The organism is Albibacterium bauzanense (assembly GCF_004339765.1).
GTDB classification, from domain to species: Bacteria; Bacteroidota; Bacteroidia; order Sphingobacteriales; family Sphingobacteriaceae; genus Albibacterium; species Albibacterium bauzanense.
The window spans coordinates 1,126,028-1,182,411 of record NZ_SMGO01000002.1; the positions used below are offsets into that span (position 1 = coordinate 1,126,028).

The 56,384-nt window shown below is 41.1% G+C and carries 66 protein-coding genes, 1 pseudogene and 1 riboswitch (2 of these 68 running past the window's edge); of the genes and pseudogenes, 10 read left to right on the forward strand and 57 right to left on the reverse strand.

Features of this window, described 5'->3' with window-relative positions; genetic code table 11:
- Both C8N28_RS10920 and C8N28_RS10925 read left to right on the forward strand, forming a co-directional pair.
- A protein-coding gene (locus tag C8N28_RS10920; protein ID WP_132224730.1) for an aldo/keto reductase crosses the window boundary here: on the forward strand, window positions 1-412 show its 3' end. The gene continues 467 nt to the left of window position 1, outside the view; only the last 412 of its 879 coding nucleotides appear in the window; the start codon falls outside the window, past its left edge; the stop codon is at window positions 410-412.
- A gap of 11 nt (window positions 413-423) precedes the next feature.
- Window positions 424-1,344 (forward strand): helix-turn-helix domain-containing protein, encoded by a 921-nt coding sequence (locus C8N28_RS10925; protein WP_132224732.1) that lies wholly within the window; start codon window positions 424-426, stop codon window positions 1,342-1,344.
- A gap of 157 nt (window positions 1,345-1,501) precedes the next feature.
- Here the strand turns inward: C8N28_RS10925 and C8N28_RS10930 are convergent, their stop codons facing one another.
- From C8N28_RS10930 to C8N28_RS10940, 3 genes are read right to left on the reverse strand one after another with little or no spacing between them, the layout of a single operon-like run.
- On the reverse strand, window positions 1,502-2,230 hold the full coding sequence (locus C8N28_RS10930) for an MIP/aquaporin family protein (RefSeq protein ID WP_132224734.1): 729 nt from the start codon (window positions 2,228-2,230) through the stop codon (window positions 1,502-1,504).
- 29 nt (window positions 2,231-2,259) lie between these two features.
- Complete coding sequence (gene glpK, locus C8N28_RS10935; protein WP_132224736.1) at window positions 2,260-3,768, reverse strand: glycerol kinase GlpK; 1,509 nt, start codon at window positions 3,766-3,768, stop codon at window positions 2,260-2,262.
- A gap of 4 nt (window positions 3,769-3,772) precedes the next feature.
- Complete coding sequence (locus tag C8N28_RS10940; RefSeq protein WP_132224738.1) at window positions 3,773-5,350, reverse strand: glycerol-3-phosphate dehydrogenase/oxidase; 1,578 nt, start codon at window positions 5,348-5,350, stop codon at window positions 3,773-3,775.
- Window positions 5,351-5,441: 91 nt separating this feature from the next.
- Here C8N28_RS10940 and C8N28_RS13830 point away from each other — a divergent pair, with 91 nt between their 5' ends.
- Window positions 5,442-5,648: a hypothetical protein gene (locus C8N28_RS13830; protein ID WP_185140140.1), complete on the forward strand. Its 207-nt coding sequence runs from the start codon at window positions 5,442-5,444 to the stop codon at window positions 5,646-5,648.
- A gap of 497 nt (window positions 5,649-6,145) precedes the next feature.
- On the forward strand, window positions 6,146-6,478 hold the full coding sequence (locus C8N28_RS10960; protein ID WP_132224740.1) for a YnfA family protein: 333 nt from the start codon (window positions 6,146-6,148) through the stop codon (window positions 6,476-6,478).
- A 21-nt stretch (window positions 6,479-6,499) separates the two neighbouring features.
- Here the strand turns inward: C8N28_RS10960 and C8N28_RS10965 are convergent, their stop codons facing one another.
- Genes C8N28_RS10965 through C8N28_RS10990 form a run of 6 tightly spaced genes read right to left on the reverse strand, consistent with a single transcriptional unit; the run spans window position 6,500 to window position 10,414 of the window.
- Window positions 6,500-7,237 (reverse strand): metallophosphoesterase family protein, encoded by a 738-nt coding sequence (locus tag C8N28_RS10965; RefSeq protein ID WP_132224742.1) that lies wholly within the window; start codon window positions 7,235-7,237, stop codon window positions 6,500-6,502.
- Between the two features lie 3 nt (window positions 7,238-7,240).
- A complete protein-coding gene (locus tag C8N28_RS10970; RefSeq protein ID WP_132224744.1) occupies window positions 7,241-8,011 on the reverse strand; it encodes a metallophosphoesterase family protein in 771 nt (256 codons plus the stop codon).
- A 31-nt stretch (window positions 8,012-8,042) separates the two neighbouring features.
- Complete coding sequence (gene arsB, locus C8N28_RS10975) at window positions 8,043-9,122, reverse strand: ACR3 family arsenite efflux transporter (protein WP_132224746.1); 1,080 nt, start codon at window positions 9,120-9,122, stop codon at window positions 8,043-8,045.
- A 3-nt stretch (window positions 9,123-9,125) separates the two neighbouring features.
- Window positions 9,126-9,599: an arsenate reductase ArsC gene (locus C8N28_RS10980; protein WP_246012802.1), complete on the reverse strand. Its 474-nt coding sequence runs from the start codon at window positions 9,597-9,599 to the stop codon at window positions 9,126-9,128.
- A complete protein-coding gene (locus C8N28_RS10985) occupies window positions 9,562-10,029 on the reverse strand; it encodes a DUF6428 family protein (protein ID WP_132224753.1) in 468 nt (155 codons plus the stop codon). Before C8N28_RS10985 ends, C8N28_RS10980 begins: the two co-directional genes overlap by 38 nt.
- Window positions 10,030-10,084: 55 nt before the next feature.
- The gene (locus tag C8N28_RS10990) at window positions 10,085-10,414 is read right to left on the reverse strand and encodes an ArsR/SmtB family transcription factor (RefSeq protein WP_132224755.1); all 330 of its coding nucleotides are present in this window, start codon (window positions 10,412-10,414) and stop codon (window positions 10,085-10,087) included.
- A gap of 263 nt (window positions 10,415-10,677) precedes the next feature.
- Between C8N28_RS10990 and C8N28_RS10995 the strand changes: the two genes are divergently transcribed.
- On the forward strand, window positions 10,678-12,213 hold the full coding sequence (locus C8N28_RS10995) for a SulP family inorganic anion transporter (protein ID WP_132225002.1): 1,536 nt from the start codon (window positions 10,678-10,680) through the stop codon (window positions 12,211-12,213).
- A 316-nt stretch (window positions 12,214-12,529) separates the two neighbouring features.
- Window positions 12,530-13,014: pseudogene (locus C8N28_RS13975) on the forward strand (Na+/H+ antiporter NhaA).
- Window positions 13,015-13,103: 89 nt separating this feature from the next.
- On the opposite strand, the gene C8N28_RS11015 reads toward C8N28_RS13975, so the two are convergent.
- From C8N28_RS11015 to C8N28_RS11090, 16 genes are all read right to left on the reverse strand, one after another.
- Window positions 13,104-13,487 (reverse strand): YidH family protein, encoded by a 384-nt coding sequence (locus C8N28_RS11015; protein WP_132224761.1) that lies wholly within the window; start codon window positions 13,485-13,487, stop codon window positions 13,104-13,106.
- Between the two features lie 74 nt (window positions 13,488-13,561).
- A complete protein-coding gene (locus C8N28_RS11020; protein ID WP_132224763.1) occupies window positions 13,562-14,200 on the reverse strand; it encodes a TlpA family protein disulfide reductase in 639 nt (212 codons plus the stop codon).
- Between the two features lie 5 nt (window positions 14,201-14,205).
- Entirely contained in the window at window positions 14,206-15,306 is a 1,101-nt protein-coding gene (locus C8N28_RS11025; protein ID WP_132224765.1) for an efflux RND transporter periplasmic adaptor subunit, read from the reverse strand.
- A gap of 6 nt (window positions 15,307-15,312) precedes the next feature.
- A complete protein-coding gene (locus C8N28_RS11030; protein WP_132224767.1) occupies window positions 15,313-18,498 on the reverse strand; it encodes an efflux RND transporter permease subunit in 3,186 nt (1,061 codons plus the stop codon).
- A gap of 5 nt (window positions 18,499-18,503) precedes the next feature.
- A complete protein-coding gene (locus tag C8N28_RS11035) occupies window positions 18,504-19,880 on the reverse strand; it encodes a TolC family protein (RefSeq protein WP_132224769.1) in 1,377 nt (458 codons plus the stop codon).
- Window positions 19,881-19,964: 84 nt separating this feature from the next.
- Window positions 19,965-20,405 carry a hypothetical protein gene (locus tag C8N28_RS11040; RefSeq protein WP_132224771.1) on the reverse strand — a complete coding sequence of 147 codons (441 nt, stop codon included), beginning with the start codon at window positions 20,403-20,405 and terminating at the stop codon, window positions 19,965-19,967.
- A gap of 24 nt (window positions 20,406-20,429) precedes the next feature.
- Window positions 20,430-21,857 (reverse strand): bifunctional metallophosphatase/5'-nucleotidase, encoded by a 1,428-nt coding sequence (locus tag C8N28_RS11045; protein WP_132224773.1) that lies wholly within the window; start codon window positions 21,855-21,857, stop codon window positions 20,430-20,432.
- Between the two features lie 10 nt (window positions 21,858-21,867).
- Complete coding sequence (locus tag C8N28_RS11050; RefSeq protein ID WP_132224775.1) at window positions 21,868-22,329, reverse strand: DsrE family protein; 462 nt, start codon at window positions 22,327-22,329, stop codon at window positions 21,868-21,870.
- 87 nt (window positions 22,330-22,416) lie between these two features.
- A complete protein-coding gene (locus C8N28_RS11055; protein ID WP_132224777.1) occupies window positions 22,417-23,754 on the reverse strand; it encodes an MBL fold metallo-hydrolase in 1,338 nt (445 codons plus the stop codon).
- Window positions 23,755-23,769: 15 nt separating this feature from the next.
- A complete protein-coding gene (locus C8N28_RS11060; RefSeq protein WP_132224779.1) occupies window positions 23,770-23,982 on the reverse strand; it encodes a YgaP family membrane protein in 213 nt (70 codons plus the stop codon).
- A gap of 462 nt (window positions 23,983-24,444) precedes the next feature.
- On the reverse strand, window positions 24,445-24,912 hold the full coding sequence (locus tag C8N28_RS11065) for a rhodanese-like domain-containing protein (protein WP_221410220.1): 468 nt from the start codon (window positions 24,910-24,912) through the stop codon (window positions 24,445-24,447).
- 9 nt (window positions 24,913-24,921) lie between these two features.
- Window positions 24,922-25,335 carry a DUF6691 family protein gene (locus tag C8N28_RS11070; RefSeq protein ID WP_132224781.1) on the reverse strand — a complete coding sequence of 138 codons (414 nt, stop codon included), beginning with the start codon at window positions 25,333-25,335 and terminating at the stop codon, window positions 24,922-24,924.
- 2 nt (window positions 25,336-25,337) lie between these two features.
- Entirely contained in the window at window positions 25,338-25,898 is a 561-nt protein-coding gene (locus C8N28_RS11075) for a YeeE/YedE family protein (RefSeq protein WP_246012803.1), read from the reverse strand.
- A 56-nt stretch (window positions 25,899-25,954) separates the two neighbouring features.
- Entirely contained in the window at window positions 25,955-26,413 is a 459-nt protein-coding gene (locus C8N28_RS11080) for a methyltransferase family protein (protein ID WP_132224783.1), read from the reverse strand.
- A gap of 11 nt (window positions 26,414-26,424) precedes the next feature.
- Window positions 26,425-27,222 (reverse strand): sulfite exporter TauE/SafE family protein, encoded by a 798-nt coding sequence (locus C8N28_RS11085; RefSeq protein ID WP_132224785.1) that lies wholly within the window; start codon window positions 27,220-27,222, stop codon window positions 26,425-26,427.
- 66 nt (window positions 27,223-27,288) lie between these two features.
- A complete protein-coding gene (locus C8N28_RS11090) occupies window positions 27,289-27,921 on the reverse strand; it encodes a Crp/Fnr family transcriptional regulator (RefSeq protein WP_132224787.1) in 633 nt (210 codons plus the stop codon).
- A 470-nt stretch (window positions 27,922-28,391) separates the two neighbouring features.
- Between C8N28_RS11090 and C8N28_RS11095 the strand changes: the two genes are divergently transcribed.
- Window positions 28,392-29,417 (forward strand): IS110 family RNA-guided transposase, encoded by a 1,026-nt coding sequence (locus C8N28_RS11095; RefSeq protein WP_132224789.1) that lies wholly within the window; start codon window positions 28,392-28,394, stop codon window positions 29,415-29,417.
- Here C8N28_RS11095 and C8N28_RS11100 read toward each other — a convergent pair.
- From C8N28_RS11100 to C8N28_RS11170, 16 genes are all read right to left on the reverse strand, one after another.
- The gene (locus C8N28_RS11100) at window positions 29,414-30,541 is read right to left on the reverse strand and encodes a sensor histidine kinase (protein WP_132224791.1); all 1,128 of its coding nucleotides are present in this window, start codon (window positions 30,539-30,541) and stop codon (window positions 29,414-29,416) included. The two genes, C8N28_RS11095 and C8N28_RS11100, sit on opposite strands and share 4 nt — an antisense overlap.
- Complete coding sequence (locus tag C8N28_RS11105) at window positions 30,538-31,212, reverse strand: response regulator transcription factor (RefSeq protein WP_132224793.1); 675 nt, start codon at window positions 31,210-31,212, stop codon at window positions 30,538-30,540. Before C8N28_RS11105 ends, C8N28_RS11100 begins: the two co-directional genes overlap by 4 nt.
- Window positions 31,213-31,349: 137 nt before the next feature.
- Window positions 31,350-31,793 (reverse strand): universal stress protein, encoded by a 444-nt coding sequence (locus C8N28_RS11110; RefSeq protein WP_132224795.1) that lies wholly within the window; start codon window positions 31,791-31,793, stop codon window positions 31,350-31,352.
- 12 nt (window positions 31,794-31,805) lie between these two features.
- Window positions 31,806-32,180: a fluoride efflux transporter CrcB gene (gene crcB / locus C8N28_RS11115; protein WP_132224797.1), complete on the reverse strand. Its 375-nt coding sequence runs from the start codon at window positions 32,178-32,180 to the stop codon at window positions 31,806-31,808.
- 3 nt (window positions 32,181-32,183) lie between these two features.
- The gene (locus C8N28_RS11120; RefSeq protein WP_165870322.1) at window positions 32,184-32,552 is read right to left on the reverse strand and encodes a DUF190 domain-containing protein; all 369 of its coding nucleotides are present in this window, start codon (window positions 32,550-32,552) and stop codon (window positions 32,184-32,186) included.
- Window positions 32,545-33,963 carry a voltage-gated chloride channel family protein gene (locus C8N28_RS11125; protein ID WP_132224800.1) on the reverse strand — a complete coding sequence of 473 codons (1,419 nt, stop codon included), beginning with the start codon at window positions 33,961-33,963 and terminating at the stop codon, window positions 32,545-32,547. Before C8N28_RS11125 ends, C8N28_RS11120 begins: the two co-directional genes overlap by 8 nt.
- A 112-nt stretch (window positions 33,964-34,075) precedes the next feature.
- Window positions 34,076-35,353, reverse strand: coding sequence for a phosphopyruvate hydratase (gene eno / locus C8N28_RS11130; RefSeq protein WP_132224802.1), 1,278 nt, complete (start codon window positions 35,351-35,353; stop codon window positions 34,076-34,078).
- 12 nt (window positions 35,354-35,365) lie between these two features.
- Window positions 35,366-35,809, reverse strand: a complete 444-nt coding sequence (locus C8N28_RS11135) for a hypothetical protein (RefSeq protein WP_132224804.1) — start codon at window positions 35,807-35,809, stop codon at window positions 35,366-35,368.
- Window positions 35,810-35,814: 5 nt separating this feature from the next.
- Window positions 35,815-35,997, reverse strand: coding sequence for a metallophosphoesterase family protein (locus C8N28_RS13925; RefSeq protein WP_262708404.1), 183 nt, complete (start codon window positions 35,995-35,997; stop codon window positions 35,815-35,817).
- Window positions 35,994-36,728 (reverse strand): phosphatase PAP2 family protein, encoded by a 735-nt coding sequence (locus C8N28_RS11145; protein ID WP_132224806.1) that lies wholly within the window; start codon window positions 36,726-36,728, stop codon window positions 35,994-35,996. Before C8N28_RS11145 ends, C8N28_RS13925 begins: the two co-directional genes overlap by 4 nt.
- Before the next feature lie 45 nt (window positions 36,729-36,773).
- Window positions 36,774-36,836, reverse strand: a riboswitch (Fluoride riboswitch).
- Between the two features lie 265 nt (window positions 36,837-37,101).
- Window positions 37,102-37,647, reverse strand: a complete 546-nt coding sequence (locus tag C8N28_RS11150) for an efflux RND transporter periplasmic adaptor subunit (RefSeq protein WP_165870323.1) — start codon at window positions 37,645-37,647, stop codon at window positions 37,102-37,104.
- 20 nt (window positions 37,648-37,667) lie between these two features.
- Complete coding sequence (locus C8N28_RS13805) at window positions 37,668-37,817, reverse strand: hypothetical protein (protein WP_165870324.1); 150 nt, start codon at window positions 37,815-37,817, stop codon at window positions 37,668-37,670.
- A gap of 187 nt (window positions 37,818-38,004) precedes the next feature.
- Entirely contained in the window at window positions 38,005-38,217 is a 213-nt protein-coding gene (locus C8N28_RS11155; RefSeq protein WP_132224810.1) for a hypothetical protein, read from the reverse strand.
- An 11-nt stretch (window positions 38,218-38,228) separates the two neighbouring features.
- Window positions 38,229-38,480: a TolC family protein gene (locus C8N28_RS11160; protein ID WP_165870325.1), complete on the reverse strand. Its 252-nt coding sequence runs from the start codon at window positions 38,478-38,480 to the stop codon at window positions 38,229-38,231.
- Window positions 38,481-38,539: 59 nt separating this feature from the next.
- Window positions 38,540-41,005, reverse strand: coding sequence for a TonB-dependent receptor domain-containing protein (locus C8N28_RS11165; RefSeq protein ID WP_132224814.1), 2,466 nt, complete (start codon window positions 41,003-41,005; stop codon window positions 38,540-38,542).
- A gap of 106 nt (window positions 41,006-41,111) precedes the next feature.
- Entirely contained in the window at window positions 41,112-41,864 is a 753-nt protein-coding gene (locus C8N28_RS11170) for an AraC family transcriptional regulator (protein WP_246012804.1), read from the reverse strand.
- Window positions 41,865-42,097: 233 nt separating this feature from the next.
- On the opposite strand from C8N28_RS11170, the gene C8N28_RS11175 reads away from it, so the two are divergent.
- The 3 genes from C8N28_RS11175 to C8N28_RS11185 are packed head-to-tail and all read left to right on the forward strand — an operon-like array spanning window position 42,098 to window position 43,527.
- On the forward strand, window positions 42,098-42,529 hold the full coding sequence (locus tag C8N28_RS11175; RefSeq protein WP_132224818.1) for a DoxX family protein: 432 nt from the start codon (window positions 42,098-42,100) through the stop codon (window positions 42,527-42,529).
- On the forward strand, window positions 42,526-43,263 hold the full coding sequence (locus C8N28_RS11180) for a hemerythrin domain-containing protein (RefSeq protein ID WP_132224820.1): 738 nt from the start codon (window positions 42,526-42,528) through the stop codon (window positions 43,261-43,263). Before C8N28_RS11175 ends, C8N28_RS11180 begins: the two co-directional genes overlap by 4 nt.
- A gap of 54 nt (window positions 43,264-43,317) precedes the next feature.
- Complete coding sequence (locus tag C8N28_RS11185) at window positions 43,318-43,527, forward strand: hypothetical protein (RefSeq protein WP_221410221.1); 210 nt, start codon at window positions 43,318-43,320, stop codon at window positions 43,525-43,527.
- A 39-nt stretch (window positions 43,528-43,566) separates the two neighbouring features.
- Here the strand turns inward: C8N28_RS11185 and C8N28_RS11190 are convergent, their stop codons facing one another.
- From C8N28_RS11190 to C8N28_RS11260, 16 genes are all read right to left on the reverse strand, one after another.
- Window positions 43,567-43,785 (reverse strand): hypothetical protein, encoded by a 219-nt coding sequence (locus C8N28_RS11190; protein WP_132224824.1) that lies wholly within the window; start codon window positions 43,783-43,785, stop codon window positions 43,567-43,569.
- Window positions 43,786-43,841: 56 nt separating this feature from the next.
- On the reverse strand, window positions 43,842-44,333 hold the full coding sequence (locus C8N28_RS11195; RefSeq protein WP_132224826.1) for a DUF305 domain-containing protein: 492 nt from the start codon (window positions 44,331-44,333) through the stop codon (window positions 43,842-43,844).
- Window positions 44,334-44,380: 47 nt separating this feature from the next.
- Entirely contained in the window at window positions 44,381-44,617 is a 237-nt protein-coding gene (locus C8N28_RS11200; RefSeq protein WP_132224828.1) for a hypothetical protein, read from the reverse strand.
- 22 nt (window positions 44,618-44,639) lie between these two features.
- The gene (locus tag C8N28_RS11205; RefSeq protein WP_132224830.1) at window positions 44,640-47,186 is read right to left on the reverse strand and encodes a heavy metal translocating P-type ATPase; all 2,547 of its coding nucleotides are present in this window, start codon (window positions 47,184-47,186) and stop codon (window positions 44,640-44,642) included.
- Between the two features lie 11 nt (window positions 47,187-47,197).
- Window positions 47,198-49,960 (reverse strand): multicopper oxidase domain-containing protein, encoded by a 2,763-nt coding sequence (locus tag C8N28_RS11210; protein WP_185140141.1) that lies wholly within the window; start codon window positions 49,958-49,960, stop codon window positions 47,198-47,200.
- Between the two features lie 3 nt (window positions 49,961-49,963).
- On the reverse strand, window positions 49,964-50,428 hold the full coding sequence (locus C8N28_RS11215; RefSeq protein ID WP_132224832.1) for a heme-binding domain-containing protein: 465 nt from the start codon (window positions 50,426-50,428) through the stop codon (window positions 49,964-49,966).
- A 2-nt stretch (window positions 50,429-50,430) separates the two neighbouring features.
- Window positions 50,431-51,003, reverse strand: a complete 573-nt coding sequence (locus tag C8N28_RS11220) for a DUF3347 domain-containing protein (RefSeq protein ID WP_132224834.1) — start codon at window positions 51,001-51,003, stop codon at window positions 50,431-50,433.
- A 163-nt stretch (window positions 51,004-51,166) separates the two neighbouring features.
- Window positions 51,167-51,646 carry a DUF3347 domain-containing protein gene (locus C8N28_RS11225; protein ID WP_246012805.1) on the reverse strand — a complete coding sequence of 160 codons (480 nt, stop codon included), beginning with the start codon at window positions 51,644-51,646 and terminating at the stop codon, window positions 51,167-51,169.
- A gap of 71 nt (window positions 51,647-51,717) precedes the next feature.
- Window positions 51,718-52,191 carry a hypothetical protein gene (locus tag C8N28_RS11230; protein ID WP_132224836.1) on the reverse strand — a complete coding sequence of 158 codons (474 nt, stop codon included), beginning with the start codon at window positions 52,189-52,191 and terminating at the stop codon, window positions 51,718-51,720.
- 144 nt (window positions 52,192-52,335) lie between these two features.
- The gene (locus tag C8N28_RS11235; protein ID WP_246012806.1) at window positions 52,336-52,578 is read right to left on the reverse strand and encodes a four-helix bundle copper-binding protein; all 243 of its coding nucleotides are present in this window, start codon (window positions 52,576-52,578) and stop codon (window positions 52,336-52,338) included.
- Between the two features lie 124 nt (window positions 52,579-52,702).
- Complete coding sequence (locus C8N28_RS11240) at window positions 52,703-53,323, reverse strand: DUF305 domain-containing protein (RefSeq protein ID WP_132224840.1); 621 nt, start codon at window positions 53,321-53,323, stop codon at window positions 52,703-52,705.
- Window positions 53,324-53,366: 43 nt separating this feature from the next.
- A complete protein-coding gene (locus C8N28_RS11245) occupies window positions 53,367-53,885 on the reverse strand; it encodes a helix-turn-helix domain-containing protein (protein WP_246012807.1) in 519 nt (172 codons plus the stop codon).
- 114 nt (window positions 53,886-53,999) lie between these two features.
- Window positions 54,000-54,425: a hypothetical protein gene (locus tag C8N28_RS11250; protein WP_132224844.1), complete on the reverse strand. Its 426-nt coding sequence runs from the start codon at window positions 54,423-54,425 to the stop codon at window positions 54,000-54,002.
- A gap of 126 nt (window positions 54,426-54,551) precedes the next feature.
- Window positions 54,552-54,764 carry a heavy-metal-associated domain-containing protein gene (locus tag C8N28_RS11255; RefSeq protein WP_132224846.1) on the reverse strand — a complete coding sequence of 71 codons (213 nt, stop codon included), beginning with the start codon at window positions 54,762-54,764 and terminating at the stop codon, window positions 54,552-54,554.
- Between the two features lie 327 nt (window positions 54,765-55,091).
- Window positions 55,092-55,238: a hypothetical protein gene (locus C8N28_RS13810; RefSeq protein WP_165870326.1), complete on the reverse strand. Its 147-nt coding sequence runs from the start codon at window positions 55,236-55,238 to the stop codon at window positions 55,092-55,094.
- Between the two features lie 75 nt (window positions 55,239-55,313).
- On the reverse strand, window positions 55,314-56,384 hold the 3' portion of the coding sequence (locus tag C8N28_RS11260) for a tyrosine-type recombinase/integrase (protein WP_132224848.1). The gene runs 231 nt beyond the window's last position; only the last 1,071 of its 1,302 coding nucleotides appear in the window; its start codon lies off the right edge, out of view; the stop codon is at window positions 55,314-55,316.

Below are 56,384 nucleotides of genomic sequence, written 5' to 3' on the forward strand. Positions count from 1 at the left end.
ATTGCATGTAGGGCTGAGCAATGTTAGTCCTGAAGAATTGGAAACGGCTATGACTATGGGAAATATTGCCACAGTAGAAAATATGTATGGGCATGCGCAGCGCAGTACAATAGACCTATTTGGAGGTGAAACTAGAGGCGGTGAAGAAGTGCTTGCTATGTGTGAGGAACATCAAATACCATTGATTCCTTTCTTTTCTTTATTTCAATCCATGCCGAAAAAGGATAACAGGATTTTAGCCATTGCAAGAAAGTATAACGCTACTAATGCTCAAATAAATTTAGCCTGGCTGCTGCATCGATCTCCCTGGATATTGCCCATACCCGGCACTTCATCTTTAAAGCATTTTGAAGAAAATTTAAAAGCAACTGAAATAGAATTGAACGAAGAAGATATGCTGTTTCTTGAATAAAAAATATACAAATGCCGAATAAACAACCGTATAGGATTGAAACCATCAATGAGTTTCACCAGTTTAGAGGATTACCTAAGCCAGAGCATCCATTAATCAGCGTAATAAATGTTATAGATATTAAACGTTTACACGACAACGAACCAAACAATTTTGTCTATGATTTTTATTTCATTGCGTTGAAAGAAAACTGTAACGTCAAATATAAATACGGGCAACAACAATATGATTTTGATGAAGGTACGATGTTCTTTATATCGCCTAAACAGGTTTTCGGAATTGAACAGGATAAAAGTGAAACCTCTAAAAAATCAGGATTGATGTTGCTTATTCATCCTGATTTTTTATGGAATACATCCTTAGCAAAAAACATAAAGCAATACGAGTATTTTGATTATACGGTACATGAAGCTTTGTTTCTTTCAGAGAAAGAAGAAACAATTATTGCTGATATTATGAAAAACATTCAACAAGAATATCATTCGAACATTGATAAATTCAGTCAGGATATCATCATTGCTCAATTAGAGCTGTTGTTAAATTATGCAGATAGGTTTTATCATCGCCAATTTCTTACAAGGAAAATAACTAACCATCAAATCCTGAATCGTCTGGAAGAAATTCTTTCAAAATATTTTAACGATAATGACTTAATGGAAAAGGGGTTGCCTACCGTCCAACACATTGCTGAAACATTAAACGTATCACCTAATTATTTGAGCGGATTGCTAAAAGTACTGACAGGACAAAGCACGCAGCAACATATTCACAATAAATTGATTGAAAAGGCTAAAGAAAAATTATCAACTACAAATCTATCTATAAGTGAAATAGCATATGAATTAGGCTTTGAACATCCGCAATCGTTCAGCAAATTATTCAAGAACAAAACAGATTTATCACCACTGGAGTTCAGGCAGTCATTTAATTAAACTGCTATTACATTGCAGTGTTTTTTTAGTGTTGTTCGTGCATTAAGTCTGCGCTAAAATGCATGAATTAGCACTGACATAGCGCACTCATACTGCAGTATTAACACAGTTGTGTAAAGCCAGTGTATTCCTAGGTAAAACCAGACTACTAAAATTATTAATTTAAAGCAAGGTACAAGCACGCAGCCAGAAGCGCCCCTATTACAGGACCTAGTATGGGAATCCAAGCATAGGTCCAATCTGTTTTTCCTTTATTTGGAATCGGCAATAGGGAATGAATAATTCTTGGTCCTAAGTCCCGAACCGGATTGATAGCATATCCTGTTACTCCACCTAATGAAAGACCAATTACCCAAACTAAGAATGCTACAGGAATAGCTCCAATAGATCCTAAACCGATGGGCGTATCATCAGAAGAGATGTAGCCCTCTGTGAAATGAAAGATAACGAAAATTAAAACAAAAGTGCCAATAAGTTCGGAAATCAGATTTGTAGAAAAGTTGCGAATGGCAGGACTGGTATAAAATGTAGCAGATACTAAGCCCGAGTCTTTTGTTGCTTTATAATGGTCCTTATATATGAGCCATACCAGGCATGCGCCCAACATCGCCCCCAGGAGTTGGGCCAAAATATATGCAGGCACACTTTCCCAAGGGAAAGCTCCACCCATGGCCAAGCCAATACTAACTGCCGGGTTTAAATGTGCTCCACTAATTGGTCCGGCAATCACCACACCGGTAAATACAGCCAATGCCCAACCGGTAGTAATAACAATCCAGCCTCCACCATTACCCTTTGTGCCTGTTAAAACTACATTTGCTACCACACCGTTCCCTAATAAAATCAATGTCATTGTTCCAAGAAGTTCTGCTATAAAAGGAGTCATTGCCAAATTTATTAAATGGTTTAAAATAATTAGTTCTTAGTGGTATTGGATTCACTTTCCGCCCAAAACAGCGCAGCAGCTATTGCAGCATTCCATTTTCCTATGAGCTCCTTGGTATTGTTTTCTTGTGGTGAAAAAACCCTGTCGGTCTGCCATTGTTTTTTAATTTCGTCCAGATTTTCCCAAAAACCGACTGCAAGCCCGGCGAGATAAGCGGCGCCAATAGCAGTAGTTTCAGTAATTTCTGGCCGTATGACCTTAGCATTCATGATGTCTGCCTGAAATTGCAAAAGAAGATTATTCCGGGTGGCTCCTCCATCTACGCGAAGCTCTTTTATTTCTAAATTTGCATCCGTACGCATAGCTGTCAATACATCCATTGTTTGAAAGGCAATGCTTTCGAGTGCAGCTCGAGCAATATGACTATCATTTGTTCCTCTGGTGATTCCAAATATCGTACCGCGTGCATGTTGATTCCAATAAGGAGCTCCTAAGCCTGTAAATGCTGGCACAATATAAACACCACCATTATCTGGAACCATAGCTGCCAAAGCTTCTATCTCTTCAGAATTTTTTATCAGTTTCAGCTCATCGCGCAGCCATTGAACAATGGCACCGGCAATGAAAATACTTCCCTCAAAGGCATAGACTGTCTGGTCGCCAATCTTCCATGCAATGGTAGTTACTAAATTGTTCTTTGATAATATGGGTTGGTTTCCAATGTTCATGAGCATAAAACAGCCCGTTCCATAGGTGTTCTTAACCATTCCTTTTTCGGTACATAATTGCCCAAAAAGAGCTGCTTGTTGATCTCCTGCAATGCCAGCAATGGCTACTTTTCTGCCCAATAAATTCCCCGCGGTATGTGCATACACCTCACTTGAACTTTTTACAACAGGAAGCATGCTTTCTGGGATATCAAATAAGGTTAACAATTCGGTATCCCATTTCAATTCATTGATATTATACAATAGCGTTCGGGAAGCATTACTTACATCTGTTACATGGACTTCACCGTCTGTTAAATTCCAAATGAGCCAAGAATCTACGGTTCCAAAAGCAAGTTTTCCTTCCATGGCTAGTTCACGCGCATCTTGGACATGATCTAAGATCCAGCGGATCTTAGTGGCAGAAAAGTAAGAATCAATGATGAGCCCGGTTTTCTCTTTAATTAATTGAGATAAGTTTCGTTTCTTCAATTCATCGCAATATGCAGCTGTTCGTCTATCTTGCCAAACAATGGCATTGTAGATGGGTTTGCCGGTTTCTCGGTTCCAAACGATGGTTGTTTCGCGCTGATTGGTAATGCCAATAGCTGCGATTTGAGTTGTATTGAAATGCCCCTTTGAAACTGCTTCAGTAATAACTGATGCTTGGCTCGACCAGATTTCCATTGCATCGTGCTCCACCCATCCAGGTTCGGGATAATGTTGTTGAAACTCTTTCTGCGCAAGCGATACAATCTTACCCGCATGGTCAAATAGGATGGCTCTGGAGCTCGTCGTACCTTGATCTAAAGTCAGTATATAGTTTTCCATATGGTTAGTGTAAGGTATATTTTTTCGTCAATTTTACAAAATTATTCACCTGCTGCTGTTTCCATTCAGCTGACTTCCCTAATTCTTCTCCTAAAACTTCTGCAGTCATTTTTGCAGCACTTGCAGCCTCTTTAGCATCCAGAAAAAGTAACCTCATTCGTCGTGCTAATACATCCTCTACGGTTTGTGCCATCTCATGACGTGCCGCCCATATCACTTCAGAAAGTGTATAAGGTTCACCTTTAAGTAAGGGTTTACTTAATTGTGGGTTTTCCTTTTCCAATTGTTCAATATGAATTGAATCAGCGCCATAAATTCCGCGGTAGGTATCCTGCTTTATCGCATTATATCCATGAATTCTCAAACCCTTTGTCTGACATGCCTTTGAAGGTAATTTTCCTATACTAATTGCCTTATTTATGGTATCTTCTCCCATCTTTCGATAGGTAGTCCATTTTCCACCTGTGATGGTTATTAATTTGGAATTCTCAACAATGAGCTTATGACTTCTTGATATTTCTTTTGTGGTGTTTGTATCTTTATCAGGAACAGCCAATGGTCTTAATCCTGCAAAAACCGAAAGCACGTCTGACCGTTGCGGCTTACTGGTTAAATATTGATCAGCTGTTTTTAATATAAAGGTAATTTCTTCTTCTAAGGGTGTAGGTTCCAAACTATGCTGATTCAATGGGGTATCGGTTGTGCCTAGAATAATATGATTGTGCCATGGAACAGCAAACAAGACCCTTCCATCCGAGGTTTTTGGGATCATCATGGCTTTTCCTCCTCTAAGAAAAGATTTGTTTAGAACTATATGAGTGCCCTGGCTAGGTCTAACTAATGGTTTCCGATTTGGAATATCCATTTGCAGGATCTCATCCACAAATACGCCTGTCGCATTGATGACAATTTTAGAGTGGATGGTATATTCTTCTTTAGTTTCTTCATCTACTGCCTTTACCCCACAAATAAGTCCCTGTTTATCTTTAAGCAGACCAATTACTTTCACATAATTAATCAATGTTCCTCCTTGCTCAGCACAGGTTTGTGCCAGATTAATGGCGAGTCGTGAATCATCAAACTGCCCATCAAAATATCCCACGCCTCCCGTCAGTCCCATGTGTTCTACTTGAGGCATTTCCGATAGTAACTCCTTTTTGGAAAGTAGGGTCGATTTTCCAAAACTGTACTTACCTGCTAATAAGTCGTATATTTTTAAGCCGATTAGGTACTTTGCCTTTGAAAAGAAATCGTAACATGGAATGATAAATTTTTGCTTTTTAACCAAATGGGGAGCATTATTAAAAAGCAACCCCCTTTCCTTAAGTGCTTCTCTTACTAAACTTATATTGCCTTGGGCAAGGTAACGTACACCTCCATGAACAAGCTTTGTGCTTCTGCTTGAGGTGCCTTTAGAAAAGTCGGCTTGTTCTAAAAGCAAGGTTTTATAACCTCTTGAAGCGGCATCAACAGCCGCACCTAGTCCCGTAGCTCCACCACCAATAATTAGAATATCCCAGTTCGAACCCTCATTTAGCTTAGCAATAGAGCTAGCCCTGTTAAATTGTTGCTTACTGGTCATATTCAATATTTGAAATGAATTAAATGTATTTGAATTATTTTTTCAATTGAGGTTTCCTTTAACAATAATATGAAAGAATTATTAAAAAAGTATGATTGAGGAGAATGATTCGGTGGTTATAGCATCAGAAACTACAGTCTTAAACTTTGCGAGACACATTAAAGTCAAAGGAACATTGACTGTTATTACATCGGCTTTGCAGGTTACTGCCCATTTACATAACCCGCTTCGAATGCTTTTGGCCATTGAATATCTGTATGCATGGTTGAAAGGGCGGTATCAATGTCTCTTGCGTTGAAGGCGAGAGACGCTTTTTTGATTAAGTCTTGAATTTGCCTTTAATTGAGATGTATTGCTTTGCAATGTAGCAGATTTTTAGGGTTTATACAGAAACTCTGAAGTTTTAATATGAACTAATAAAAGTAGAAAACCCTGTAAATCAGACTATTTACAGGGTTTCGGACTAGCGTGAACTAGTATTTTGTGCGCCCACCTGGGCTCGAACCAGGGACCAAAAGATTATGAGTCTTCTAGTCTGACCGTCCTATATGGGACAAAAATCTTCGTTTCTGACTTACAGAGGCAAATATAATCAATTTTTTGAAACCACGAAATTTTGCTCCGTTACGTATTTGTTACGGTTTTTTCAGGTTTAATGGATTCTGCGTAAAATGAACAACGCATGTCAAGTTTTACTCCTGTGTAAGTAAGCTAACCCAGCTCTAAAAAAATCAACGGCTGAAATCGTCGATTTTTTTTGTTCCCCGACCTGTACCTAATGAATATATTTGACCCATGGAGATTATAAAATCATTATCAATATTTATTTTGGCTGGCCTTTGTGAAATTGGCGGTGGCTACTTGATCTGGCTTTGGCTCAAAGAAGGTAAGCCACTATGGTACGGTATTATTGGAGCAATAATCCTAATCGCCTACGGCATTGTGGCCACCTGGCAGACGGCAAACTTTGGCAGGGTGTATGCGACTTATGGAGGGGTATTTATTGTTCTAGCTTTACTGTGGGCTTGGAAAGTTGATGGATTTAAACCGGATAAATGGGATATTATTGGAGCTACAATAGCACTAATCGGGGCATGCATTATCATCTACATGCCCCGAAATTCCTGAACAGCATTGCTTTTGTTGGCTTTATTTGGCAAGGCGCAATGCGTCTGCAAATTCTTTTGGAAGTAGACTGTTTTCAATTGCAGCAGCCGAGGCCTCCACGTCATATTTCACTCTAATGAAATCGACTGTTACCCCATCAGCAATCGACGTTGAACTATTTTCATGTACAGTTAACATAACATAGCAGCCCCTTGGATCTCCATCTTTAGGCTTTCCGACTGAACCCAAGTTGACCACATGTTTGAATTCGCCATTCGATGCTTTTAAAATCCTATGATACGATTTATGGGAGTGGCCAACAAAAAGAAGATCTGCATCAGCTTCTTTTAATAGTTCTAAAACATAACTTTCATCTGTATCAACAAGTACATACTCGTCGATACTTCTGGTACTGCCATGAGCAAATACAAGATTCAGTTTTTCACCGTTAATTTTATACTCCAATCTAATGTGTGCCGGAAGAGTTCTTAAGTATTTCCTGTTATCCTCACGGATCAGATGATAAGCATATTTTTTGCCCGGTTCAGGTAAACTCTCAGGTATTGTGGTGATGTTTTCTACCTTTTCATCATGGTTGCCTTTAAGGGTTGCAATACCACGTTTTCGGATTTCATCGATGACTTCATTTGGGTAAATATGGTAACCCACCAAATCCCCGAGGCAATAAACTGCATCCGGTTTTTGGCTATCCATATCCTTCAGCATAGCTTCAAAAGCGGGCAAGTTGGCGTGTATGTCTGAAAAAAGTGCGATCCTCATAGCTTATCCGTGACGTAACATGTCTGCATATTCATTAGGCAGTGGGCTGTCCTCAACCGCTTTTACCGCTTTTTCTATATCGTATTCAAAGCGAATAAATTCAACTTTGATGCTGTCCTTATCAATAATCGTGCTGTCAGGGTTAATGGTTAGGATCACATACCCACCCCGTGGGTCTTTGTCCTTTGGTTTACCGACAGAACCGATATTTATAGCATGTCTGAAATGATCATTTCCGTCGGTACCTGAATTTAAAATGCGGTGATAAGGCTGGTGGGTATGTCCAAAGCACATGATATCGGCATCGGCCTGTTCCATAATCCTCAGCATGCTTTTTTCATCACGGTCTTCAAAAAGGTATTCGTTCACCTTTCTTGGGCTGCCATGCACAAAAAGGATATTTCGTTTGTCATGGTTCAGCTGGTATTCCAGCCTGATGTGAGCTGGCAGGGTTCTTAGGTAAGCACGCTGTTCATCTTTTACCACTTCATTGGTGTAGGATATAGAAACTTTGCCCATTGCTTTCTCTTCGTCGGTTTTATAGGCGCACCCGCAGTCATCACTTGAACGGCCAATGCCCCAATCGTAGTTTCCCGCAATGGTTGGGATACCTCGTTTTCGGATCTCATCTATCACCTCATTAGGCCAAATGTTATAGCCTACTAGGTCGCCAAGGCAATATATAGCATCCGTATTTCTTGTTTCAACGTCTTTAAAGAATGCCTCCAGTGCCGGAAGATTGGCATGGATATCAGAGAATAAAGCAATTTTCATAAAGTAAAGTATGGTATGTTTTGTTGGTTTATTAATTGGTAATTTCCGCGGTATTGTAGTATTTTTTCCGGAACCAGAAGGCTAAGTTCACCAGGGCGATCAGTGCAGGAACTTCAACCAAAGGGCCTATTACACCTGCAAAAGCCTGTCCCGAATTAATCCCGAATACACCGATGGCAACTGCAATGGCCAGTTCAAAATTGTTTCCAGTAGCGGTAAAGGCAATGGAAGTACTTCTGGAATAATCTGCCCCGAAGTACTTGCCCGCAAAAAAGCTGATCACAAACATAATCGAGAAATAGATGACCAGCGGTATGGCAATCCGCACAACATCCATTGGAATCTGTAAGATCAGGTTACCTTTCAAGCTGAACATAACAACAATGGTAAAGAGCAAAGCAACTAAAGTGATCGGTGATATCAGCGGTACGAACCTGTGCTGGAACCAGTCTTCGCCTTTCAGTTTAATCAGTGCATACCTGCTGATGATACCCATTGCAAAAGGCAATCCTAGATAGATGCCTACCGATTTAGCGATCTCGCCAATAGTGATGTTTACTTCAAGACTTTTCAGTCCGAAGTAAGGTGGAAGCACGGTAATAAAAACGTAAGCAAATACGCTGTATAGCAACACCTGAAAGATACTGTTCAAGGCGATCAGGCCAGCTGCATATTCCCGGTTTCCTTCAGCCAGCTCGTTCCATACCACCACCATTGCAATACAGCGTGCAAGGCCGATGAGAATCAGACCAACCATATATTCAGGATAGTCCCTTAGAAATGTGATTGCAAGGAAAAACATTAACAGCGGGCCAATCACCCAGTTCAATACCAGGGAAACGCTCAATACCTTGGTGTCCTTAAATACTTCACCCATCTTTTCATATTTCACTTTAGCAAGTGGCGGGTACATCATCAGGATCAAGCCGATGGCCAAGGGTATGTTGGTCGTGCCGCTTGAAAAGGAATTGATAAAGCCGGAGGATGACGGGATAAAGTAGCCAACACCAACACCGATGGCCATGGCTATAAAAATCCATAGGGTTAGGTAACGGTCAAGAAAGCCCAGTTTTTTTCGCTCTGCTACGGGGGCACAATTGTTTGCACTCATTGTTTATTTGTTTATATATTGACTTACAAAATCTGCTGAAAAGGCTTTGATCAGCTCGCGCACTCTTCTAAACTCATCCATTACCTGCTCTGGTGTGCCAGTAGCTTTTGCAGGATCAGGGAAATTCTGGTGAAAGCGGTCTACTTTCCCTGTATAGAACGGGCAGGCTTCATTGGCATTATCGCAAACGGTGATCACCGAATCAAAATGTATTCCTGCATATTCATCCACATTGTTAGAGGTATGGTGGGAAATGTCAATATGGTCTTCCGCCATAACCTGTATGGCTTTTGGATTAACACCATGTGTTTCAATTCCGGCACTATAGATTTCAGCCTGGTCTCCGGCAAAATGCCTTAAATAACCTTCTGCAAGTTGGCTTCTGCAACTGTTTCCCGTGCAAAGCACCAAGATTTTCTTAGTTTCCTTACTCATCATATTAGCAACAGCCTCCGCCTGGAGTACAGCTTGAACCATTAACCAGATTTACCATTTCAACCTTTTGTTTCTCTTGTGGAACACCACATTTATCCATCGCCAAACAAGCCGTCGTTTTTGCGATCAAAATGAAGTTCTCTCCATCATATCCTAAGTCATATTTACCAATGGTTTCCGCCTGGTACTCTACTTCAATCTCCGAATCTTCCATTCCCAGCACTTTTTCTGAGAGAGAAATGATATTGAGGAGTTTTCCAGCTTTTAAGCGGTGCTCATAATCGTTGGCATCCCACAACTGGAAATTGGCCACTTTTTCATGGCGAACCGTTCCGCCGCAGTCTATAAAATCCTTTGTGATGATGCCCACCTCTGTTACATGAAAATGCTCAGGTACAGCATTGCCATTTTCCAGTTTAAAATTTACGCTTTCGGCCGTAGCCAGGATTTCTTTTATTTCTGATAGTCTCATAATGATATATTTAAAGTATTATTGCAATTTAACGATTGATATAACTAAAAAAAGGTTAGCAGCAGCTAAGCTCTCCTTTGTAAGAGCCTAGAAAAGCACCAAGCTGATCTTCCAGTAATTTCCAGGTCTTAGGGTTGATACAATAGCAGACACTTACGCCTTCGATCGTTCCCTGAATGATCCCGGCAGTTTTCAGTTCCTTAAGGTGCTGAGATATCGTTGCTTGCGCCAAGCCCAATTCTCCTACCAGATCCCCGCAAATACAGGTATTGGAAATGATGATTCTTTGCAGGATGGCGATACGGGCAGGATGTGCAATGGCTTTCAGCAAGGTGGAAAGCTGGTTCTGCTCGTCGGTGAATATTTCTGATTTTGTAAGTCCCATAATTTTATATCGCAATATTACGATATCGTATTCAAATTTCCAAATATTCCAATCGTAAAATGGGGATTATGTTTTCAAATTGGTTTTAGTGCTTTTTTGCTGGTCATTTTTTTATCTTTGCCGCAATCGAAATGAGAAAAAAAGCTAAAGTTTCATTTAACCCTGTGACATACCACTGATTTAGATCAGTATGTTATTCTCTTTGCCGCTAAATTCTTAGTGGTTTAATGTCCTATATTTTTAATTTTTTCATTACATTTTTTATGTTTTCACGTATAAATCTATTTGACTTTTCTCAAAAGGTCGACTATAAAACTGAAGTTTTGGCTGGCTTAACTGTGGCTATGACCATGATTCCTGAATCGTTATCCTTCGCAATTTTAGCAGGATTCTCCCCTTTAACCGGTCTTTACGCTGCTTTCTTGATGGGATTAATCACCGCTATCCTTGGCGGTCGTCCGGGCATGGTGTCCGGCGGGGCGGGTGCAACAGTAGTTGTGCTGATTGCGCTCATGCAATCACATGGAGTAGAATATGTCTTTGCCGCTGTTGTACTTGCAGGTGTCATACAGTTGCTAGTAGGAATATTTCGCCTAGGTAAGTTTATACGGCTCGTACCACAACCAGTGATGTATGGATTTGTCAACGGCTTGGCAGTTATCATCTTTATGGCTCAGATTGAGCAGTTTAAAGTCGTTACAGCCAGCGGCACGACCTGGCTCTCAGGATCAGCACTATGGATCATGCTTGGACTTGTAATGCTCACCATCGCAATTGTAGTGGTCTTTCCTAAATTGACCAAAGCCGTTCCAGCTTCATTGGTCGCCATTATTGTTGTCTTTTTAATTGTGTTAGGCTTTGGCATTGACACCAAAACTGTAAAAGATATTGCTTCTATCGGCGGTGGTTTCCCGCCATTTCACATTCCTGAAGTGCCATTTAACTTTGATATGCTAAAGATTATCTTCCCATACGCACTGGTAATGGCAGGAGTAGGTTTAATTGAAAGCCTGCTTACCCTCAATGTGGTTGATGAAATAACAGGAACTAAAGGCCGTGGAAACAAAGAGGCGGTAGCACAGGGTACAGCGAATGTTGTGAATGGTTTCTTTACCGGAATGGGGGGCTGTGCCATGATCGCCCAATCTTTCGTCAATCTGGCCGCAGGCTCCAGAGCAAGGCTTTCCGGTATTGTCGCTGCTATAACCATACTTTTGATCATCCTTTTTGGCGCTCCTGTTATAGAGCTGGTACCGATGGCAGCTTTAACAGGTGTAATGATCATGGTCGCAATCGGTACATTTGAGTGGATCAGTTTGCGAATTGTCAACAAAATGCCCCGTCATGATATTGCTGTAGGTATTCTAGTTGCAGTAGTTACCGTCTGGTTACATAATTTGGCCCTGGCGGTTCTTATTGGGGTAATCATTTCAGCATTAGTTTTTGCCTGGGAAAGTGCAAAAAGAATACGTGCAAGAAAATATAATGATGAGAGTGGGATCAAACACTACGAGATATTTGGACCGTTGTTTTTCGGTTCGGTTACTGCTTTCAATGAAAAGTTTGATGTAAACCATGATCCTGAGGAAGTTATTGTAGATTTCAAAGAAAGCAGAGTCGCTGACATGAGTGCAATTGAAGCATTAAACAAACTCACTGAGAGGTATCAGAAAGCAGGTAAAAAATTGCATCTGCGTCACCTGAGCGAAGATTGCCGCACCTTGCTTCATAACGCAGGGTCTGTCATTGATGTAAACATCATGGAAGATCCGAAGTACATAGTGGCAACTGACAAATAAAAAAAATCCAAACGAAGCGTGAGCGTTATATTCGCCATTATTGCCGAAAAAACCATTACATATGTAGCGTATAAATCTTAATATATTCAACAGTTCTTTAAGTCCAGCTCCGCTTCTGGCATCTTGATTTTTGGTTCTGTTATACTTTTACTTATTATCGCAATACAACTCTCGCTTCTTCATTTCAAGGATTGCTGGATACGCATCTTGGTTTCGAGTCAGACAAACTACACCTCCGTTATCCAATTCAACTATAGATTAATGATGGTTTATTGACTATCTTTTTTCTTATGGTAGGGCTGGAAAAAAAAGGGAAATGGCTGAGGGAAAATTATCAACGCCAAAGAAGGCACTGTTTCTCATTCTTTGTGCAATCGGTGACGCGGTCATTCTAGCAATAATCTACGCATTGCTAAACAAAGACTAACTTACCGCTGGAGGATGGGGGATTCCCATGGCGGCTGATATCGCCTTTGCACTTGCAATTATCGGAATGCTCAGCAAACGTGTACCTACCTCTTTAAAGATATTTTTGGCAGCACTCGCTATCGTGGATGATCTAGTAGCGATCCGGGTATTGCCATATTCTACCTTGGAGAACTACAGACTACATATCCGTTATACTCAGGAATTATAACCGCAATCCTTTTCATCTTAAATAGTTTGAAAGTGAAAAGCCTGGCAGCATACCTCATACTCGGCATTGCACTCTGGTACTTTGTTCACAATTCTGGCATTCATGCCACTATCGCAGGCGTGTTGTCAGCCTTGTTTATTCCTACCACCCCAGATGATAAATAATCGCCCATAGAAAAGCTGGAGCACTTCCTCGCTACATCAGTAAATTATCTTATTGTTCCGAAACAGCATTCAAAATCAAGAAAAAATTACTATGTCTTCATCAGGTAAGCCATCAAGGTAACAGAGACTAAAACAATTAGTCCGGTGATAATCTTTGCAAAGAGAGTGGAATGGTAATATTCACCAATATCAATTTGCTTCTTAGTTTGAATATATCTCAAGTAAGACAACCCAATTGTAATTCCCCCCAAGGCAACCAACATAATCCCAATAATATGCGAATAACCTGTCCGAGGCACAGATAATGAAGTTCCTAAAGCGGACCCGACCTGTCTTACAAAAAGTGAAAATTTCACGACTACGAAACCAAAGCCCATTATGCCTATGCTAGTTCGTATCCATGCCAGAAATGTTCTTTCATTGGCCAAATGATCACCAGCATTTCCTCGAAACGGTTTATCAGGAGCATCCATATTATTAAATTGATCATGTCGGCTTTATCCGACATGATCATTAAACAAGTCTAACGGTTGAAAGTTTAAAACAGCTATTTGCTGAGCTTGTCTATAAAAGCAGAAACTTCAGGGTTTTCATAATCTGCACCACCCAAATGATGGAATGCAATAGCTCCAGATTTGTCTAAAATGACTGTAGTAGGCATAGAGCCGGAAAAATATTCCCGCGGAATCTCACTAGCTGGTACATACACGGGCAAATCGAATTTTCGCTTCTTCATAAATGCAGTTGAAGCATCAATTTTACTATCCACATCTACCAAAAGAAAAACTACTTTCTCATTATTCTTATACTTAGCCCGCAATTTATTAATCGAGGGCATCTCTGCAATACATGGAGGACACCAAGTAGCCCAAAAATTCATGAAGACTACTTTGCCTTTAAGTTCTGAAAGGCTGATGGTCTTACCCTTAACATCTCTAAAGGAGACCTCCGGGATTTGGGCCGCCACAGCAGCATTTGAATCTTTGGTGGCCACTTTCTCCGGAATATCAGGTTGAAAGAGCCCTATTTTCATTAACCCCTGAATTACAGCACCCTTTAGATCAGGGCTAAAAAACATCGCAAGTAAAAATAACATCAGCACAGCTGTACTGATGTTTGAAAACGTGAACCACCTTTTTTTTACCTCTCTGGTATTCTGATTGTTATTCTCTGTTGATATTGTCATGACTTTTATTTAATTACAATTTTCATTCCTTCTGTTAACTCTTCACTGGCAGATTTTACAATCTCGTCTTCCTGGGACAGCTCACCAAAAACCTCCTGCAGTTCACCATTCCGGATACCCAAGGTAACCGGTACCCTGAAAACCCTGTTCTGATCGATTTTTACTACAAAAATACCCGATTGTGCATTGACCACACTGCTTGTGGGCAACCATAATGTGCGCACTGGTCTTTGCAAGGACAGTTTTACCTGCGCGTAATCACCACCGGATAAATCACCCCTGGAATTGCTGACATCAAATTCTGCAGTAATAGACCTTGATTGCTGATCAAGCACTCCACTTTTTCTGGAAAGTACCGATGGATAGACTTTCCCCGGATGACCAGCGACAGTAAAAGAAACTTTTGTATTTTTACTAAGGGATGGGCCATGTTTTTCAGGAATGGCGACCGTTAGCCTGAGGTCTTTCGTCTGTGATAAGGAGAATAAGGATGTTTGAGTTCCCTCACCGACCAAGGCCCCAACTGAAACATTTCTGTCAGTTATAATGCCATCAAAGGGCGCAGTGATTTTCAAATACTGCTGGAGTTGTGCGGAAGCACCTGTTTTTGCTTTTACCGAAGCGTATGCAGCACTATCGCTTCTAAACTTGCTGCTAGCCCTATCAAGTTCAATTTCTGCAACAGCGCCAGATCTGGCAGCAGCTCTTTTAAGCCTTTCATAGGATTGGCGACTGTATTGATAGTCCTGATAAAATTTATTTTCATCTGCCTTTGCGGAAAGATATTGCTGGGTGATTTCCGGGGCTTCCAGCAAAGCAAGCAGTTGTCCACGATGGACATTTGACCCCCTATCCACAAAAAGCTGCTTGACGAAGCCTTTGACTTTGGGATAAAGTACAACCTGCTCGAAAGCCTTTAATTCTCCAGGCAGTTCCAGTAAATAGACGGCCTGATCTTCTACAGGTCTGACGATTTGTACAGACTGCAGTTGTTTTTTTTGGGAATCTTTGGCTACCGGCTTCTCATTTCCACAGGCATTTATAAGAAGAATGAAGGGGATGAAGTATAACACCTTCATGTATTTGTTGAAATTTATATGTCTCATAACTCTTTAGTGGTTCGTTTGGATTAAATTATCAGGATTAGCATTTTCAGGATCATCTGGATCAAGTGTCGGATTGATCCTGGTTTTGTTTTTCATAATTAGCGCATATAGGTGTGGCAAAATGAGCAGCACGGTTAGCGTAGATAATAGTAATCCACCGATTACCGCCTGACCAAGTGGAGCAACCTGTTCTCCGCCATCGCCCATCCCTAAAGACATGGGCACCATACCCGCAATCATCGCAAGTGTTGTCATAATGATCGGCCTTAACCTTGAAGAGGCAGCTAAAAGCGCAGATTGTCTTGCTCCCAGGCCATGCTTTAATCGGTTGACCTCGGCTTGGTTCACCATCAAAACCGCATTAGAGACAGAAACTCCTACAGACATAATGATCCCCATATAACTCTGAAGATTCAGTGTACTGCCGCTGAAAATCAACATGATCAGACTTCCACCTATAACTGCCGGAACAACAGACAATATCAAACCTGAAACTGCGAAAGATTGATAATAGGCAGTCAACATTAAAAATATGACAACTATAGCCATCAGGAGTCCTGTTTGCAGACCTGAAAGTGTGTCATCCAATAACTGCATCAGGCCCTCTGTAGATACAATGGTGCCGCGGGGCGGTTCTCCGGCATCTGCAATTGCCTTTTTTACCGCTTTCGAGGCCGTTCCAAGGTCTGAGTTATAGGTGTTGGCCAGTACACTCACGTACCGGTTTGGCCCCTGTCTGTTAACCTGTGCAGCCAGCTTTACCATGGTTAAGGTGGCTACATCCTCCAGTACAGGTCTTGAGGCTCCTGCTTTTAATGGCAACGACCTCAGCTTATCTAGAGAATACATGTCTGCCTCTGGAATCTGGACCTGTACCTGAAAGACCAGTCCGGATTTTGGATCAATCCAAAGATTTTTATTCGTAAACCTGGTAGATGAGGTGGCTATAGTTAGCGTTCGTGCAACATCTTCCATCGTCAGTCCAAATTGTGCTGCGAGTTCCCTGTCCACGTTAATTTGGAGGCTTGGTGAATTGACCGGTTCTGCGATGCGAATATCCCGGAGCGAGGGAATCGTCCTCATTCCTTTCTCGATTTTTTTCGCATATTTTTCTGCCGCTTTCAACTGTCCGGCTGCTACCTTAATCTGAATAGGAGTCATGGCACCCTGGCTCATAATCTTTTCAACCAGCTCAATGGGCTCAAAATCTATCTTTACTTCAGGAATGCGTGCTAAAATTTCCTTTCGGATCGATTCCTTAAGTTCAGCAATAGAACCCGTAAACACATCCTGATCAATAGAAATCTGCAATACCGATTCATGTGTGCCACTGGTAAACAAAAAGATAGGATTGATCGCCGTTGCCGAGGGCTGTAACCCTACAAAAGCAGAGGTGATCTTTATGGCATTTGCCGGTAGCTTTCCTTTAACGATTTCCGTTACCTTTTTCAAGTAAGCTTCGGATTTTTCAAGCCTACTTCCTTCTGGCGCCACAATTCGCAGTTGTATATCTCCGCTATTGCTGGTTGGAAGTATATCTGTTCCTATGAAGCTCCCGCCTACACCAATAAGCACTACTACAATGAGCACATAGATCAGGATTATCCTGCCCATTCTGTTTTGTCCATATCTGGTCAGGATTAGGTAGCGACGCTTGAACTTTTCAAACCTGGTCAATTTCTTAGGCTGATTGTTAGGTTTGTGATGGATCAGCAATTCTGGTTTCATTAGCCAGTTTGCCAGTATCGGCACGAAGGTCTGTGAGGCAATGAATGAGGCAAACATCGCAAAAGCTACTGCCAACGAAAGCGGCATAAACATATCCTTGGGTATGCCACTCATCATAAAAGAGGGAATCAATACGGCCAGAATACAAAACAAGATCAGGATCTTTGGAATAGAGATTTCCAATAAGGCATCCAGGATTGCGCGCTGTTTGGGCTTTTTCATTTCAAAATGCTGATGGATGTTCTCAATGGTAACAGTAGCCTCATCGACAAGAATTCCGATGGCCAGGGCAAGACCGCTAAGGGTCATTACGTTGATCGTTTGACCAAACAGATACAGCATGATTACAGCGGAAAGAATAGCAATTGGGATGGTTAGCACCACAATTAAAGAACCCCTGGCATCCCCCAGAAAGAGAAAAACCATGATCCCCGTCAGCACCGCACCAAGTATGCCTTCGTGGACCAGGTTTTCCAAAGATCTTTCAATGTAGCCAGACTGGTCAAATACATATTTGATGTCTACATCTTCAGGCATTGCGGCCTTGAGTTTCGGGATCGCAGCCTTTAGATTTTCAACCACCTTTAGCGTGGACGCGTCCGCCTTCTTGATCACGGGAAGGTAAACAGAGCGCTTGCCATTGATGATCGCATAGCCTGTGGTAGCATCTGCAGCATCTTCCACGGAGGCAATATCCCGAATAAATATCGTATTTCCTTCGGTCAGCTTGACCGGAATGTTTAGGAATTCCTCAGGATCTTTGGCAACCGAGTTTAACGGACTCATCAGATTTTGGTCGCCTATTCTAATGTTGCCAGCAGGCGAGGGAAAGTTATTTTTGGCGATTGCCATCGTAACTTCTTGCGCAGAAAGTCCATAGGACTGCATCAAAGAAGGATTCACTTTTACCACCATGGTGCGGATATTACCGCCAAATGGTGCCGGAGCGGTTACTCCCGGAATAGTGACGAACATGGGCCGGATCTTGGTGAGCGCCAGGGTCTGTAGTTCCGTGATCGAGCGCTTTGGACTTTCAAATACGAGCTGACCTATCGGCAACGAACTCCCATCAAAACGTACCACCTGTGGAGGTACTGCACCTGGCGGCAAAAACCCCATTGCTCTGGACACTTGTGTGGAGACTTCTGCGGATGCCTGGGCCATATCGGTACCGGGATAAAAGGTAAGCTTCATCAGCGTGAAGCCCTGAACGCTTTTAAAATCGATGTCCTTTACACCACTGACGAAAATAAGTACTTTTTGAAATTCATTGGCCATAAAACCGTCCATATAGGCTGGGGTAAGCCCTCCATAAGGCATAGCTATATAAATCACCGGTAGTTCCACCTTGGGAAATATATCGACGTTGATGCTGCGAATGGCGGTAAAGGAAAAGTAAGCGATAGCAATGACCGCTACCATTATGCTGAGTGGCTTTTTTAAAGCAAACCTGATCATATTCATAGCGCTTATTTAAAATAGTTAAGTAATAAAGAAAAATCTCCGCTTAGTTCTGCCTGCGAAATAACAAGGTTCCAATAGTTTTGGACAGCTTTAAGGTTCTCACGTTCCGCTTCTTGGAGCAGCGCCTGTATCTGAAGCAACTCGGTCAGATTGATCAGACCACCTTCATACCGTGCAAGATAAAGTTCATAGGCATCTGAGGCTTTAGTAAAAGCTGTTTGGGTCTGGATCAGCAACTTTCGCTGTTGGGTTATCCTGGAAGCAACAGCAGATAGGGCGGTATTCATCTGGAGCCGTTGAAGGTCCAGCTTTGCCTGTACGCCCTGAACAGTTTTCTGGGCCCTCCGCCGTTCCAGCGAACTGGTATAAGCGTTACCGATATTCCAGGTAATCCCAACGCCAACCAGGTAGTTGCCCGCCATATTCTGATAGCCCGAATTGATCCCACGATCAACAAAACCATTCTGCCCAATACCACTTCCCCTGGATGAGAGTCCACCTAAAACCGATAGGGACGGCAATGCTTTTCGCGCAGTAACCTGTAGTTGTGCTCCTTCATAAGAAAGTTGCTTATCAATGACCTGTAGGTAGGGATGTGTAGAATTTATGGTGTCTAAACTAAGATCAGAAAGACCCGGATTCATCAAAGAAAGATCCGGAAAGGACAAGTTTTCCAATGGAACCACTTCTTTAAAACTAGCTTTGCCTGCCTGGTATCTTCCAAGGCTTTCGTAACGGGCGGCTAAAGCTTTAGCATATGCAGATGCAACGATCGATGTGTCGGCACCGGGTTTTAATCCTGCGGATGATAGGCTTTTTGCGAGCTCAAGTACCTGATGGAGACGGTCGACGTTTTTTTCCGACAATTGGAGGCTCGATTTACTATAGGTTGTCTCTAAGTACAACCTGCTAATCTTAATTTGTAAAGACAATCTGGATGCGTCGTAACTACTTTTGGCACCTTGAACCTGATATTCTGCGGATTCAATTGCCTTTCTTTGTTTTCCGAATTCAAAGAATTTCCAATCCATAAGTACCGATCCAAAAGCATTTCCGGTAGCTTGTGCAGCAGTTTCCGATCCAATGCTGTTGCCTGTTACGTTAAATACTCCGGGTACCGGGAAGAATGCACCACCGCTGCCCTGGTAGGTTCCATAGGACTGTTGCGCCTGGAATTGTATCTGGGGAATTGATCTGCTTTGAACCTCTTTTTTTCGGAACTGAAATTCCTCTACGATAGTCCTGCGTTCACTAAGTCCGGGATAGCTTCGGTCTGCCTCTGTAAACGCTTCGCCAAGGGTCAATATATTTGTCTGCTGAGCTTTCGCGGCACTTGCAAATGCCATAATGATCAAACAGACCGTTTGAAGGGTATACTTCATTCTCTCAAAAATTTGATAGTAAAAAATTGCAATAGTATCTAAGTACCTTCTAAAAAAGGTACGGTCGGTATTTTACAATTAATTCTATATCAAGAAAATGCTGTTCTGGATGAACAGTGGAAGCTGACGCCAGTTTAATACAGCACGAGGAACCGAAAGGTGGATCCGGTCTTTGTACACCAACTGCAGTGAAATCAGAAAGGCAGGCAGCAGGATAAAATAGAGGGCGAGATTTGACGATGCGGAATTATGAGCATCCATCCCGGAAACAGTGCTACCTACGATATCCTGAATTTTACTACATACCTGGTTCCATGCAACTCTTTCAGATTGTAAGGAAAGATTCGATTTACCGGATTTTGTAGCATTAGTGGATGTAGTCTGCTGGCTTGAAAACAAATATTGTAAACCTTTCTTAACCCCACAGGATGAAATTGCAACCAATAAAATCAATACGATGACACCCGCCAGCTTGTAAATGCTGAGCTTATTCCTGCCTGACTGATATTGGTTTACGATATTCATTTATTCAAAGATAGGGTTTTAATTTTAAACGAGCTGATAAGAGCTTCCTTTCAGCGGCTCATAGGGATTATGCTTTTGTAAAAATACTGTGATCGCTTCCACCACATCGACACCAAGGTCTGCCCGGTTACGTCCCAGATTTTCCGGCACGCCCTGGCTGGTGATAAAGGCCGCTTTATAGGTCTTGTCCTTTTCAACTGGTTCTTCTCCAATAAATAGCTGTTGTATACGATGCCCCTTGGGATTCTCGATCCTTAAATAAACACTGATCCCGATAGCCCGTTTCACATAACCGCCCATCTGGAGCATGGGGTCTGCCGAAAATGTCCTTTCCAGGTTTTCTTCCAGCATTTTGATGATCTCCGATCCGGTCAGTTCCACTACAGACACCGGCGGGTTCATTGGCACCATATTATAGAGGTCCCATTTGGTCAGTTTACCCGGTGAAATCGGACTGCCATACCTCCAGCCATTTGAAAACGCCAGACTGGTTTTGGCGGCATCACAGACCGATCGAAGTAACAGGTCATCCATAGAGGAACCGAGTGTATCATACCTGTCTAAAAGACAGGTTGTTTCACCGACAAATTCCTCCTTTAGCTGCTGATAAGGTCTCATGATCTCCTCGATCATCGCTTTGGTCTGCAAATCTTCTGCTACGGCATCGGTAACCGGAACCAGCTGATAGCTGTAGTCGCTGATCTTTCCTTTATCAATGAAAAGATCAAGTTTTCCAAGAAACGCACCATGGCATCCGCACTGGATGATGATAGATTCTCCGACGGGCGTTGGTTCAAATAACCTGTTGTGGGTGTGGGCGCTCAGGCACACATCGATACCAGGAATTTCGCTGAGCATTTTGATATCCTGAGGATAGCCATTATGCGACAACAAAAACACCAGATCAGCACCCTCTTTCTTCACGGCCTGAATCGCACCAGGAAGTTCTTTCATCCCATCGGTTACAGTAATCCCATCACTGAATTCTTTGGGCATGGTCTTGTCAATAATGTTTGAACAAATCCCGATCACCCCAATCTTTAGTCCACCTGTTTCAATGATTATATATGGATCGAGCAGTAGGCCAGCATCCTTTTTATAAACGTTGATGCCCAGAACCGGATAGCCCATCCCGGCCTGAAGTTTCAGCAATTGTTCAGCTCCATAGGCAAAGTCCCAATGCCCCACCATCGCACTGAATCCAAATGCTTTGAGCAGCGGCATTATGGCCTCACCCTTGCTCTGGATCAATGGGAGTGTACCATGAAAAGTATCCCCACCGTCAAAGACGAGCGTATGCGGATTTTCGGCTTTCATCTGTTTAACCAGCGTCATGATCCTGGCGTATCCGCCTGCAGTTCTGATCAGTTTCTCTTCCCCCTCAAAAAAAAGTTCCGGATGTGGCTCGAGGTATCCGTGTACATCGTTCAAATAACCTATTGATAGTTTCATAGGTTGCTGATTAAGGATGAACAATTACCCAGCCCTGTGCAGACCTAATAATAATCTCCCCATTTCCACTGGGCACATAACTGATAAAATCAAACAGGTCTTTCTTATCGATCTTTCGCTCCCTGAGCGTATTTTCACACTGGGCGAGAATTACACCCTTCTGGGAAAGGTCTTTTAGGGGCTCCTGGTAATTGCCTGTTTTGTAATAAGCTGCCACCCCTTCACCGAATACGATGAGTTCAATTTCCAGCTTGCCTTTCAGGCGCGGATCATTCAGGGCATTGTTGATGTTCCTGATGATCCCAGTAATCTTTTTTTCTTCGCCGCTATTGAGCACATACAATGCCTTATAATGCTTTTTAGTTGCTTTTGCACCCTGAAAGCTGTCCAAGGGGGCAGCTGTTTGTGCGAAAAGGGGATTTGACACCCATAACAGGGCAATGCTGAATAAAAGGGCTTTAAAATATTTCATTTTTGCGTTGGACTTATTCTAATGTATTGATAAACCATAAAAAGACCGTTTTGTTGGAACGGTCAAAATTTCATCGCTTTTTGATGATCAACTGAATTGTTTGATCGCCTCACCAATATCAAATACCGGCACTTTACCTTTCTTTTCAGCCTCGATCATCGAACTGGCTGCCGCACTCCGGTATCCACCTGCGCAATGTACAGCGATGGGCTTACCGTTCGGGATCTCATCAATCCGGTCTCTTAGCTCACCAAGCGGAATGGGAATGCTGTCCTTGAATATCTTGTGTTCCTTGACCTCGGATTCATTTCTGACATCGACAATGGTGTATTTCCCGGTATCATTTCGGAAGTCCTGGAGATCCAGCGCTTCCATTTTGAGCTCGCCACCTCCGGCAAAATATGCGCCCTTGATCTGTCCCTCGTAACCGATGGAAGCAGTACGGGCAATCAATGCCTTTAGTGTCGCCTCATCCTTAGCCTTCAGGTAAAAGGGTTCTTCCGGGCTGATGATACTCCCCAGCCAGGTCTCAAACTTGGTACCTTCCATGATATTGACCGAATGCTGCTGGTGAGCGGCTTTGAACTCCGTGTCCTTCCTGCTGTCAATGATCCAGATATTCTCCTGCTCTTCGGGATTGCCTTCGCTTATCGCTACCTGAGCTACCGAAGGCTGGAAATCAGCCGCACCTTTTTTGTTCAACGCTACATCATAAGGAAAATAGGCTGGTATAAATGGCTGGTTGGAAGTCAGCTCTTTGACAAATTCCTGTTCGGTCATCTCTTTCAATGACCAGTTGGTCTTCTTTTCTTCACCCATAGTGCTGCTGTTGGCCTCGCTAAGCGCCTTGCCGCAAAGCGTTCCTGCCCCATGCGCTGGATAGAGCACCACATCATCGGACAGTTTCATCAGCTGATCCCGCAACGAATGGTACATCTGGGATGCCAGGTGCATCCGCTCAGCATTTACATCGCCACCGCTTTCACGCAGGTCAGGCCTGCCGCAGTCCCCGATAAACAGGGTATCTCCAGAAAACAGCGCCTTGTCAATGCCCTCATGTTCCAGCACGATGCAGATACTATCTGGCGAATGGCCCGGGGTATTCAGTGCCCTTAGCCTGATCTTTCCTATCTCCAGTACATCGCCCTCATCAAACGACAGGAACGGGTAATCTGGCCGGGTCAGCTTGCTCGCATAGATGGGCGAACTGGCCTGTTTGTGGATCTCAAGGTGCGAGCTCACAAAATCCGCATGCGGGTGGGTTTCTATTATGCCGATGATCTCCGCATTATTTTCAATGGCATAATCATAATAAGGCTTAGGATCACGCGCCGGATCAATCAGGATCATCTTACTTTCGCATTCACTTAAAATTGCGTAACTATAATGGGATAAAAATTTGTCTTCAAACTGCTTTATCTTCATAATCTCTGAAATATTTTATTTTTTATTTTTTACTCCACAGGTATTGATCCCTAATAACACATAGAGCGGACAAAAGCTCATAAAACTTGTCAGGATAAAAATCCCGGAAATCACCAGTAGGATAATGGCCGTTGTGCCGGAAATAACGTGTGTAAAATAAAGTACGATGATTGCCAGGGCAATCACTATTCTTATTGACCGGTCGAGGATGCCCATGTTGTTTTTCATATTGCTTAAATTTTTGACTACAAACAAATTTACTACATCAAGGATTGATCGTTGGTGACTTTGGTCACACAGCCATTTACCAGCTAAAAAGACCTGCGGTAATTCGGATCATATTTTATAGGTGATAAGAAATGAAGCAGTAATGTCCTGGCGTACCTAAAATTGAAAGTAAAAAGCAATATTACCGGAGATACTGTCAAGCCGATTATACTCCACTGCTGGCTGCTGTCAAATACCATAAAGGCTATGACCCAGCTGTAACGAGTTCAGCGATGATCAGCACATAGCTAACATACATTGCCGCCCAGAAAAAGCCTGGCTCGATCTCGTATTTTAGGTTGCAATTGGAACAATGGCTGTGCATCCTTGAATACTTATAGCTGAACATAGAAGTTTCATAGATGTCTCCCCGACGACACCTGGGGCATTTGTGATTGATTACGGCCAGTAACTTGCTCATATTTATTTTGTCGATGACTTAAGCGGATACCCCTTGCTCACCCAGTCGGTCCTTAAGTTGGTCGGCAAATTCAAAAGCATTGCTTTTGAAAATTTTTGCGCTTTCAATAAGGTAAATGCCGGCCGGATATTGGGACAGCGATCAAATGGGCAGCAGCCGCAATACACAACGATCAGTTCACTTTTAGGCAGGGTTTTAACGACCTGGCTAAACTTGGCAAGGTTTTCTTTTTCACTTGCCGCTCCCATGTTGATTGCTCCGGGGATATCGTCCACTACTCCAATATTATAGATACGAACTTTCTTACCTTTTTTAATCATTGAGGCGAGCTGGGCAGGTTGCATCAACTGGGCACTCGTCCAGGGGTTGAATTGTAAAGTTGGGGCAGGACTTACCTGCGCCCAGCTGCTCAGTCCGGTGGATATCAAGAGGGCGAAGGCGGCAAATGTTCTAGTTAGGATCTTTCTCATGGGTCTTTATCAATGTGGTAATTTATTTTTAATCAGTCCGTACAGGTAAGTACCTGTAACAGCACCGAAAGCTACAATAACCATTCCGAGATAACCATAGCCAATGTTGACGAAAATAGGCCCTGGACATGCACCTGTAAGCGCCCAGCCCAAACCAAAAATTGTCCCGCCGATCAGATACTTCTTCCAGGCCATATCCTTATCCTGAAATTTGATCACCTCGCCGCTAAGATCCTTTAAATGGAATTTCTTAATCAGGTAAACCGCGATCACGCCCAGGGTGACGGCCGTACCAATGATCCCGAACATATGGAAGGATTGGAAGCGGAACATCTCCTGTATCCTGAACCAGGAAATGGCCTCGGACTTTGCCATCACAATACCGAACAAAATTCCGGTGAGTATATATTTTAAAAACTTCATGGCTAAAAAATTAAAGGAAATAAAAGATGGGTCATGGCAAGTCCGCCGATAAAAAAACCGATTACCGCAATCAGCGAGGGCACCTGGAGGTTGGAAAGGCCACTGATCGCATGGCCGGATGTGCATCCGCCAGCATATCGTGATCCGAAACCCACCATCACGCCTCCAAACAGCAACAAAAACACGACTTTTGGAGAAGTAAGTGAACTAATTGAAAAAAGCTTTTCCGGGTTCAATCCGCCATCAAAAGCAATACCTAGCCCAGCAAGATCGCTGATGGTTGAAGCTGAAAGCTGTAGCGGCTGATCACTTTTAAGTAAAGTGGCGGATATAAATCCACCTATAACAGCGCCAACTAAAAAAAGCAGGTTCCATCGCTGGGCTTTCCAGTCGAAAACGAAAAATTTCACTTTTTTGCCTGCGCCGGCCATACTGCATATGGTACGCAGGTTTGACGAGAATCCGAACGATTTCCCGAAATACAGCAGAACCACCATAATAAGGGCGATAATTGCGCCCGAGGTATACCAGGGCCAAGGTTGTTTAATGAGTTCTAACATCATTTTTAATTTATACAAAAATATGCATCCAGATCCGCCTTCTTTGTGACTAAAGTCACCTACAAAAAAGGAAAGAATCTTCCCGTTCTGCTTTTATAAGCCGGATATTCAGCAAATTTTTCCAGTAAAAGCCCTTCCTCATAACGGGACTTGAAATAAAATAGCACGACTAACAACACGGAAACAACCAGTCTGGATAAACTGTCTGAGAACAGGGAATAACAAAAAATAAAGACAATGATACCTGTGTAGATGGGATGCCGCATGTACCTATACAGACCTGTTTGTATCAGGGTGCCATTTTTGGTTGGGGACGGGAACGGCGTAAGGTTACTTTTGAGTTGCAGGATGGCCACCAAGGATATGAGTACCCCCGAAATTGCGGGAATCAGCGCAAGTTTGCGATAAGACTCGGCAATGCCGATCTTAACCAGCGGCGGCATTAAAATAAAAGCTACCAGTAAACAGAGCTGGGTGGCTACATATATCAGGTCTTTTCCTCTGCTGTGTTCAAACATTTATCAGTCAGCTATTTAAGAAATAATTCTTTGGTAAGAATATACAAAGCCATCAGCAGCACAAACCATCCGAATCCTTTTTTAAGCCTGGCTCCAGGTATTTTTTTGTTGATCTGTCCTCCAATAATTATCCCTGCAATTGCGATACCAGTAATTTTTAAAAGGAAAAACCAGTTGATGGCAAAATGCCCCAGATCACCGGTAAAACCAATCAATGAATTCAGCGCAATAATCAAAAGCGAAGTGCCTACCGCCTCCTTCATGGGCAAGCCAACCAGCAGCACCAGGGTTGGGATCAGCAGAAATCCGCCGCCCGCACCCAATAGTCCGGTGGCGATTCCAATTGCCACCCCATAAAACAAAAGGGTGAACAGACCAGCGGGTTTAGCTGGGACATGTTCCTTTCCCAACGAATCGTTGTCCCTGATCATTGCAACAGCTGCTGCCAGCATCAGGATGGCAAAAAGCACCATAGTCATGATGTTTTCGGTAACCTCAAAACTGCCGATGTAAAATAGGTGTTTTGGAATTGACGGTATGAGGAATTTTCTGGTTAAAAAGACGGTACTTATTGACGCGGCGCCGAACATCAAAGCTGTTTTTACTTTCACAAAACCATTACTAAAATTCTGGAAGGCTCCGACTAGACTCGTTGAACCTACTATAAAAAGGGAATAGGAAGTAGCCAGTAAAGGGCTGACGCCGAAAAGATACACCATCACCGGGACGGTCAAGATTGATCCCCCTCCGCCGATAAGGCCGAGGGAAACACCGATTAACGCACTGGCAAGGTATGCAAAGATTTCCATGGTGTGATTTCTCAGACAAAGATGCAGTCATTAAAGCCATGGAATGGTGACCTAAGTCACACAGGGCTATTTTAGATACTCGATAAAATTGCGGTGAAGCACCACCTCGCCCCGCTGTTCCATTTTTTTGAGCAACCTTGAAATCACCTCCCTGGAAGAATTCAGGTCGGTGGCAATTTCATTGTGTGTAATGACGAGTTCCCTTGTCCCTAGATCCCGATACTGTTTATCCAGATAGAATTCCAGGCGTTCATCCATACCCTTGAATGCGATGTGGTCGATCACCACCAGTAGTTCCTCAAAGCGCATCCGGTAGGTTTCCATCACAAAATAGTACCAGGTCTTGTACTCCTTCATCAGCGTGTCCATCAGCGCAATGGGAATCATCAGCACCTTTGTGTCGTCCACCGCCATGGCCATCACCTGGCTTGTTTCCTGCTTTGTCGCACAGATCATCGACAGCGCACAGGCATTGCCCGGCTGAAGGTAATACATAAAAAATTCTTTACCTTCTTCCCCTTCCCTGTAAAGTTTTACCATCCCCTCAACGATCAGCACAGTTGAACGCATGTTTTGTCCGGTTTGCATAAGCATGTCCCCAGCATTAAACTTTTTAATGACGGCATTTTCAGCCAGCACCTTTTTAAGTTCTGGTTCAAAATTCGGGAAGAGGGTTTGGAGGAAATCGTTTGGAGTCATGGGTAAAAAGTTGAGATTTCTGTAAAGATAACGAAGAAATACGAATGCTCGTTATGCGCCGTTTGCCTTAGTTAACAATGATTTAAAAAGGAAACTGAAAACTAATTTTAGTGGGGGGTGTTATAGCCATATTAAACGATTCGATATCACTTGGATATGAGCCAAAATGTAGAAGGGCAAATCGAACGTATTTAATATCAGTACGTCCGGCATATGCAGACACTAAAAGATTAATAACAATCGTTAGTTTGAAACTTTAAAAATGAAATACAAGAAATAACATAATGTCGTGAGGTATTATCTTGGCATAAACAGCTCCATCTGCTGCCCTAACTTTATTAAAACATTAGGCAGAACCTATTTTTCATATTAAGGACAGCAGATTCATTGAGTTAAAGCCAGAGAGTATTTAGGGTAGAACCCATTAGCACGATGTTAGCCACTCAATACGGAGCATAAAACAAAAGTTTATGCAAGTATATGGAATTGATTTATCAAAGGACAAGTTCGATGTGAACTTCCTGGATGTAAACGAAAAAGAAAAGAAGAAAACAGTGAAAAACGGAATATCAGCTATATCGGTTTTTTTATCGGCTGTACCAAAAGACAGTATTTTATGTGCAGAGAATACCGGATCTTATGGGGATCTGCTGGTCTTTCTGTGCAACCAGCTTAACATTTCCATTGCTCTGGTTCCGGGCTATAATGTTAAGCATAGTCTTGGTCTTGTAAAAGGCAAATCAGATGAAGTAGATGCTGGCCGATTGCGTGAGTACGGCGAACGTTTCTTTGATAAACTATCTTTCAAAACCTATCAAAGTGAACAAATGAGCGAGCTGCGTCAGCTTTACAGCCTGCGTTCGCAACTGGTAAAGAGCGTTAAGGTGTTAAAGACAGGTGAACATGGCCGGTCTGTTATGCCAATGCAGAGTATAGCGGCAAATAGGTGCCTGCAAGCCTCTGTGGCTGGTATTGAAGAGCATATCAGAGGAGTTGAGCAGGAAATGCTAAGCATCATAGAAAGCTATGCTGAACTTCAACAGACTTATAAATTGGCCGTAAGTGTGAAAGGTATAGGGCCTGTTATTGCCACCGATTTAATCATCAAGACGGGCAACTTCCAGGACATCGATACTGCAGGTAAAGCGGCCTCTTATGCCGGTGTTTGTCCTTTTCCAAACAGCTCGGGAAAAATGGTACTGAAAACGAAAATAAGCCCGTTTGGGGATAAGAAACTTAAGAGCTTGCTTTATATGGGGGCAAAGTCAGCAGTCAAGCACAACAAAGAATACAAGCTGTATTATCAAAAGAAACAACTAGAAGGTAAACCTCATTATTTAATTATGAACAATGTATCAAACAAATTGCTAAGAACAATTTATAGTGTGGTAAAAAGCAGAATACCATACACACAAGACCATATATGTCTTGACCCAAGAGAGAGAAATTTAACCGGCTCCGAAAAAAAAGTGGCCCAAAAACTTGTAATTAATTAGAGTATATCGTTAATTAAGGCATTGTTGGCTGAGGTATTGCAAACTTCCAAACTATTATCAATTAACACAATAGTGACTGTACCATTTTCTTTATTATGACTAATTGCATTTAGCAACAAATTATTGATTAGAATCTCAGTAAGTCCTTTATTTGCGATAATATATAATTTGGTGGTCTGCTTATCAAAGACGATATTAATGTTTTTAGCCAAAGCTTGCTCCTTAAAATAAGGGATTACTTGTTGGAAAATGGTTGAAATATCAATACGTTCGGTATCGCTAAACTGCTTGTTTTCTATTTTGCTTAACAACAGTAGGTTTTTGTTGATTCGTGATAAACGACCTGAAACTTGATATAAGGACTGGATAATTTCGCTTTGTTCTGTATTTAAAGAAGTATTTTGTAACAAAAGATCCAGCTTGTTTCTAAAAATAGCAAGTGGGTTTTGCAATTCATGCGAAGCATTTTCTGTGAATTCTTTTTGTATCTGATAAGCTTTTACAATATCATTAATCAGTTTACTCACGGCGGAATTCAGTTTTTCAAATTCTATGATATTGACTTTCTCAAAAACAGGGACTTGCTGATGTTGTAAATTAAATTTCTCTATTTTTTGCAAGGTGTCATAAAAGGGATGCCATAATTTACTAGAAATTAGTCGGGTTATATAAAAATTGGCTAAAAGCAAAAGAAATAATGTACCAAGATATAACCAAGTTAGGGTGAGCATTAAGTCTTGCGATTCTACCAAGTTAAGCCTAATCATCAATACAAATGGCTTACCTTGTACTTGAATGTTTTTGTATAACACATGGTAAGGCTCCCATTCGGGCACCATTTCATCATAAAATATTTGCAGTATAATTTGGTCTTTTGATGCAGTTACAGTATCTGCTAAAATGCGGGTATCTCTATTAAACTTATTCCAAACAGAAATCTCCTCAATTTTCAAATCAGGTAGATTTTTTTTAAAGAATTCATCTCTACGTAGAAGAACAGCTTCATTTACATCGTCTAAGTAGAGCTTTTCTATTAAAAAATAAAAGCATGGTCCACTCAATATCAAAACCCCCGAAGACAAAATCAGGTAATAAAGAAGCGTTTTGTTTAAAAGCTTTTTCATACCTGAAACTTGTAACCGACTCCATAAACTGTTTTGATATAATTATTGCAACCTGCCTCTGTTAATTTTTTTTTAAGATTTTTAGCATGGGCATAAACAAAATCAATATTATCCATCATATCAGCCATATCGCCAGAAAGATGCTCGGCAATAGCGTTTTTAGAAACGACCATATCTTTGCTTCCAACCAAAAAAAGCAAGAGGTCAAATTCTTTTCTTGTCAGCAATACTTCTTTGCCTTTTACCTTAACTACTTTAAATTGCAAATTAATTTCTAGCTCATTATAATACATTAGGTTTTTACTATCGAATTTTTTTCGACGAACTACTGAGTAGATGCGGGCATTCAGTTCTGACAGGTGGAACGGCTTGGCGAGATAGTCATCAGCACCAATATTTAAACCTTTAATTTTATCTTCTAAAGAACCATTGGCAGATATAATGATGACCCCATCCTGTTTATTCAATGCTCTGATTTTTTCTAGAACCTTCAATCCGTTACCATCTGGCAACATCAAATCCAAAAGAATGCAGTCATAATCATGGGTAACAATTTTATCAATAGCAATGTTCAGTGTATCGGCAAATTCACAGACGTATTTTTCAGTTTGCATATAACTGGCAATACTTTCCCTGATTTCTTCTTCGTCTTCTATAATGAGGATTTTCATACCTGTAAATTCGCACTTAATTTTGCATTAATTTAGATGTCTATTGAAGTTACTCATTTTATATCCATCATGACTTCTATGTACATTTTATGCTTTGATATCGAAGCTACTTAACAATTAATATTACCATTCTTCGATTAATGTTCCTTATCCATTGGTACAACAACTACAGGCACCTTGGAATCCCTTAGAATCCCTTCTGCGACACTGCCCATCAACAATCGGTTCAGCCCCTTACGTCCATGTGTTCCGGCAACGATCAATGAAGCTTCCCATTCCCTTGCAAGGTCAAGAATGGTCTCCTTTACTTCTCCTTCGGGGGTAAACAGCTCGACCTCTATGCCAGTTGCGTAATCCCGAACCATATGGTTAAGAAAATCTTCCATATGCTTTTTCATTTCAAAAGCTGCATGTTCCGGGAAAACTCCGGCATCTACATTTCCAATGGCAAGCGCCCCGTCGATAACTCCGATCATGGCAACTTTTGCTTTCAATTTCCCAGCAAGGTAAAAACCATATTTAGCGGCTTTTAATGAGGACGGGCTATCATCAGCCACGATTAAAATTCTTTCAGTCTTCATAATTATATCATTTTATAAATTTCTTGCAGCAAGTATACCTCCGTATGTCGCTATAAATCCCAGGGCCAGACTTCCAAGGGTATACAGTAACATGGTAAAAATTTGATAGTCACTCATTAGCTGCACATTTTCAAAAGAAAAAGAGGAAAAGGTCGTATAGCCCCCACAAAAGCCGGTGACCAGAAACAAGCGCCAGTTCAAAGAACTCGCACCAAACTTTTCAGTATAAAAAACCAGAAACCCAATCAGAAAACAGCCTGTAATGTTAACCATAAAAGTACCGTAGGGAAAGGCTGAAGTGATAAGTCCAGTCATCCAGCGATTAACTATGAACCTAAAGAGGCTTCCAAGTCCACCTCCGAAAAATATGATCAATAATACCCACATAGCTTATGATTTGATTTCCCAAAATTCAACTAGCTTAAAAACAATCATCTTTCCTCGCAGCAATTCTGCATGTTTCTGGCAAAACGCCTCAAGTTTTTGCCGTTGATCGATAAGTTCTATACACACAGCCAAATCCTGATTACCCAGTTCCACATGCATAGTATTTATTTTTCCATGCATTGAATAGCCATGATGTGTTTGATAAACAGAAGCGTTCATCAATTGATCTTCTTTTGCATATTTAACCAGTTCCTTGTACAACTGTCTTGATCTTAAGCTATTTATAATGCTGGTAGCTTGTACTTTTTCCTTCGGCTTTACGTAAATTTGAAGCTTTCCTAAAGCTTGCTCTACAATTGGATTTTCAGTCATTTTTTTTCTTTCTAAATGGTAAACTATATTTTCGTAATTTTTGATGCAGGTAACCTCTTCGATGCAGTGCCTCCGACAAGGATGTTTCATCTGCAAAATTTCCATCAAAAATTTTGGGTATCCCAATTCGTTGAGCACTATAAATACCCGAATGTCCGCTAAAAAAATAGGCTGTAAAACAGGCCACGGCAAACAAGAGCGCATGCTCGCCTCCAAATAACTCTATGCCCATAAAAGTACAGGCAAGAGGAGTGTTGGTCGACCCTGAAAATACCGCAATAAAACCGAGTGCTGCGAACAGGCCAACCGGTGCATTTAGCAACGATGATAATGTATTTCCTAAGGTAGCACCAATATAAAATAGTGGAGTTACCTCACCACCCTTAAATCCTGTGGCAAGTGTAATAGAAGTGTATACCGTTTTCCAAAGCCAGCTCCAGGTGTCTGATCCACCAGAATGAAAGGCCGAGGGAAGGGTTACAGCACCAGGGTATTCCGCATCTACACCAAGACTTAAATAATCAGGTTTTCCATTAATAAATGTGAGTCCTATAATGAAAAGACCACCAAAAACTGGTATCATCCATTTGGACTTAAATACTTTGAGGCAGATACTTTTTATTTCATGTACCATTCCCGCAAATAAGTAGCTGGCCAGGCCAAAGGCTGCTGACGCGATGATCACTTTTCCAAGTAACAGAATATCCATATGCAGGAAATCATTAAAGATATAGGGCGTTTTTGGGAGTGCAGCAATGTGATAATGGGTATGGGAAACGTGCCAAGCTGAGACTGTCATGTCGGCGAGAACAGCTGCTATTAATGCAGGGATTAAGGCATCATATTGTATTCTGCCTATGGTCAATACTTCCATTGCAAAGATGGCTCCTGTTACGGGGGTACCGAATACTGCGCCAAAACCAGCAGCAACTCCGGCGGTAAGGATCATGCGCATATCTAATCCTTTTAATTTAAACCATCCTCCGAACATAGCGGCAATACTACCGCCTATTTGGACAGCAGTTCCTTCACGCCCAGCCGAGCCGCCAAATAAATGGGTAATGACCGTGGTGAGCAGAATGATTGGAGCCATTCTTTTAGGCACACCACCACCTTCCTGGTGAATTTGTTCCATGATCAGGTTATTTCCTTTTTCTGACGATTTACCAACGGACTGATAGATGAAATGAATGACTACCCCTGCGACTGGCAATAAATAAAGTAACCACTTATGGTCAAAACGAAAATGGATAGCCCCGGTTAATAACCATAAAAAAAGGGCAACCATACTGCCAATTGCAATAGCAATTGGAACCACTAAAATTGTCCAGCGGCAAAGGTGCTTGATAATAGCAAAATGCTCTTTCAGAGATATGCTGCTATTATCTTTATTTGTGTTCAAGGTGCTCATTATTTATTCAAGGTTGGTTTTATTTCATCTTTACGGATTTCAATTACCGCTTTAACTATCTCTGGGGAATTTTCCCCAGGATCAATATCATTCCATGGATGTGCCGTGCCTATCATCTTTTAAATGTTTTAAATCCCGCAAATGATCCGGCAGTTCCTAATTCTTCTTCAATTCGTAATAGCTGATTGAATTTTGATATGCGTTCTGAACGGCAGCCGCTTCCTGTTTTGATATGACCGGCATTGGTTGCTACCACCAGGTCGGCAATGGTGGTATCTTCTGTTTCCCCGCTTCGGTGTGAAATGAAACAATTGTAATTGTTATCATTGGCTAATTGTACAGCTTCCAGGGTTTCTGTGATGGTACCGATTTGGTTTAATTTGATGAGCACACTATTTCCTATTCCTTTTTTGATACCGTCGGCGATTATTTTAGGATTGGTACAAAAAATGTCGTCACCAACCAGTTCAACCTTTTTGCCAAGGGCAGCAGTCATCTCTTTCCAGCCATGCCAGTCGTTTTCACCAAGGCCATCCTCAAGCAATACGATAGGATATTGTTTAATCCATTTATCCCACATCATGATCATTTCCTCGGTATTAATGGACTTCTGACTGCTTTTATAAAAGATATACTTCCCGTCCTGCCACATTTCACTGGTAGCAGGATCCAGACAAATCGAGATATCATCTCCAGGCGCATACCCAGCTTTGTGAATGGCTTCCAAAATGATTTCCATAGCCTCTTCATTGGATTTGAGGTTGGGTGCAAAACCGCCTTCATCGCCGACACCTGTATAGTATCCTTTACTTTTTAAGAGCGTTTTTAGGGTATGAAATACTTCTTCACCCATGCGGATACTTTCCTTAAAAGAGGGTGCATGATGTGGTGCTATCATAAATTCCTGGAAATCGACATTGTTGTCTGCGTGCCTTCCCCCGTTGATCACGTTCATACATGGTACAGGCATGATATATTTTTCTCTGTCCACTAGTTGCCTGTATAAAGGAATATTCTTGCTTACTGACATTGTACGTGAAAAAGCTATTGATAAAGCCAGGATCGCATTGGCACCGAGCCGTGATTTATTTTCTGTACTGTCAAGTTCAATCAGCCAGTTGTCTAAGCTCTTCTGGTCATTGAAATCCAAACTTATTATGGCGTTGGCGATTTCTTTATTAATTCCTGCAACGGCTTTTTCTACACCTTTTCCACCATAGCGCTTCGGATCTTCATCGCGTAGTTCAACGGCTTCTTTTTCTCCTGTGCTTGCGCCCGAAGGCGAAATGCCTCTTCCTCTTGAACCATCTTCAAATTCTAACTCTGCTTCCACTGTAGGATTGCCCCTGGAATCCAGTATCTCTCTACCAATTATTTTTTTTATTTTCATAGATTTTTTAAATTAATTATTATCCTGATTAGAACTTATGTGCATTAAATCACTCGCTAAATCGGTGAGCGAATTGGCATAGCTTTCGTATTCCTGGCGCATGCCTTCATCAATTTCCCCATAGCCCTTTAAACGGTCAAATGTTACGCCTGAAATTTCTTCCCATAAAAATGCGGCTTTGACGGTTAGCGTTTTTTTTAGCGAACTTTCTGTGGACGTGAGCCCATAGGCTTTTGCAAATTCAAGCGTATTCTTGCGAATAACGGCCAGCTTATTGACGAATATGTTTTTTTCCTGTGTTGTAAGGTCGTTCTCAATTTTTAACTGTCGGTTATTGTCTATTGGCATGGAACAGAGACAGAGTAAAGCTTCGATTTCCTGCAACTTTTCTTCAATGACCGTTGCTAATGATTGGAGTGATTTGTGTTGGGGTTCTTTTAAATCTTTAGTGGCCATGTGAATTATTTTGCTTGAAATAGGAGTTGTATATATATCCGGGATTGAACTTTCTTTGATGCCTTAATGGTACGATCCAGATCGCCAAGGCAATAAATCTCATCTGGCTGATGTTTTGCAATGTCTTCAAATACTGCTTCTAATGCTGGAAGATTGCCATGTATATCACTGAATAATGCAATTTTCATAAGATAGCATGCTTTAAATTCACAAAAATAGTGCAAATGGCAGCTGTCCTTAAACTGGCAATAACTAGTCCTTGTGCCCACTCTGTTCTTTTGTAATACCACTTATAGATCAGGTGCCGGAACATGTCAAAGAATAACAAAAAGCTTATTATGCCAATTAGGGAGCCTGCCAGTATATCAGCTAAATAACTCCAGCCAACATATATTCTTGTATACATGAAAATAATTGATAACAGAGCCATCGATACTAATAAGGATCGTTTTAAGCTAAACAAGGCAGCAACAGCAAAAAATAATGCGCTGATGACAGCTGCATGTGAAGAGGGTAGATTTAACTCTGGTTGCAAAACAGGAGCGAGTACATGTGCCTGAATAGGCTTGAATACCATTGAAGGGCTATGCCAGGATTGGAAAAAATTATATTTAATGGCAATACTGATGTACCAAGCTGTAAAGGCTGTGGCTAAGGCAAGTAAAGTTTCCTTTGGATATTTTCGTGCACCTATTAGCACGAAAACAGCGGTTAGGATCAAACTACTACTCAACTCAGTCAGCCACATAGCAGGGCGATCAAGCAAAGCTATATTCAAGCCATTTAGTAAAAGAAATGCTTTGGAATTTCTGTGGAGCAACAAAAAAAAAGTACCCGCGGTTAGAAAAAACGCTAAAGGAAAGAGAAACCAGCGGGTATGATAGAGTATCTGTTTAAGAAACTTTAGATAAATAGCCATCTACAATAGTCTTATTAACCATATAGACCATTCTATATGGAGATTAATATTGTAGGCGCCATCAGCTATTGCGGTTTTTAAAAGGAAGACACCATTTCCCTACTCAAATATATAAAAAGTTATTTAGCTAGCAACTAATTCCATTTTTATAATCAAAAACACGTTAACCATCCACCGATAACACTGTAAGCGTTGTCTTTTTGCAGAATGCGTTGCTGGAATTAATTGATAAATAAAACCAATAAATTAAGCCACTACGTAAGAGGTTTCCTTAAGAAGCTTTTTGAAAGCCAAAAATTTTCCACTTTTCTGCTCATTTAATTTTTACCCGTAAATATCTATTATGGTATATATTGATTAATATTCACAAACTCTATTTGATCATCCTCCAATACCCATCAGACCCCGGTTTTCTTTCATCTGTTGCTCTAACCACCAAAGTATCTCCATTATTAAGATCTCCAAAGATTTCAATTCCTTTTTCCGTACTCATTCCCTGTCTGACGTCTACCCATTCTGTTTTTCCATTTTTAACAGCTATTACAAACTTCCTTTCCTGGTTGGTGGCAATTGCACTTGGTGCGACAACAAATGAGGGTATGCCTCTTTGCAGATTAAGTTTTACATAAGCAAAGCTTCCAGCTTTCAATTCATTATCCGGATTTATAAAACGATATTCCCAGGTTTCTGTCCTGTTCTTGGGGTCTATAGCATCACTTTTCCTCACCAATTGTGCGCCAAAACTTTTGTTGGGATTACTCTGAACTCTAAATTTTACTTCTTTATCGGCAGTTCCAGCCGATACATACAATTCCGGGACGGCCACCCTTAACCTTAGTGTGTTTGTGTTTTGAACGGTAAATATTGGGGCGGTTTGTCCAACCAAAGCTCCCCGGTCAGCGTTTCTGGCCGTAACCACGCCGTTAAAAGGGGCGGTGATTACCAGGTAGCCGCTCCTTCCCTGTAGGATTTTGCCAGGCTTTTTGCGCTTTCATAAGCAGCACTGCCGGCTAATTTTTGGTTTCGGCTTTTTTCCAGATCTACAGGAGCAACTATACCTGCCGATTTTGCCTGTGATGCTTTATACAACCGTTCATAAACATCTTTACTTGACTGAAATCTGGATTGGGCGGAAGAAAGTGCGGATTGATATTCTGCGGATTTCGTTCTTACTTCCGGTGCATCGATAATTGCAAAGGTTTGCCCTTTGCGTACCTTATCGCCAATATCGTTATCGGATGCCTGAGTGCTGTTATAATAAGTTTCATGCTGTTTTTTAACAATTAAAAAATAAATTCAAATCTCCTTTTGCAACACTGATTTCAAGCAACGAACGCTGTAAGATCAATTGTGCGCCCGCATTGTTTATTTCGGCTTGCTGTAGTTCATACTGGGATTGCGCCAAGCGTGTAAAATCCACCAATCCCGCCTCATAACTAAGTTTTAAACTGTTAAAAGCATCCGAAGCACTTTTCAGGCGTTCACCCATCTTTTTAGTTACTACCACGTTCGATTGGTATTACTGTATCGCTTGTCAATCTGTTTATTCAGATCCAACTCAATTTGAGTTACGCGGTATTCATCCGCTTTTAGCAGTTGCTCATATTGCTTTTTCCTGGCATTTAGCTGATGAAATTGAAGCAGAGGGAAACTTAACTGGATGCCGACGCCCATGTTGTTTCGAGTAAGGTTAAACCCTTCCGATTTATTAATATTTCCTATTGCATCAATTCCTGAGCCTCTGCCATACACATTTCCCCAGATATCCAGTTTGGGCCGCCATGAAAATTTATTGATATACTCTAATCAATTTAAAACTCTTTATCGCCGAATTCACTATTTGGAAGCTTTGATTTTCCAGTTAACTTATTCAAATTAAAGCTAAAGTTTAGTAAAAATACATCCGTTTCATAAATGTAGTTGGTGGTCGTATAAAAATCTCTTCCACTGGTGGTTATCCGCTGACGATTAGATTGATTCATGCCAAGATCGATATTCTGCCATTGTAATGTAGCAGAGAAACGTCCAGCCATAAATGTTTTCTTCAAGGATGCATTTGGTATCAGGAACCTTGAATCTTCTCCTTGTGCGGTTGGCCGGTTAGATAAGTAATTGAGGTTTCCCTGCAAACTCCAGGTTGGAGTGAGTTTAAAATTGGTATTTCCGTTTATGGAATAAACCCAGGCATCATTGCTGATTACCGAGTTTTTACCCAAAATGTTTAAATCGCCATCAATCTTATAATTATAAACATTCACACCCAGGTACAGGCTCCACCATTTTACAGGCTGTAAATTAGTACCGGCCTCAATACCAAAGGTATGAGCCCTTTCAGCATTTGTGAATACCCTATTTAAAATGGTATCTGCGTACACACTATTTACCCGTTGAATTGGGTTTTTAATATTTTGATAATACAGAGTTGTAAAGAATGAGCCTTTATTAAATGTTCTGATCAATCCCAATTCGGCCAAATCTATAAAGGATGGCAAAAGATCGGGGTCGCCCTGCTCCAGTGTTTCAGAGTGCTCTCTTTCCGGGATGGGGTTCAACTCATAGTTGTTCGTTCGCTGGATCCTCCTGCTATAGCCGGCCTTGCCTTTCAAGCCATCAGAAAAATTGTATAATAAATTCAGCGATGGAAACAAGTTTGAAAGATTTAATTTATGCGGAACAGGGTCGTAGGAAAGATCTACTGTTCGCGCAGCGTATTCATAACGCAAACCGCCAATGTATTCTAGCTTATTCACCTTACCGGAATACTGGCTATAAACAGAATTGATCTGGTTTTTTGCTTTTGCGGTTCCCCTGAACCTGTCCGCATCAGGCTGCGATGTCGCTGGGGTTACAAAATAATCGAATTGACCGTCCTGCGTATCGTATCTAAACTGGTAACCACTTTCCAGCTTGCCCTCGCCAATGTTTACGACATAATCCAGTTTAAAACGATACCCGTTAATTGGATTTTTGTAGGGATTGTAAACATACTGTATGGTATCTGCCGTATTTGGATACTTGAGGTTACGGTTTTTTGTGTTCCCGAAAAGATCAGCATTTTCATACAGAACGGAAGCAGTTAAACTTGACTTATTGGCAAACGTGTGTGTGTAATCGAAATTCCCCAAAGTAAAGTTACCTTCTTTGGTCTGTAAATTTGAATTATAGTAAGTCGTACTTTTTATTAAGGAACCGGTAGATAAGTCAGAGGTAGTATTATTATAAAGCAGATCTGCCAATCGGGCCTGATAGCGTTTTCCGCTAAAAAAACCTATGGAGAATGAATTATTTTTGTCAGCCGAATAAATCGCAGAAAGCCTCCCCGCATAGTTATATTTGTCAAAACTTCTTTCCCCATTCGAAGGAAAACGAGTTATCGTATTGTTATTAAAATTCTTTGTAAATACATCACCTTCGCGGTAACCTGCGTTATCATTTCTGGTATAATTGCCTCCAACCGAAATATCCCATTTACCTTTCCTGTAATTCAGGGTTACATCGCCTCCAAAACGCTTTGGCTGTTCTTTATTATCATAATCTGTTGTACTTGGTAAGCCCGCCTGTGCATTTGCAGACAAAGTAAATCCGTCATTAGCGCCTTTTTTGGTAACAATGTTGATAATACCCGCCTTCCCGTCGGGATCATATTTAGCAGATGGAGAAGTGATCAGCTCTATGTTTTCCAGACTGTTTGCGGGCAATTGGCTTAAAACTGTTTGCGCATCTGTTAATACAGGTTTACCATTTACCAGAACCAGAAAACCTGTGGATCCTCTGACACTGATCTGTCCTTCGCCATTTACAGAAACTGATGGAAGGTTCTTTAATACATCTATAGCTGATCCACCTTTTGCACTCTCAAACTGATCAGCCCGGTAAGACTGTTTATCAATTTTATTTAATGCATTTATTTTTTCGCCGGTTATAGTTACCTGGTTAAGCAGTTCCGATCCGGGATTCAGGGATATGCTGCCAACATTTACATTTTTAGAAAGCGCCAGGTTTATCACTGGCGAATATTTATTTTCATACCCGATAAATACATATTTTAGAATATAAGATCCGGGCTGTAGTTTTAAAAATTCAAAAGAACCATTGCTTTTGGTAATCGTACCAGCAATAACTGTTGAGTCGCTTTTCAATAGTGCAACACTGGCATACTCAATGGGTTGATTATCTTGTTGATCCTTTAGTATGCCTTTGATAGAAGAATTCTGAGCTAACGTTACTTTTATTAAAAATAATAAAAAAGTGAGTACAATTGTTTTTTGGAAATTCATGGAAGTTTAAGTATAATTAATATAACCGGTGCAATTTTAGCTATTTGAAAACAAAAAAAAACAGTAAAAAAAACTGTTTTGCGGCATATTTGAAAATAATGTGGTACTAAAGTGAATTTAGCCTGTAATATTGAGGAGTGATGCCCGTAAACCGCTTAAAATATTTATTAAAATGCGATGGATCATTAAAGCTTAATATAAATGCAATCTCTGCTACAGTATTGTCGGTATAGATTAATAAACGCTTTGCCTCATTAATAATAAATTCTGATAAAATAGTTGAAGCTGACGTATCCATTTCTTTTTTGCAGGCCAGATTTAAATTTTGAGGCGAGGTATTAAGCTTTTCGGCATAATAGGCTACGCTATTTTTTATCGTTTTTTCATAGCTAAGCATCTCACGAAAATTATGGCAGAGGCCTTTTTCAATTATTCTACTATTTGTGTGGGGGTTTTTTCCTTCCTTTAAAATTTTGGCCAGTAAAGCTTTAAGTAACCCTTCGACAAGTACCTTAGAAGAACTGCCTTCTAAGGTATCTTCATCAATAAATATTTCAAATAACTTGTTAATCGAATCGGTTTGTTTAAGATGTAGTATTGCAGTCTTACTTAACTGATAGAGTAATGATTTTATTTCTTTATCTATACTTTGATCAATTAACTTTTTCTTGATAATGACAACATAGCCTTCGGGTTCTGAAGCCAGTTCCCAGTAGTGGATCTGTTCTTTACGTACAAAAAAAACACTTTGAGGAACAACCTCATAACGTTGGGAATCTATATAGTGATAGCCGCTGCCTTTCGAAAGAAAAATAATCTCAAAGTAGCTGTTATGCTTATGTGGTTTTGTAACTCTCACCTCCTTTTTAAAAGAGGACACTTTTAGAACTTTATCTTCCTTTATTTTGTTCTTAATAACAATTGAACTGCTCATCAAATATATTTCGGGTTAAACAATAGATTTTATTTTTGAGACTTAAATGTGTGTGTTAAGTTTAATTGCTATTTCTAAATACCATACATATTGCAAATATACCATTGGTTTGACTTAATACGGTGTAGCTTTATGAGTGCTTGTTAATCATTCGGATCATGAAAGATATTTTTAAAACCTCAGCTACTTTTATCGTGGCATTGCGGATACTCGTTGGCCTGATATTCTTTTTTGAAGGTATTCAGAAATTTATTAGGCCGGAAGAAGTTGGTTTAGGAAGATTTGCCAAAATAGGATTTGAAAATCCTGAATTTTGGGCGCACTTTACCGGGATTTTTGAAATTTTTTGTGGTCTTCTTGTTTTATTGGGATTAGTAATGCGGATTGCAATTATCCCGTTGATCGTCATTATGGCCGTTGCATTTATCGAAACAAAATGGCCAATACTAATTGAACAAGGATTTTGGCCCTTTGCCCACGAATACCGAACAGATCTTTTAATGACGGTTCTTCTGATCTATCTGCTTGTTTATGGAGCAGGTATTAATTCTTTAGACTATAAAATCTACAAATCAAAATATCAGCTATGAAAACAACAGAAAATGATTTTTTGGAAGATGGAAATTTCGACAGACGTAACTTCCTTGACAAGAGCCTAAAGATTGCTGCAATTACCAGCATTGGCGGAATATCCCTTTTTTCAGGATGTAAAGGCAAGGAAGAAGAGCAGGAAGGGGAAGAAAAAGAAGTGTCCCCACCAGAAGATCTGATGCAGGAACATGGACTGTTAAACCGGGTGCTGCTCATTTATGATACTTGTAGAATGCATCTGACAGACAAAAGTTCATTTCCAAAAGAAGCCTTATATAATTCGGCAAATATTATTAGAACATTTGTAGAGGATTATCATGAAAAACAGGAAGAGAATTATCTTTTCCCACGATTTAAAAAAACCAATCAGTTAGTAGATCTGGTGCAGACTTTACTTATTCAACATAATGCCGGACGTACAATTACCAGTCAGATCATGCAGTTAGGCAAAATACAAAATTTATCGGCAGGCGAACATCAAAAATTAATACAGTTGCTCAGTGATTTCAATACGATGTACCGCCCCCATGAAGCAAGAGAAGACACGATATTATTCCCTGCGTTTCGGAAAATAGTCTCAAAGCATGAATACGATTCTTTAGGTGAAGAATTTGAGAAGAATGAACACAAGCTTTTTGGAGAAGACGGCTTTGAAACTATGGTCAATAAGGTAGCAGATATAGAAAAGCAATTAGGTATTTACGAACTGACCCAGTTTACACCAAAAGTATAGACAAGAACCACACTCCTCATTGTTAAAAAAATAATTTACTAAATAAACAATATCATGGCAAACACAAGTAGTAATCCTCTTGAACACACTGCTAACATAAAGAAAGAGTTATCAGCACTTACCGAGCAGTTACGTCAGGACATATTAAAGGTTAATGACCCGGCAGCCAAGGCATTGTTCGAAGTTTCTGCTGAAGTTATTATCGGGATCCAAAAAGCTTTTACCGATTATGAAGAGAAGAATGAAAGTGCCTGGAAAAACTAAATCTTTAATAAAATAAATGCCCGATTTCTTACCAAACAGCTATTTAATATAAGTAGTGATTTTTCTCTCAGGAGTTATTGCATATTTAATTTCCACATTGTCTGGTGGCGGGAATTCTTTGTTACTTGTTCCTATAATTAATTTTTTGATTGGCGGCAAAGCTACTGCTCCTGTTATTAATAATATACCGCTCGCCAACGCCAAAATGATATGCTGCGCCAATCTCAGTTTAAAACGTGACATCTGTTTTAATTTCATAGTCAGAGATTGCTGATTCTTGAAGGTGGCATCATGTTGTTCAACGTTTCCGCTTATTATTTCAGCCTTTCCAAATAAGCTTTCATCAGGGCGATTTCTTCCTCCTGTGATTTAATAATCTGCTCTGATAGTTTCTTTACTTCGGGATCTTTGATGGTGGCATTTTTGCTTGTCATGATAGCGGATGAGTGATGAGGTATCATGCCTTTCATATATTGGATATCTCCAACAAATGTCTGCTGCCTTAAAAAGGTCAAAACAGCAATAAATACAACAACTGCTGATGCTAAAATTATCTTGTTCAATCTTTTATTTGGATACATCTTGCCCATCATCGGCAGCATAAATACCGCCATTGCAGAAACCATGAGAATTGACATGTAAGTCCTTGTAATACTCAAATAAATATGGTTTGCCTCATCGACATTCAGGAACATAATTCCATACATCAGGATGAAGGATATGGCCAGCATTAGAAGGAATTTTTTATATGGACTGCCGCCGTGTTCCATTGTTACGTGTTGATTGTTTTGATTTTCGTTTTTCATGTTTAAAGTTTTAAATTAATTTGTTTATTACTTATGACAGATGATATCTACCAACCTTGTTCTTTATAAAATTGTTCAATTGCATCGCCAATTAAATTGACAGTTAACTGGTCGAGGTCTCCGTCAACTGAGCTCCATGAATTATCACCGTTATTTAATATGGCTACTATTTTTCCATCCAATTCTATCTCAAAAGTTTCATCTTTATGATGCACCTTTAGGTGTGTCGTCTGATCGATACGATTTAATGTCACCGAGATTCTAAAATTACTATCGTCTTTCATTTATATATATTTGATTTTTTATTTAATCCAGCTTCGCACTTCTTAACCTTAACGAGTTAAGGATAACGGATACCGAGCTAAAACTCATGGCTAGGGCCGCGATCATTGGCGAAAGCAGGACGCCAAAAAACGGGTATAAAATGCCCGCTGCAATAGGGATTCCCAAAACATTATAGCCCAAGGCAAAAAACAAATTCCCCTTAATGTTCCCCATTACTTTGTGGCTTAGAAGTCTTGCTTTGGCAATCCCGTTCAGATCACCTTTCACTAAGGTAATCGCTGAACTTTCAATGGCCACATCGGTTCCGGTTCCCATTGCAATGCCAATATCTGCCTGCGACAATGCCGGGGCGTCGTTAATACCGTCGCCAGCCATTGCTACTTTTTTCCCTTCAGCCTGCAAATGTTTTATCTCTTTCAATTTATCTTCCGGCAGCATCTGGGCCTTATATCCATCGAGGTTCAATGTTTCGCTTACCGCTTTTGCTGTGTCCTCGTTATCACCCGTAAACATGATCACCTGTAGACCTTCTTTCTGCAATTTTTGGATGGCTTCCTTGCTCGATTCCTTAATTTTATCGGAGATCACCACAAAACCAATGGCAGATTTTCCTATAGCCAAATAAGAGACTGTTTTGCCTTGTTTTTGCTCTGCTTTTACCTGCTTTTCCAAATCAGGGTTAATTTTTGCCTTGACCTGTTCCATTAACTTTTCGTTTCCAAGGGCGAGGTTTTCTTTTCCAAGCACCCCGATAACACCCTTCCCTGTAATGGCTTCAAAATTGGAAACAGGCTGGACATCTATCTTTTTTTCTTCGCCATAACGCAGCGTAGCCTGCGCCAATGGATGTTCGCTACTGCCATTTAATGATATGATCCTTTGAAGGATATCATTTTCGGTAAGACCGGCATCAGTACTAATGACTTTTTCAACCGAAGGCTTTCCTTCGGTCACCGTTCCTGTTTTATCGATGATAACCACATCAATTGCATTCATTTTTTCAAGGGACTCTGCATTTTTGATGAGTATGCCGGATTTTGCGCCCTTCCCGACACCAACCATGACCGACATGGGTGTGGCAAGGCCAAGCGCACAGGGACAGGCAATAATGAGCACCGCTATTGCATTTACAAAACCATAGACATATGAAGGTTCGGGGCCATAGACCGCCCAGATAATGAAAGTTACGGTAGAGATCAACACCACGACGGGCACAAAATAGCTGGAGATTTTATCGGCCAGTTTTTGAATGGGCGCTTTCGAGCGGCTGGCAGAATTGACCATTTCAATGATCTGCGACAGCAGGGTTTCTGAACCAACTTTTTCTGCAAGCATGGTAAACGTTTTATTGCCGTTTATGGTTCCGGAACTTATCTTGTCACCTGGCTTTTTATCAACCGGAATGGGTTCTCCGGAAATCATGGATTCATCGATTGTTACCTCACCTACTTTGATACTTCCATCCACGGGTACTTTTTCACCGGGCTTAACGCGCAGCAGGTCGCCCTTCTGAATATCATCGATGGAAACGGACGTTTCCTTTTCCCCTACAATTTTTGTGGCAGTATTTGGTGCCAGTTTCAATAGTTCCTTAATGGCACTATTAGTCTTTCCATGTGCACGGGCTTCTAAAAGCTGCCCGAGCAGTACAAGTGTAAGGATTACCGTAGCTGCCTCAAAATACACATAGACGGTTCCTGAATGGGTCTTGAACTGATCTGGGAAAATGCCTGGAAATAATAAGGCCAGTATACTGAAAAGCCAAGCAACCCCTGCACCGATACCGATCAAGGTAAACATATTCAGGTTCCAGGTGATAACCGAACGCCATGCACGCTCAAAAAACATCCAAGTGGAATAAAACACCACCGGAATAGAAAAAGCAAACTGAACCCAGTTCCAATATCTAAGATCCATCAGTTTAAACAGGGGATTACTAGGGATCATCTCCGACATAGAAATAATAAAAATAGGAACCGTAAAAACAGTGGCTATTTTAAACTTGCGCAGTAATTGTTTATACGTTTTATCTTCCTCTTCAACATCTGCACTTATCGGTATCAGATCCATTCCGCATATCGGACAGGCACCCGGCTTGTCACGGATAATTTCTGGATGCATAGGACAAGTGTATTTGGCGGATTTTCTTAAAGACGGTTGCTTAATAAGATCCATTCCGCAGACCGGACAATTGCCAGGTTTATCATAGGTTTTGTCGCCTTCACAGTGCATAGGACAATAATATTTTCCCCCGCTATCTTTCGGTAATGGTTCTGCTATTGTTCCATGATGATGGGGGGCATTAGGATGAGCATCATGAGACTTTGTCCGCTGATGGTTATGCTCATCCGCATGATGATGGCCTGACATCTCAATGGTGTAATTTCCAGTAGCCGACAATGCTTCCTGCAACTTTTCTGTTGGTATATGCTTTTCCATTGTAGCAGTTGCCTCAGGTGGTTCAAGCGTGACTACCGCAGAAATCCCTTTTACTTTATTCAGTGCCTGTTCAACTTTAGTCCGGCAGCCGTCGCAGCTCATTCCGGTTACTCTATAAGTATGTTTCATGTGCTATCAATTTAATAGGTAATTGTAATCCCTCCTCCGTAGCCCATATCACTGTCATAGTGTGTGGACAGAGAGAAGTACTTGGTAACAATATATCTGAACCCTGCCATGTATTCTTTATCGGTATTAGCCATAAAATTCATCCTTAACCTACTGGTTAGCGGAATATCCTCCCGCATGAGCTGAAAGCGCAGCTTGCCCTTACTATCTAGTCGTGCTTCGGCAGTGACCAGCATCGGAAGGATATATTGAACCCCTATAACCGCAGCCTTCCGGTTCTTTTGGTTGCTGACTTGTCCAAATAGATTATTTTCCCTTTCATTGTTCATACTGTTGTAGTGGTAATCAAAACCTATAAAGGGAAACAGCCATTGCATCCTGCCGATATATCGTCCGAAATAAGTTTCGCTTTCATTGCCATGATGTGCCTTTAAGCCAAGTCGCCACTCTGTCGAAAAGCGGTAACGGGTATTGGCCATCATAAATTCACCATCGCTTCCGTTGCTCTCCAGACCAATTGTGGCCATTGGATGATATGCCCTGTCATCAGAATTTAATCCCCGCTTAGCTACTTTTGTGTCCGTGATATCAGTTTTGTCGATCAGCGTATCCTGATAACTAAACACCCTGCCCATGCCGCTCATCATGTGGTATAGGATATGGCAGTGGAAAAACCAGTCACCTCCCTGCTCTGTAGCCGCAAATTCAATAGTGTCACGTTCCATCGGCATAATGTCGAGCACATTTTTCATCGGTGCATTTTCTCCCTGCTCGTTTAGCACCCTGAAATCATGTCCATGCAAGTGCATCGGGTGGCGCATCATGCTGTTGTTGAACATGATGATCCGTACATTTTCTCCTTTTTTAATCAGGATCTTATCACTTTCCGAAACGGTCTTATTGTCCAGCGTCCAGACATAGCGGTTCATGTTGCCGGTAAGATCGAACTTCAGTTCTTTCCATGGTCCTTTAGGCAATGTTGTTTTCTTGGGATCACGAAGCATATTGTAATTGAGGGTTACGATATCCGGGTTATCTTCTGCCATATTCATACTTGACATGCTTTGGTCATTTGGCATTTGCATGCCGGGCATATCGGCTTTTTTGTTATCCGCTTTTGCATTTTCCGCACCGGTTATTTCCGGGTACATGACCGTATTCATGTCCATGATTTGATTCTGCATGTTCATACCTTCCATTTCGATCATGTTGCCTTGCATGTCCATCATGTCATTCATCATTTTCATTCCGGCAAAATATTTCAGTTTTGGCAACTTCTTAGCGGGTACTTTTTCCCCTTTACCCAGCCACAGAGAAGCCGATTTGGTACGGTCTTCAGGTGTTACCAAAAATTCGTAACTCTTATTATCAGGAATAGTCACCACTACATCGTATGTTTCAGACACAGCTATAATTAACCTGTCCACCTCTACAGGTTCAACATCATTACCGTCCGTAGCTACTACCGTTATTTTACCGCCAGAATAGGTAAGCCAGAAATAATCTGAAGCACCGGCGTTTGCGATCCTCAGCCTTACCTTATCGCCCGCTTTAAACTGGGGCTGCTCGTTCTGGTTCTTACCATTGATCAGGAAGGCATCATAATAGACATCGCTGACATCCATTGCAGTCATTCGCTTCCACTCATTATTCACTTTGGTTTTGAAATGGCCTGTTTTGATGGCCTCGGCATAACTTTGGGCAGCGCCCTTTTGTATGGCGAACCAATCGGTGGCATTCTTCAGGCTTCGATGTACTTCTTCAGGTTTCATGTCCGTCCATTCGCTCAGCACTACCGGGATGGTTGGTATATCCCATTCCTTTCTTTTGTTCATGATGAACGCGCCGTACATCCCAATCTGTTCCTGCAATTTACTATGGCTATGGTACCAGTGCGTGCCATGCTGAACGATGGGAAACTTATAGATATAGGTACTGTGTGGTTTAATCGGCATTTGTGTAAGAAAGGGGACACCGTCCATTTTGTTAGGTAAGAATAAGCCGTGCCAGTGTAATGAAGTTTCTTCATCCAGATTATTGTGAACGTAGATCAATGCGGTATCACCTTCAGTAAAGGTCAATGTAGGCATGGGAATTTGCCCATTTACCGCAATTGCCCTTTTTGATTTTTTTCCATAGGTTACTGTGGTATCGGCTATGTACAGATCATAGCGGACGGTGCGTGGAGGCGTGTTGCTTGATATGGTTTTTATCTGGCCTAATTGCGCTTTTGCCTTTTTAATATTCTCCATTGTGGCATTGTCATCTCCCATCTGCATTCCCTTCATATCCTCCATATTGTCCGTCTTTTTAGCGTCCTCTTTCATCGGCATATCCATTCCATCGTGCTTAGCAGGAGCTGTCCTGGGAGCTTCCTTTACCAGTTTCATTCCGCATTTGGGACAATTTCCTGGTTTGGCAGCATGGATTTCCGGATGCATCGGGCAGGTATAGGTTAGCGATTGGGCAGGCTTATCCGTGGCTTGCTTCTGAGGAGGCATTTTCATATCTTCCATGCCATCCATCTTTGCGGGAGGGTTTTTTTTGACTGGTGCAGCGTTTTTTGGCTGAACACTTTTTTTCTTTTGAACGACCAGTTTCATTCCGCATTTAGGGCAGTTACCTGGCCCCGTGCTCTGAACTTCAGGATGCATAGGGCAGGTATAAACAACAGACGGCGCTTTTTTCTGCGCAGGTGCAGTATGTCCTTCATGCTGTGCCTGAGCAAATCCATAGGTGCTCATCAGCAATATATATAATACTATTTTTTTCATTTTTTATTTATTATGTGAAAGACTGTCTGTCATTCTTTGCACCCAATTCAATAACAATTGTTTATCCGCACTGTTTAGTTTTGCCCCATTATGAATCAGCGTATAGGAGGCTAAAGGCATCGTGCCATCTTTTATGCTACCCGCAATTGCTTTTAGCTTGCTCTGTCGTCTACGTGAGGAATAATTGCCGAACTCATTAAAATTGAGTTCCTCTTTCCCGTTTTTAATATGTGAGGCCAGCCACCATCCACCGGGCTGGATATTAGCATACCAGGGATAATCGGTGTTATTACTGTGGCAGTCATAACAGGAGATTTTTAAAATCCCCTGCACTTTTTCTTGCATAGGGTAAATGCGGCTGATATCGGCAGGGTAAGCCTGCCCGCTTGTATTGCGGGCAGGCTGGATGAACTGGATGAGTACCAGCACACCTAATAAAAACAAAAGCCCTTTTTGTACCCTGCCCATAATTAATTCAGTTCTTCCTTAACACTACCACAAGTTGGCATTCCCTTACCCAGGTATGGGTTTTGTATCTCTTTGGTTTCACTGACCCAGCTACCGCCCTTTCCATCATTATACATCGGGCAGTTATCATAATAAAGTTTCTGTCCGGTACTACCTCCTGCTTTAACCAGATCATAAACCTCCTGGCTTAGCATTTCAAAGTGCTCCCGCTGGTGCTTGATGTTTCCGGCATTGGAACCGATATGTTCCGCGTGTTCTTTTGCATCATCGGCAACCTCCGCAAACACTTTAGATTGTTCAGCGGTTAGCGAAGTCTTGTCTACTGCTGCTATTGCCTCAACCAGGCTGTTACCAGCCTGAGCAGCATTTTTATCGTCATCTTTAGTTAATGCATTTTTTAGTTCCAGGTAAGCTGTCACAATCCCTTTGGTGGAAGTTCCGGCAGCTTTAGTTTCCTCAGAAGCCCCGGTTTTGGCTGTATCAGTTGCCATGCTGGTATTATCTGTCTTGGTACCGCTATTACAAGCGGCAAATAATAGGATGGACATAGCCATGCTCAATAATGTTATTTTCATGTTGTTCTTTTTTAAGTTTTTCACCGATTGTTTACCTGCAGCACTCTTGACAAATAAAAATTTGAATATCTTTTTCAGAATACTGTTTATTTTAATCATAGCTAAAAAGTGAAAACAGGTAATGCCCTAAGCTTTTCGCTTAGGGCATTTAAAATGACAAGAATTACTTTATCGTTTCTACTACTTTTCCGCAGGTCAGCATAGCGCTGCCGTAATAAGGATTTTTTACCGTTTTTTCACTGCTTAGCCAATTGCTCTTTTTCATCGGGCAATACATTTGATAAACAGGTTCAGCAGACAGTTTTGAAGCTTTGGCTAAAGCGATCATGTCGGTCGAAAGACCGGCAAAATACTCCCGCTGACTTTTCAGGTCTTTACTCGCGGCTATTTTGCCTGCATCTTCTAACAGCCCGTCCCGATTAGTTATGGTTTTGGCATCGGCACCGTTTAAAGTTTTGACCAATTCCCCGGCTTTGGATGCCGCAAGGTTGACGTTACCACTTACCAGGGCATCTTTAACGCCATAATATAAAGGAAGCAATGCGGGTGTTTGTGCTTGAGTAGCGGCATGGTCATGTTGTGCAAACCCGGTTTGCACGAAGGCAGTTGCAATAAGGGCAACTATTAAAAATATCTTTTTCATTATATTGATTTTAATTGAATAATTATTTAGCCTGAATAGATAATTCTATCCGGAAAAGATTAAACCTTAAATCAAATCTGAAAACTTTGTATGGCTATACGTACGTCAGGAATGGGAGGACGGCAATGCCGGACAAAATACGCATTGGGAACGTTTACTGGAAAAGTATCTGGATTACCTATACGATACACCGTAGAAGGCAATATGAAAAAAGACAAGGATAGCAGGCTATAGTCAAACCCTGGCTGATATAACTTATCAGCTTTGGTTAGTTTTACTACTTCTTCCTTACAACAGTTGTCTTTTGAGCTCTTGGATGCATGATGATTGGTGGCACTCATATCATGATCATGCTCAGCATGGTCATGAGGCTTATTATTTTTGTGAGTATGTTCACTGGAATGAACTTTTTTTTGCTCCTTGTGATGCTCCTTGTTAAAGTCCATATCAGTTCCTACCGCACAAGCAAGGCTTACTATTGTATTCAAAAGAAATACAAAAGTTAGAAAGGCCGCTTTAAACTGTATGGATGAACAGGTTTTCATTTATATAAAAGTAAACTATTATTCTTAATTGCGTACTATCCATCAAAGATAGCCGAACTTCTATTTCTGAACTTACAAAATTTCGTAAAAAACTTACATAATTCTTACCCATCATTTAAGACAGGTAAGAATTATCAGAAAGATCTAAGCGGCTGTTGCCATCTGCTCACAAGCTTGTGCGCATTTACGGCAAGCCTCCGCACATTCCCTGCAGTGCTCCATACCCATTTGGGCATGTTTATTACATTCTTCTGCACAGGCATTACAGACATCGGCACATATTCGGCATAACGCTTCACTGTATTTGCTGCCCAGACTCATTACTTCTGCCGCTGAACGGCAGATTGCAGCGCATTCTATATCTAACTGGATACAACGAGAAAGCATTTTTACATCCTCTTCTTTTAAGCATTCAGTAGCGCAATGGCTACAAGCTACTGCACAGGCTACACACGCCTGAATACAGTCCTGAAATTTTTGATGTGACATAATTTTACTGTTTAATGGTGAACTATTTATTGTTATTTGCTAATAACCACTCCTGGAACTCTTTGATTTCCTTTTCCTGGTCTTCAATAATTTTGGAAGCCATTGTTTTCATCTCCGCATGGGTTCCGTAATCCAGTTCCATTTTAGCCATTTCAATAGCACTTTGATGGTGTCCTGTCATCAGGATCGCAAAATCATGGTCAGCTCTTCCGTTAATAATTTGCAGATCTGCATTACGACCCATCTTTTCCATCCCCATCATCATTTTGGTATCAAACTCCGGTATATTCAGGTGTGGGGCATGTCCCTGCAAAAATGTACTGAGTTGCGCTATCTCCTGGGTCTGGGCGGCGATTATCTTTTGCGCCATCGCCTTCATGGTCGCATCGGTACCGTCCTTTAGTTCTGCATTAGCCATGTCAATTGCACCTTGATGATGCGTTTTCATCATCATTGCAAAATCGTTATCGGGGTCTTTGGTCATCTGCATAGCATTCATCTTGTCCATCATCTGGTGCATGATGTTCATCATTTGGTTTTTGTCGTGTTCCTGGATGGTGATCTGGTTGTCATCATCTTTACTGCATGCCTGTGCAAAAATCAATAGTAAGGCAAGTGATAACATTTTTACTGTGTTTTTCATAATTGTAGATATTAATGAATAATTATTGAGTTATTATATCAGCTTATACTTTATCCAGTGATTTCCTGCTGTTGGATTTCATACTCTTAAACTCCCTCGGGGACAAACCTGTAATTGATTTAAACTGGTTAGAAAGGTGCGCACTGCTGCTGTAACCCATTTTCCAGGCAATCTCATTAAGATTGAGTTCACCATATTGAAGCAGTTCTTTTACTTTTTCAACCTTCTGTTGTATAATGAATTTTTCAATTGTAAGGTCTTCGCTTTCGGAGAATAAGCGGCTCAGATAGTTGTAATCTTTATGCAGGCGATCAGTTAAAACCTGGCTGAAGGTAACGTGCTCAACTAAATCCGAATGATGTATGATTTCTATAATAGTGTTACGGATACTTTCAATCAATTTGTCCTTATCCTTATCGATCAGTTCAAAGCCGAGTACTCTAAGTGAAGCAGCGATTTCTGTTAATTTATTTTCCGAAGGGTCAGGATAGACAAGAGCCGTCCCAAGAGAGATTTCTGAAACCTGTAGATCCAGGTGTTCTAATTGTTGGCGTACAACCATTATGCAACGGTCGCAAACCATATTTTTTATATGTAATAACATTTTTAAAGATCAAGCTAAATGAGAAAAATAGGACACAGAGCGTTCCTGGACTAAGAAATAGTCAAAGCTTGATCAAATCAGAAGGGTACGGTTGGAAATATAAAGTGGTATTTTTAAGATGCCAGGCGGTGCATTGCCCTTTGGCCAATCCATAGATTTTACTTCCTTGTAAGGTATAAAAAGATCATTGGAATCGGTTGGAAAAGTTAAAATTGCAATGGCAGAGAAAAGTGGGCTGCCACCATTCTGGATATTTTCGCTGATGGCATACTCTCCATGCTGGTCACAGCACTTACAATCCTTGTCTTTAGAACACGGTTCTTTTTCATGGGAATGTGGCTTGGCTTTATCGTGGGATTTGGTTTCTTCGCTATGATGATTATTGCTTACCTGCGGTTTAAGTAAATATTCGCCTGCACAATGAACAATACAGACAAACATCCCTGTTGTTAATAACAGGTAGAATGCTGCAAAACTTATGGCACAGGTTTTTCTCATTATCAGGTAACTACCTTAAGGACAAGTCAATTATATGTTTTGTTCTAAAAATTTTAGTTTTTATAAGCAACAAACATCAAGCCGAACAATCGACTTGATGTTGAGTTTAGTTAATTAACTTTTCAATTAAAGCTTTTCTGCTTTATAGCCGGCATCCTCCAGGATATCGATCACTTCCTGGTCATCTATTCCCGGTTTACCATCAATTGTTAATATTTTATCAGGACTTTGGGTGTCCACTTCCCATTTTTCGATATCCGAAAGCTTGTTTAAATGAGGGGTTACGGCAGCTATACATCCGCCACATTTGATATTGGTTTTAAATTTTAATGTTTCCATGATTTGTTATTTTTATATTAATTGAGAAAATTTAAGACGAAGGCTATTGCTGACAATTATGTAAAAATCACTTACTCCCTTCATAGCAATCATACTCCGGTTCATATTTAAAATAACCAAAGCAGATCATTTCCTTCATACACCTGTGATAGGTGCTGATTGCAGCAATCTTGCTTAATCTCATGTTTCTTTTCGAGAGATTTTAAACTGAACGGTGTAGTTTTGGCTTTGCCAACATGTAAGTAATGCTATATGAATACTAAGGTGCGATGTATTCACAATCCATCATACTTAGAGGTTCACAGTAATAGTCCATGGTATCTCTACTTATCGTTTTCCGATTCGATAGAGAAACAGCATCCACACTCCAAACGCCACAATAAAAGCAGGTAGCGGATTTTTCATTGTTGTACCTGCCAGAAATGCTCCGGTAGCAATAATGCAAGTCAGGAAAAATAAAATCAGATTTTTCATGATATTCAAATTTAAGGTTTTCAATTAATTAATAAACCTGCATGGTCCAATAAGTAAACCATGCAGGCGTCAGTTTTACGCAGCATTTTTTATTGATCTTTCTTTCTTTTGTTTCGCTGCTATCTTCATATCTAACCTTCTTAATAGGCCAATAACTTTAATCTGTACTTCATCAACGATACTCCAATCTTTTTCAATATAAATATCTGTTGTGCGGTGTTCGTCGTCCACATGATTCAGAGCTAATGCAACGTCATCCTTACTTATGCGGCAGGCATTTCGTGCCACTGTTGCAAATGTGTGCCGCGCCCAATAAATTGTTGCTCCAGGAATATCTGTCATCTTTCTCAGTTGCTTCATCCCCTGGCTTAGCGCCGTATCGAAAACACCGTACGTAGAATAACGGACAGATAACTTTTCAATGTACTTTTCTAACAAGGGCTTGGCTTCTTCAATAACCTTAATACTGATAAACGCATTGTCTTTTCTTCGGCCTTGTGTTTTTGCCCGGTTATAGTCAATTCTTCCGTTCCTAACATCTTTTCTTGTTAAATGATAAAAGTCTACTGCATTCATCCCGCATAAATAGAACGAAAGTATATAAATCTCTTTTGCTAATTCGGCCCGGCTGCCAGCTTTGGTTACGCAATCCCTTATCGCCCTAACTTCTTCCAAACTATTGTTTCTTTTCCTGGTAAGTGGGGCGGAACCGACTTTGTACTTTTTAAACGGATAATGCTTGATCCTGTAAATGCCCAGGTCTTCGTTATTATACATATTACAAGCGGCATTGAACAGCGTACGCAGGTCACGCATGTGATTATGGAGACCGCTATCGGACAGGCCGTCAATTGTCTTCTCCTTTGTTTGACCATCCTCGGTAACAATACGGGTCATGGTACGCCTGCTCCTTAGAAATCTTTCATAGGAAACCAGCATATTTGAATTGATCTCTGTAATAGATACAGAATCCCGTTTGAAATAATCGATCAGACTGTTTCGTACTGTACGATGGGTGCCCGCCGTTCCGGTACGGTTTTCCTTTTTCAGCTGCTCAATGTGCAGCTGGCAGAACTTAATAAAATCTACATGAGCATCTTTGTCCCGCAGATAATCCCTTAGAGATTCTGCATTAAAGAAGTTGAG

Coding starts and splice junctions, on each gene's coding strand:
- C8N28_RS10925 (WP_132224732.1), top strand. CDS start 424: ATGCCGAATAAACAACCGTATAGGATTGAAACCATCAATGAGTTTCAC.
- C8N28_RS10930 (WP_132224734.1), bottom strand. CDS start 2,230: ATGACTCCTTTTATAGCAGAACTTCTTGGAACAATGACATTGATTTTA.
- glpK (WP_132224736.1), bottom strand. CDS start 3,768: ATGGAAAACTATATACTGACTTTAGATCAAGGTACGACGAGCTCCAGA.
- C8N28_RS10940 (WP_132224738.1), bottom strand. CDS start 5,350: ATGACCAGTAAGCAACAATTTAACAGGGCTAGCTCTATTGCTAAGCTA.
- C8N28_RS13830 (WP_185140140.1), top strand. CDS start 5,442: ATGATTGAGGAGAATGATTCGGTGGTTATAGCATCAGAAACTACAGTC.
- C8N28_RS10960 (WP_132224740.1), top strand. CDS start 6,146: ATGGAGATTATAAAATCATTATCAATATTTATTTTGGCTGGCCTTTGT.
- C8N28_RS10965 (WP_132224742.1), bottom strand. CDS start 7,237: ATGAGGATCGCACTTTTTTCAGACATACACGCCAACTTGCCCGCTTTT.
- C8N28_RS10970 (WP_132224744.1), bottom strand. CDS start 8,011: ATGAAAATTGCTTTATTCTCTGATATCCATGCCAATCTTCCGGCACTG.
- arsB (WP_132224746.1), bottom strand. CDS start 9,122: ATGAGTGCAAACAATTGTGCCCCCGTAGCAGAGCGAAAAAAACTGGGC.
- C8N28_RS10980 (WP_246012802.1), bottom strand. CDS start 9,599: ATGGTTCAAGCTGTACTCCAGGCGGAGGCTGTTGCTAATATGATGAGT.
- C8N28_RS10985 (WP_132224753.1), bottom strand. CDS start 10,029: ATGAGACTATCAGAAATAAAAGAAATCCTGGCTACGGCCGAAAGCGTA.
- C8N28_RS10990 (WP_132224755.1), bottom strand. CDS start 10,414: ATGGGACTTACAAAATCAGAAATATTCACCGACGAGCAGAACCAGCTT.
- C8N28_RS10995 (WP_132225002.1), top strand. CDS start 10,678: ATGTTTTCACGTATAAATCTATTTGACTTTTCTCAAAAGGTCGACTAT.
- C8N28_RS11015 (WP_132224761.1), bottom strand. CDS start 13,487: ATGGATGCTCCTGATAAACCGTTTCGAGGAAATGCTGGTGATCATTTG.
- C8N28_RS11020 (WP_132224763.1), bottom strand. CDS start 14,200: ATGACAATATCAACAGAGAATAACAATCAGAATACCAGAGAGGTAAAA.
- C8N28_RS11025 (WP_132224765.1), bottom strand. CDS start 15,306: ATGAGACATATAAATTTCAACAAATACATGAAGGTGTTATACTTCATC.
- C8N28_RS11030 (WP_132224767.1), bottom strand. CDS start 18,498: ATGAATATGATCAGGTTTGCTTTAAAAAAGCCACTCAGCATAATGGTA.
- C8N28_RS11035 (WP_132224769.1), bottom strand. CDS start 19,880: ATGAAGTATACCCTTCAAACGGTCTGTTTGATCATTATGGCATTTGCA.
- C8N28_RS11040 (WP_132224771.1), bottom strand. CDS start 20,405: ATGAATATCGTAAACCAATATCAGTCAGGCAGGAATAAGCTCAGCATT.
- C8N28_RS11045 (WP_132224773.1), bottom strand. CDS start 21,857: ATGAAACTATCAATAGGTTATTTGAACGATGTACACGGATACCTCGAG.
- C8N28_RS11050 (WP_132224775.1), bottom strand. CDS start 22,329: ATGAAATATTTTAAAGCCCTTTTATTCAGCATTGCCCTGTTATGGGTG.
- C8N28_RS11055 (WP_132224777.1), bottom strand. CDS start 23,754: ATGAAGATAAAGCAGTTTGAAGACAAATTTTTATCCCATTATAGTTAC.
- C8N28_RS11060 (WP_132224779.1), bottom strand. CDS start 23,982: ATGAAAAACAACATGGGCATCCTCGACCGGTCAATAAGAATAGTGATT.
- C8N28_RS11065 (WP_221410220.1), bottom strand. CDS start 24,912: ATGAGAAAGATCCTAACTAGAACATTTGCCGCCTTCGCCCTCTTGATA.
- C8N28_RS11070 (WP_132224781.1), bottom strand. CDS start 25,335: ATGAAGTTTTTAAAATATATACTCACCGGAATTTTGTTCGGTATTGTG.
- C8N28_RS11075 (WP_246012803.1), bottom strand. CDS start 25,898: ATGATGTTAGAACTCATTAAACAACCTTGGCCCTGGTATACCTCGGGC.
- C8N28_RS11080 (WP_132224783.1), bottom strand. CDS start 26,413: ATGTTTGAACACAGCAGAGGAAAAGACCTGATATATGTAGCCACCCAG.
- C8N28_RS11085 (WP_132224785.1), bottom strand. CDS start 27,222: ATGGAAATCTTTGCATACCTTGCCAGTGCGTTAATCGGTGTTTCCCTC.
- C8N28_RS11090 (WP_132224787.1), bottom strand. CDS start 27,921: ATGACTCCAAACGATTTCCTCCAAACCCTCTTCCCGAATTTTGAACCA.
- C8N28_RS11095 (WP_132224789.1), top strand. CDS start 28,392: ATGCAAGTATATGGAATTGATTTATCAAAGGACAAGTTCGATGTGAAC.
- C8N28_RS11100 (WP_132224791.1), bottom strand. CDS start 30,541: ATGAAAAAGCTTTTAAACAAAACGCTTCTTTATTACCTGATTTTGTCT.
- C8N28_RS11105 (WP_132224793.1), bottom strand. CDS start 31,212: ATGAAAATCCTCATTATAGAAGACGAAGAAGAAATCAGGGAAAGTATT.
- C8N28_RS11110 (WP_132224795.1), bottom strand. CDS start 31,793: ATGAAGACTGAAAGAATTTTAATCGTGGCTGATGATAGCCCGTCCTCA.
- crcB (WP_132224797.1), bottom strand. CDS start 32,180: ATGTGGGTATTATTGATCATATTTTTCGGAGGTGGACTTGGAAGCCTC.
- C8N28_RS11120 (WP_165870322.1), bottom strand. CDS start 32,552: ATGACTGAAAATCCAATTGTAGAGCAAGCTTTAGGAAAGCTTCAAATT.
- C8N28_RS11125 (WP_132224800.1), bottom strand. CDS start 33,963: ATGAGCACCTTGAACACAAATAAAGATAATAGCAGCATATCTCTGAAA.
- eno (WP_132224802.1), bottom strand. CDS start 35,353: ATGAAAATAAAAAAAATAATTGGTAGAGAGATACTGGATTCCAGGGGC.
- C8N28_RS11135 (WP_132224804.1), bottom strand. CDS start 35,809: ATGGCCACTAAAGATTTAAAAGAACCCCAACACAAATCACTCCAATCA.
- C8N28_RS13925 (WP_262708404.1), bottom strand. CDS start 35,997: ATGAAAATTGCATTATTCAGTGATATACATGGCAATCTTCCAGCATTA.
- C8N28_RS11145 (WP_132224806.1), bottom strand. CDS start 36,728: ATGGCTATTTATCTAAAGTTTCTTAAACAGATACTCTATCATACCCGC.
- C8N28_RS11155 (WP_132224810.1), bottom strand. CDS start 38,217: ATGGGTGAACGCCTGAAAAGTGCTTCGGATGCTTTTAACAGTTTAAAA.
- C8N28_RS11165 (WP_132224814.1), bottom strand. CDS start 41,005: ATGAATTTCCAAAAAACAATTGTACTCACTTTTTTATTATTTTTAATA.
- C8N28_RS11175 (WP_132224818.1), top strand. CDS start 42,098: ATGAAAGATATTTTTAAAACCTCAGCTACTTTTATCGTGGCATTGCGG.
- C8N28_RS11180 (WP_132224820.1), top strand. CDS start 42,526: ATGAAAACAACAGAAAATGATTTTTTGGAAGATGGAAATTTCGACAGA.
- C8N28_RS11185 (WP_221410221.1), top strand. CDS start 43,318: ATGGCAAACACAAGTAGTAATCCTCTTGAACACACTGCTAACATAAAG.
- C8N28_RS11190 (WP_132224824.1), bottom strand. CDS start 43,785: ATGAAATTAAAACAGATGTCACGTTTTAAACTGAGATTGGCGCAGCAT.
- C8N28_RS11195 (WP_132224826.1), bottom strand. CDS start 44,333: ATGAAAAACGAAAATCAAAACAATCAACACGTAACAATGGAACACGGC.
- C8N28_RS11200 (WP_132224828.1), bottom strand. CDS start 44,617: ATGAAAGACGATAGTAATTTTAGAATCTCGGTGACATTAAATCGTATC.
- C8N28_RS11205 (WP_132224830.1), bottom strand. CDS start 47,186: ATGAAACATACTTATAGAGTAACCGGAATGAGCTGCGACGGCTGCCGG.
- C8N28_RS11210 (WP_185140141.1), bottom strand. CDS start 49,960: ATGAAAAAAATAGTATTATATATATTGCTGATGAGCACCTATGGATTT.
- C8N28_RS11215 (WP_132224832.1), bottom strand. CDS start 50,428: ATGGGCAGGGTACAAAAAGGGCTTTTGTTTTTATTAGGTGTGCTGGTA.
- C8N28_RS11220 (WP_132224834.1), bottom strand. CDS start 51,003: ATGAAAATAACATTATTGAGCATGGCTATGTCCATCCTATTATTTGCC.
- C8N28_RS11225 (WP_246012805.1), bottom strand. CDS start 51,646: ATGAAAAAGATATTTTTAATAGTTGCCCTTATTGCAACTGCCTTCGTG.
- C8N28_RS11230 (WP_132224836.1), bottom strand. CDS start 52,191: ATGAAAACCTGTTCATCCATACAGTTTAAAGCGGCCTTTCTAACTTTT.
- C8N28_RS11235 (WP_246012806.1), bottom strand. CDS start 52,578: ATGCTTTCTCGTTGTATCCAGTTAGATATAGAATGCGCTGCAATCTGC.
- C8N28_RS11240 (WP_132224840.1), bottom strand. CDS start 53,323: ATGAAAAACACAGTAAAAATGTTATCACTTGCCTTACTATTGATTTTT.
- C8N28_RS11245 (WP_246012807.1), bottom strand. CDS start 53,885: ATGGTTGTACGCCAACAATTAGAACACCTGGATCTACAGGTTTCAGAA.
- C8N28_RS11250 (WP_132224844.1), bottom strand. CDS start 54,425: ATGAGAAAAACCTGTGCCATAAGTTTTGCAGCATTCTACCTGTTATTA.
- C8N28_RS11255 (WP_132224846.1), bottom strand. CDS start 54,764: ATGGAAACATTAAAATTTAAAACCAATATCAAATGTGGCGGATGTATA.
- C8N28_RS13810 (WP_165870326.1), bottom strand. CDS start 55,238: ATGAAAAATCTGATTTTATTTTTCCTGACTTGCATTATTGCTACCGGA.